At 55.6% G+C, this 47,301-nt stretch carries 45 protein-coding genes, 1 tRNA gene and 6 pseudogenes; 28 read left to right on the plus strand and 24 right to left on the minus strand.

Translation table 11 applies throughout. The features are described 5' to 3' along the window. Window positions 1-232: 232 nt before the first annotated feature. Together MKZ35_RS21525 and MKZ35_RS21530 are read left to right on the plus strand one after the other, a co-directional pair. Window positions 233-778 (plus strand): annotated as a pseudogene (locus tag MKZ35_RS21525) (LTA synthase family protein); the annotation flags it as partial. A 77-nt stretch (window positions 779-855) separates the two neighbouring features. Continuing rightward, entirely contained in the window at window positions 856-1,395 is a 540-nt protein-coding gene (locus tag MKZ35_RS21530; RefSeq protein WP_482515320.1) for an LTA synthase family protein, read from the plus strand. A 166-nt stretch (window positions 1,396-1,561) separates the two neighbouring features. Here the strand turns inward: MKZ35_RS21530 and MKZ35_RS21535 are convergent, their stop codons facing one another. The 4 genes and pseudogenes from MKZ35_RS21535 to MKZ35_RS21550 all read right to left on the minus strand — a co-directional run bounded on the left by MKZ35_RS21535 (window position 1,562) and on the right by MKZ35_RS21550 (window position 4,612). After that, window positions 1,562-2,830 (minus strand): DUF3570 domain-containing protein, encoded by a 1,269-nt coding sequence (locus MKZ35_RS21535; protein ID WP_482515276.1) that lies wholly within the window; start codon window positions 2,828-2,830, stop codon window positions 1,562-1,564. Between the two features lie 22 nt (window positions 2,831-2,852). Further along, window positions 2,853-3,038, minus strand: a complete 186-nt coding sequence (locus MKZ35_RS21540) for a DUF4266 domain-containing protein (protein ID WP_482515321.1) — start codon at window positions 3,036-3,038, stop codon at window positions 2,853-2,855. Window positions 3,039-3,197: 159 nt separating this feature from the next. Next, window positions 3,198-4,025: pseudogene (locus tag MKZ35_RS21545) on the minus strand (FAD:protein FMN transferase); the annotation flags it as partial. A 131-nt stretch (window positions 4,026-4,156) separates the two neighbouring features. Further along, complete coding sequence (locus MKZ35_RS21550) at window positions 4,157-4,612, minus strand: thioredoxin family protein (protein WP_482515277.1); 456 nt, start codon at window positions 4,610-4,612, stop codon at window positions 4,157-4,159. A gap of 167 nt (window positions 4,613-4,779) precedes the next feature. On the opposite strand from MKZ35_RS21550, the gene mtaB reads away from it, so the two are divergent. After that, on the plus strand, window positions 4,780-6,111 hold the full coding sequence (gene mtaB, locus MKZ35_RS21555) for a tRNA (N(6)-L-threonylcarbamoyladenosine(37)-C(2))-methylthiotransferase MtaB (RefSeq protein WP_482515278.1): 1,332 nt from the start codon (window positions 4,780-4,782) through the stop codon (window positions 6,109-6,111). A 136-nt stretch (window positions 6,112-6,247) separates the two neighbouring features. Here mtaB and MKZ35_RS21560 read toward each other — a convergent pair whose 3' ends face one another. Continuing rightward, on the minus strand, window positions 6,248-6,886 hold the full coding sequence (locus MKZ35_RS21560) for a hypothetical protein (protein ID WP_482515279.1): 639 nt from the start codon (window positions 6,884-6,886) through the stop codon (window positions 6,248-6,250). Between the two features lie 274 nt (window positions 6,887-7,160). On the opposite strand from MKZ35_RS21560, the gene MKZ35_RS21565 reads away from it, so the two are divergent. Both MKZ35_RS21565 and MKZ35_RS21570 read left to right on the plus strand, forming a co-directional pair. Next, window positions 7,161-7,361: an alpha-amylase family glycosyl hydrolase gene (locus MKZ35_RS21565; protein ID WP_482515280.1), complete on the plus strand. Its 201-nt coding sequence runs from the start codon at window positions 7,161-7,163 to the stop codon at window positions 7,359-7,361. 549 nt (window positions 7,362-7,910) lie between these two features. Next, window positions 7,911-8,213: a hypothetical protein gene (locus tag MKZ35_RS21570; RefSeq protein ID WP_482515281.1), complete on the plus strand. Its 303-nt coding sequence runs from the start codon at window positions 7,911-7,913 to the stop codon at window positions 8,211-8,213. Window positions 8,214-8,306: 93 nt separating this feature from the next. Here MKZ35_RS21570 and MKZ35_RS21575 read toward each other — a convergent pair whose 3' ends face one another. Continuing rightward, complete coding sequence (locus MKZ35_RS21575) at window positions 8,307-9,551, minus strand: ABC transporter permease (RefSeq protein WP_482515282.1); 1,245 nt, start codon at window positions 9,549-9,551, stop codon at window positions 8,307-8,309. A gap of 387 nt (window positions 9,552-9,938) precedes the next feature. On the opposite strand from MKZ35_RS21575, the pseudogene MKZ35_RS21580 reads away from it, so the two are divergent. Next, window positions 9,939-11,214: pseudogene (locus MKZ35_RS21580) on the plus strand (asparagine synthetase B). Window positions 11,215-11,306: 92 nt separating this feature from the next. Here MKZ35_RS21580 and MKZ35_RS21585 read toward each other — a convergent pair. Then, complete coding sequence (locus MKZ35_RS21585; RefSeq protein WP_482515283.1) at window positions 11,307-11,618, minus strand: hypothetical protein; 312 nt, start codon at window positions 11,616-11,618, stop codon at window positions 11,307-11,309. 553 nt (window positions 11,619-12,171) lie between these two features. On the opposite strand from MKZ35_RS21585, the gene MKZ35_RS21590 reads away from it, so the two are divergent. Together MKZ35_RS21590 and MKZ35_RS21595 are read left to right on the plus strand one after the other, a co-directional pair. After that, window positions 12,172-13,782 (plus strand): glycoside hydrolase family 2 protein, encoded by a 1,611-nt coding sequence (locus tag MKZ35_RS21590; protein WP_482515284.1) that lies wholly within the window; start codon window positions 12,172-12,174, stop codon window positions 13,780-13,782. After that, the gene (locus MKZ35_RS21595) at window positions 13,713-14,054 is read left to right on the plus strand and encodes a hypothetical protein (RefSeq protein WP_482515285.1); all 342 of its coding nucleotides are present in this window, start codon (window positions 13,713-13,715) and stop codon (window positions 14,052-14,054) included. The genes MKZ35_RS21590 and MKZ35_RS21595 overlap by 70 nt, the downstream gene beginning before the upstream one ends. A gap of 105 nt (window positions 14,055-14,159) precedes the next feature. Here the strand turns inward: MKZ35_RS21595 and MKZ35_RS21600 are convergent, their stop codons facing one another. The 5 genes and pseudogenes from MKZ35_RS21600 to MKZ35_RS21620 all read right to left on the minus strand — a co-directional run bounded on the left by MKZ35_RS21600 (window position 14,160) and on the right by MKZ35_RS21620 (window position 19,059). After that, complete coding sequence (locus MKZ35_RS21600) at window positions 14,160-14,768, minus strand: MiaE family protein (protein WP_482515286.1); 609 nt, start codon at window positions 14,766-14,768, stop codon at window positions 14,160-14,162. Window positions 14,769-14,943: 175 nt separating this feature from the next. Then, a pseudogene (locus MKZ35_RS21605) lies at window positions 14,944-15,956 on the minus strand (IS701 family transposase). 47 nt (window positions 15,957-16,003) lie between these two features. After that, on the minus strand, window positions 16,004-17,869 hold the full coding sequence (locus MKZ35_RS21610; protein WP_482515287.1) for a putative porin: 1,866 nt from the start codon (window positions 17,867-17,869) through the stop codon (window positions 16,004-16,006). A 135-nt stretch (window positions 17,870-18,004) separates the two neighbouring features. Then, window positions 18,005-18,724 carry a tetraacyldisaccharide 4'-kinase gene (locus MKZ35_RS21615; RefSeq protein ID WP_482515322.1) on the minus strand — a complete coding sequence of 240 codons (720 nt, stop codon included), beginning with the start codon at window positions 18,722-18,724 and terminating at the stop codon, window positions 18,005-18,007. After that, a complete protein-coding gene (locus MKZ35_RS21620; protein ID WP_482515288.1) occupies window positions 18,715-19,059 on the minus strand; it encodes a tetraacyldisaccharide 4'-kinase in 345 nt (114 codons plus the stop codon). Before MKZ35_RS21620 ends, MKZ35_RS21615 begins: the two co-directional genes overlap by 10 nt. Before the next feature lie 106 nt (window positions 19,060-19,165). Between MKZ35_RS21620 and MKZ35_RS21625 the strand changes: the two genes are divergently transcribed. The 15 genes and pseudogenes from MKZ35_RS21625 (at window position 19,166) to groL (ending at window position 33,183) form a co-directional block, all read left to right on the plus strand. Next, the gene (locus MKZ35_RS21625; RefSeq protein ID WP_482515289.1) at window positions 19,166-19,849 is read left to right on the plus strand and encodes a uracil-DNA glycosylase family protein; all 684 of its coding nucleotides are present in this window, start codon (window positions 19,166-19,168) and stop codon (window positions 19,847-19,849) included. Window positions 19,850-20,019: 170 nt separating this feature from the next. Beyond that, window positions 20,020-21,119: pseudogene (locus MKZ35_RS21630) on the plus strand (Nif3-like dinuclear metal center hexameric protein). After that, window positions 21,109-21,857, plus strand: a pseudogene (locus MKZ35_RS21635) (zinc ribbon domain-containing protein). The pseudogenes MKZ35_RS21630 and MKZ35_RS21635 overlap by 11 nt, the downstream one beginning before the upstream one ends. Before the next feature lie 465 nt (window positions 21,858-22,322). After that, entirely contained in the window at window positions 22,323-23,441 is a 1,119-nt protein-coding gene (locus MKZ35_RS21640) for a tetratricopeptide repeat protein (protein WP_482515290.1), read from the plus strand. Between the two features lie 34 nt (window positions 23,442-23,475). After that, window positions 23,476-23,799, plus strand: a complete 324-nt coding sequence (locus tag MKZ35_RS21645) for a hypothetical protein (protein WP_482515291.1) — start codon at window positions 23,476-23,478, stop codon at window positions 23,797-23,799. Further along, window positions 23,768-24,748 carry an anthranilate synthase component I family protein gene (locus MKZ35_RS21650; RefSeq protein ID WP_482515292.1) on the plus strand — a complete coding sequence of 327 codons (981 nt, stop codon included), beginning with the start codon at window positions 23,768-23,770 and terminating at the stop codon, window positions 24,746-24,748. The genes MKZ35_RS21645 and MKZ35_RS21650 overlap by 32 nt, the downstream gene beginning before the upstream one ends. A gap of 150 nt (window positions 24,749-24,898) precedes the next feature. Next, window positions 24,899-26,347, plus strand: coding sequence for a tRNA (N6-isopentenyl adenosine(37)-C2)-methylthiotransferase MiaB (miaB, locus tag MKZ35_RS21655; RefSeq protein WP_482515293.1), 1,449 nt, complete (start codon window positions 24,899-24,901; stop codon window positions 26,345-26,347). 21 nt (window positions 26,348-26,368) lie between these two features. Then, on the plus strand, window positions 26,369-26,674 hold the full coding sequence (locus tag MKZ35_RS21660; RefSeq protein ID WP_482515294.1) for a hypothetical protein: 306 nt from the start codon (window positions 26,369-26,371) through the stop codon (window positions 26,672-26,674). 98 nt (window positions 26,675-26,772) lie between these two features. Then, window positions 26,773-27,006, plus strand: a complete 234-nt coding sequence (locus MKZ35_RS21665; protein WP_482515295.1) for a type II toxin-antitoxin system HicB family antitoxin — start codon at window positions 26,773-26,775, stop codon at window positions 27,004-27,006. 45 nt (window positions 27,007-27,051) lie between these two features. Continuing rightward, a complete protein-coding gene (locus tag MKZ35_RS21670) occupies window positions 27,052-28,389 on the plus strand; it encodes a sigma-54 interaction domain-containing protein (RefSeq protein WP_482515323.1) in 1,338 nt (445 codons plus the stop codon). Then, complete coding sequence (locus MKZ35_RS21675; protein WP_482515296.1) at window positions 28,370-28,903, plus strand: LptE family protein; 534 nt, start codon at window positions 28,370-28,372, stop codon at window positions 28,901-28,903. Before MKZ35_RS21670 ends, MKZ35_RS21675 begins: the two co-directional genes overlap by 20 nt. 170 nt (window positions 28,904-29,073) lie before the next feature. Further along, entirely contained in the window at window positions 29,074-30,519 is a 1,446-nt protein-coding gene (locus MKZ35_RS21680; protein WP_482515297.1) for a hypothetical protein, read from the plus strand. Next, window positions 30,520-30,954, plus strand: coding sequence for a preprotein translocase subunit SecG (secG, locus tag MKZ35_RS21685; RefSeq protein WP_482515298.1), 435 nt, complete (start codon window positions 30,520-30,522; stop codon window positions 30,952-30,954). A 250-nt stretch (window positions 30,955-31,204) separates the two neighbouring features. Continuing rightward, the gene (groES, locus tag MKZ35_RS21690) at window positions 31,205-31,495 is read left to right on the plus strand and encodes a co-chaperone GroES (RefSeq protein WP_166072468.1); all 291 of its coding nucleotides are present in this window, start codon (window positions 31,205-31,207) and stop codon (window positions 31,493-31,495) included. A 44-nt stretch (window positions 31,496-31,539) separates the two neighbouring features. Continuing rightward, entirely contained in the window at window positions 31,540-33,183 is a 1,644-nt protein-coding gene (groL, locus tag MKZ35_RS21695) for a chaperonin GroEL (RefSeq protein WP_482515299.1), read from the plus strand. 208 nt (window positions 33,184-33,391) lie between these two features. Here the strand turns inward: groL and MKZ35_RS21700 are convergent, their stop codons facing one another. Then, window positions 33,392-33,814, minus strand: coding sequence for a hypothetical protein (locus MKZ35_RS21700; RefSeq protein ID WP_482515300.1), 423 nt, complete (start codon window positions 33,812-33,814; stop codon window positions 33,392-33,394). 142 nt (window positions 33,815-33,956) lie between these two features. Next, the gene (locus MKZ35_RS21705; protein WP_482515301.1) at window positions 33,957-35,387 is read right to left on the minus strand and encodes a peptide MFS transporter; all 1,431 of its coding nucleotides are present in this window, start codon (window positions 35,385-35,387) and stop codon (window positions 33,957-33,959) included. Window positions 35,388-35,636: 249 nt separating this feature from the next. Here MKZ35_RS21705 and pckA point away from each other — a divergent pair, with 249 nt between their 5' ends. After that, the gene (gene pckA / locus MKZ35_RS21710; RefSeq protein ID WP_482515302.1) at window positions 35,637-37,259 is read left to right on the plus strand and encodes a phosphoenolpyruvate carboxykinase (ATP); all 1,623 of its coding nucleotides are present in this window, start codon (window positions 35,637-35,639) and stop codon (window positions 37,257-37,259) included. A 117-nt stretch (window positions 37,260-37,376) separates the two neighbouring features. Beyond that, window positions 37,377-38,162: a S1/P1 nuclease gene (locus MKZ35_RS21715; protein WP_482515303.1), complete on the plus strand. Its 786-nt coding sequence runs from the start codon at window positions 37,377-37,379 to the stop codon at window positions 38,160-38,162. A gap of 94 nt (window positions 38,163-38,256) precedes the next feature. On the opposite strand, the gene MKZ35_RS21720 is transcribed toward MKZ35_RS21715, so the two are convergent. Next, complete coding sequence (locus MKZ35_RS21720; protein ID WP_482515304.1) at window positions 38,257-39,015, minus strand: plasmid pRiA4b ORF-3 family protein; 759 nt, start codon at window positions 39,013-39,015, stop codon at window positions 38,257-38,259. A gap of 164 nt (window positions 39,016-39,179) precedes the next feature. Here MKZ35_RS21720 and MKZ35_RS21725 point away from each other — a divergent pair, with 164 nt between their 5' ends. Beyond that, complete coding sequence (locus MKZ35_RS21725) at window positions 39,180-39,881, plus strand: 16S rRNA (uracil(1498)-N(3))-methyltransferase (RefSeq protein ID WP_482515305.1); 702 nt, start codon at window positions 39,180-39,182, stop codon at window positions 39,879-39,881. A 253-nt stretch (window positions 39,882-40,134) separates the two neighbouring features. Here MKZ35_RS21725 and MKZ35_RS21730 read toward each other — a convergent pair whose 3' ends face one another. The 3 genes from MKZ35_RS21730 to MKZ35_RS21740 all read right to left on the minus strand — a co-directional run bounded on the left by MKZ35_RS21730 (window position 40,135) and on the right by MKZ35_RS21740 (window position 41,792). After that, the gene (locus tag MKZ35_RS21730) at window positions 40,135-40,719 is read right to left on the minus strand and encodes a hypothetical protein (protein WP_482515306.1); all 585 of its coding nucleotides are present in this window, start codon (window positions 40,717-40,719) and stop codon (window positions 40,135-40,137) included. A gap of 115 nt (window positions 40,720-40,834) precedes the next feature. Beyond that, a complete protein-coding gene (locus MKZ35_RS21735) occupies window positions 40,835-41,512 on the minus strand; it encodes an IS630 family transposase (RefSeq protein ID WP_482515307.1) in 678 nt (225 codons plus the stop codon). Continuing rightward, a complete protein-coding gene (locus tag MKZ35_RS21740; protein WP_482515308.1) occupies window positions 41,418-41,792 on the minus strand; it encodes a transposase in 375 nt (124 codons plus the stop codon). The genes MKZ35_RS21735 and MKZ35_RS21740 overlap by 95 nt, the downstream gene beginning before the upstream one ends. A 204-nt stretch (window positions 41,793-41,996) precedes the next feature. Here MKZ35_RS21740 and MKZ35_RS21745 point away from each other — a divergent pair, with 204 nt between their 5' ends. Then, window positions 41,997-42,656 carry a DUF4159 domain-containing protein gene (locus tag MKZ35_RS21745; protein ID WP_482515309.1) on the plus strand — a complete coding sequence of 220 codons (660 nt, stop codon included), beginning with the start codon at window positions 41,997-41,999 and terminating at the stop codon, window positions 42,654-42,656. Window positions 42,657-42,942: 286 nt separating this feature from the next. Here the strand turns inward: MKZ35_RS21745 and MKZ35_RS21750 are convergent, their stop codons facing one another. The 6 genes from MKZ35_RS21750 to MKZ35_RS21775 all read right to left on the minus strand — a co-directional run bounded on the left by MKZ35_RS21750 (window position 42,943) and on the right by MKZ35_RS21775 (window position 46,904). Next, window positions 42,943-43,494, minus strand: coding sequence for a hypothetical protein (locus MKZ35_RS21750; RefSeq protein WP_482515310.1), 552 nt, complete (start codon window positions 43,492-43,494; stop codon window positions 42,943-42,945). Between the two features lie 71 nt (window positions 43,495-43,565). Next, window positions 43,566-44,141 (minus strand): 1-acyl-sn-glycerol-3-phosphate acyltransferase, encoded by a 576-nt coding sequence (locus tag MKZ35_RS21755; RefSeq protein ID WP_482515311.1) that lies wholly within the window; start codon window positions 44,139-44,141, stop codon window positions 43,566-43,568. A gap of 74 nt (window positions 44,142-44,215) precedes the next feature. Continuing rightward, window positions 44,216-44,977 (minus strand): patatin-like phospholipase family protein, encoded by a 762-nt coding sequence (locus MKZ35_RS21760; protein ID WP_482515312.1) that lies wholly within the window; start codon window positions 44,975-44,977, stop codon window positions 44,216-44,218. Between the two features lie 20 nt (window positions 44,978-44,997). Further along, a complete protein-coding gene (locus MKZ35_RS21765; protein ID WP_482515313.1) occupies window positions 44,998-45,483 on the minus strand; it encodes an MBL fold metallo-hydrolase in 486 nt (161 codons plus the stop codon). After that, window positions 45,420-45,839 (minus strand): MBL fold metallo-hydrolase, encoded by a 420-nt coding sequence (locus MKZ35_RS21770; RefSeq protein WP_482515314.1) that lies wholly within the window; start codon window positions 45,837-45,839, stop codon window positions 45,420-45,422. Before MKZ35_RS21770 ends, MKZ35_RS21765 begins: the two co-directional genes overlap by 64 nt. A gap of 114 nt (window positions 45,840-45,953) precedes the next feature. Continuing rightward, a complete protein-coding gene (locus MKZ35_RS21775) occupies window positions 45,954-46,904 on the minus strand; it encodes an acetyl-CoA carboxylase carboxyltransferase subunit alpha (RefSeq protein ID WP_482515315.1) in 951 nt (316 codons plus the stop codon). Between the two features lie 279 nt (window positions 46,905-47,183). Between MKZ35_RS21775 and MKZ35_RS21780 the strand changes: the two genes are divergently transcribed. Continuing rightward, window positions 47,184-47,257, plus strand: a tRNA-Asp gene (locus tag MKZ35_RS21780). Window positions 47,258-47,301: the final 44 nt, after the last annotated feature.

A 47,301-nucleotide genomic window follows, 5' to 3' on the forward strand; every position in this document is an offset into this window, starting at 1 on the left:
TCTGCCCGCGTTGCCGCCCAGCTTCGGACGGGGGCGGGCGGCGCTGGTGAGTTTGATGCTACTGGCCTTGCTGGTGGTGCCCATGCGCGGCGGGGTGCAGCAAATCCCGATCAACCAGAGCGACGTGTATTTTTCCGGCCAGTCCTTTGCCAACCACGCGGCCGTAAATGTGCCCTGGAACGTGCTGAACTCGCTGATGCTCAAGAATAGTGGCCCGAACCCGTACCGGTTCATGCCCGATTCGACGGCCCAGCGCATCGTAAAGCAACTTTACACCGCGCCTGCTACAGGTACAGCCGCTGACTCGGGCAACTACAATATCCTGCGCACGCCGCGGCCCAACGTACTGTTTATTATTCTGGAAAGCTTCACCGCCAAGTTTGTAGCCAGCACGGGTGGCGAGCGGGGCGTAACGCCCACCCTGGACAGCCTGGCCCGCACCGGCGTGGGCTTTACCAATATATACGCCAGCGGCGACCGCAGCCAAAAGGGTCTGGTGGCGCTGCTCAGCGGCTACCCCAATCAGCCTACGGGCAGCATTATTAAGGTGCCGCGCAAAACGGAGCGCCTCCCCCACCTGGCGCGCTCCTTCAAGCAGGCCGGCTACCGTAGCTCCTATTATTATGGGGGCGAGCTGGCCTTCGCCAACATGAAAAGCTACCTCGTGGCCGCCGGCTACGACCAACTCACCGAGCGCGCGGATTTTGCCCCCCAGGAGCAAAACTCCAAATGGGGCGCCCACGATCACATCCTTTTTGACCGTATTCTCTCCGATTTAAACCAAAAGGCGACAGCCCCCAACCTTTCTTCCTCACGGCCTTCACCCTCAGCAGCCACGAGCCGTTCGAGATTCCGATTCCGAAGAAATTTCTGGGCACCAGCGAAACAGCGCTGTTTCGCAACTCCGTTTATTATACCGATTGGGCGCTGGGCCGCTTTCTGCGCCAAGCCAGCCGACAGCCGTGGTGGGAAAATACGTTGGTGGTGCTGGTGGCTGACCACGGCCACCCGTTGCCCGGCAACTCGGCTAATGAAAGCCCCGCCAAGTTTCATATTCCGCTGATTTTGGCGGGCGGCGCTTTGCGCCCGGAAGCGCGGGGCCGCGTCGTTGCCAACTTTGGGGCGCAAACCGACGTTGCTACTACTTTATTAGCCCAACTCAACCTGCCAACCAACGAATACGCCTGGAGCCGCAATTTGCTGCGACCGGGGGGCAAATCCTTTGCTTTCTACAACTTCAACGATGGTTTTGGTATGCTCACGCCCGCCGGCGCCGTCACCTACGACCACGTTGCCCGGCGCGTAATTTCCCGTGGTGCCAATGTACCGGATGCGCAGGTGCAGCAGGGCCAAGCGTATCAGCAACTATCGTTCGAGGATTATCTGCGGAAATAACAAGGCTACAATTCGTACGGTGACACTGCTTTAAAGACGCTCATGCAGAGCACCGCGAGGCATCTCGCTCGCGGTCATTGGATTAGTAACCCTATGTCAACACGCGAGATGCTTCGCGGTGCTCTGCATGACGGTCTATTTATATACTTTTCAACTCAAGTATTCCTTACGGCATCGTAAACGACAGGTCAGCGCTGATCAAGTTAGCCGTCAGACCTACGCTCTGGCGATAGTAGGCATAGCGTACTTCTAGAGCTTTAAATTTGGCTACACGTCCTCCAAAGGGCGTTTTGAACCGACCGATGCCGTACACGGGCGAATAGCGGAATCCCAACCCTAGTTTGTTGGCTGAGAAAGCTGCCAAGTCGTAATCGGAGGTGTAGTATTGGTCGCTGATGGAGTGGTCTAGGTAAGGCCTAAAGTATTTGGCGGCCGTCTGGGTATGGTAGCGGTAGAAAGGGTAGAGCACAAAGAATGGCGTCACTTTCACGGGCGCTTCCAGCTCCAGGGTATGGGCCGAAATACCAAAATTATCGTTGTAGAAACGATAGAAACCGCGGAGCTGCACCAAATCGGTCGCGTAATAATTCAGCCGCAGGCCCAACGGATATTTGTACCGCTGACGAGGCAACAATTCTGCCTTGGCCGCACCAAAATTGCCCCCCACTTCCCGAAAATACACGCGGTGAAAGGGCGTGCTCAGCAGTCCCCGCTGGGCTACCAGTTCAGTGCTCACGGCTACTTGCAGGCGCTGATTAATGACCTGCGAGTACACAAGGTTCAGGTTGTAGCTCTGGCGTGTATCGAAGCCGGAGCCGTGCTCACCCCCACCATTGGCGCGCAATTCGACGGGCAAAATAAGGGTAGCCCGGTCGAAAAAAGCCTGCCCGGCCACGCTTAGCTCGCGGTTGCCATCGGCCGACGCGCGGGCCCAGGAGCCCGTCACATTGAATGAGGTGTAGTCATATTCTTTGGAGAAGCCCGCGCCCACGCCCATAATGGTGCGCTTATCGGCCAGCTGACGCGCGAGGCCCAGATCGAGGTGGTAGCGCGTGTCCTGCGCCGACGCTGAAGACAGGTACTGATCAATCCGATCGGTAGAGGCGGAGGAGTAATAATCCATCCCCAGGTTGGCCGAAATGCGCGTGGCCGAATCCAGGGGCACATTCAGGATGATGGTGGGCGTCACATCGGTCAACTGTTGGGTACCGATGCCGCCTTCCACGGCGCTGCGGTTGCCATCCTGCGAGTAGTAGCTGGAAAGAATGTTAAGCTCAGTTTCGCCGTGGTTGCTGGGGTTGGCCGGGCTGGGCGCCGTGGTAGCCGGCGCGCCGTAGCCGTCCACGCGGTTGGGCGTGGGCGTTGCCTGGGCCCAACCGAACAGCGGAAGCAAGACCAGTGCGCTGGCAAGAAAAGCGGGGAGTAAGCGAGACATGAGCAGAGATATCGAGCGCACGTTAATTGCAGCCGCAGCCGCCGCCTACTTTGCCGCCGTTGGCGCCGCCCGCGCCTTCGCGGTAGCTTTCAAAGTTGGTTTCGTAGGTTTGAATGCGTTTGTTGGCTAGCTGCATGTCCTCATCGTTGAGGTACACTTTCTGGTAGGCGGCCACCGATACGCAGCCGGTCAGGGCGCTGCTTAGCAGAAAAAAGCCCCCAGCGCCAGCCGGATCGGGATAGAATGTCTCATGACTTGGGAGAGGAAGTGAGGCCGACGTTGGTTTGCCGGCATCTTTGTAATAATTAACCTGCATGCCTTTGGAAGTCAGCGTGCGGCCATCATTCGTGATAAGGGTGCAATCCACGCCTTTGAGGCGGTTGATAAGGGCCAAGCCTTCCTCCGGTCCCAGCACAAATACCACCTCATCGAGCCCGTCGGCCAACTCTACATCGGGGCAGATAATGGTAACCGAACGCAGCCCGGTGGCGGGCAGGCCAGTATGCGGATTAATAATGTGGCCGTATTGCTGGCCCTTCACCGTGAAATATTGCTCGTAGTTGCCGGCCGTCACCACGGCCACGTCCGATACGGTCAGCCACGATGACACCGACTGCGGGTGGGCTGGGTCGCCGATGGCAATGCGCCACAGCGAGCCGTCGGCCTGACGACCCCAGCAGGATACGTCGCCCGACCCATTGATGAGGCCGCCTGCAATGCCCATCTGCTTCATCAGGGCCTGGGCGCGACGTACGCCGTAGCCCTGCAGAATGCCGGCCAGGTTCATACGCATGCCTTTGTCTTGCAGCATCACGGAGTGCTTCGCGGGGTCGAGAACTACTTTATGGTAATCAATACGTGCCACCGAAGCCTTCACGACCTCCGGGGCGGGCAAGGCGGCGTGTTCCTGGCGGTCAAACTTGTAAATTTTCTCGCCACCAGCAAACGTAATGTCGAAGGCGCCGCCGCTCAGGGCCGAAAGCTTGAGTGTACGTTGAATTAAATCAAATACCTCCTGATCGACCACCACCGGGCGCAGGCCGGCAGCACGATTTACCTGCGTAATCTGCGAAGTAGAATCCCAATACGAACACAGCCGATCGATCCGCCGGATTTCCTCCAAGCCCGCCCGAATGGCCCGCCACGCCAGCGAGTCATCAGCCGACACGGCCGTGACGGTGAAGTGCGAGCCCATGAGCTGCGCGCCGCCAGTGAAGCTGCGGGGCTTGGGCGCCGCCGAAATTTGCCCCCCAGTCAACAGCAGCAATAGCAGCGTTACTCGCGCGGGGATAGCACCAGGCCAGGTCAGAAATGTGCGCACGGGGCTTATTTTTTGGCCAGCAGCTGCGTGAGGTAAGCATCGTAGGCCGTGGCGCCGCCGGGGCGGTAGCCGGTTTTGGCCAGTACCTTGCCTTCGGGCGAAAGCAACACGACCAGTGGAAACGAGCCCTCCTTATTTAATTGAGCAGCAGCTTCTTCGTTCAGCTTCATTTGAGCGGCAGGCAGCTTGTTCTTCTTACCGCGCGGAAAATCGAAGCGGGCCAGCACAAAGCGGCTTTGGGCATATTGCTGAAACTCTGGCTGGTCGAACACTTCCTGCTTTAGCATAATGCAAGGCTTACACCAATCGGAGCCCGAAAAAACGGCGAGAACAGGTTTTTTGGCTGTTTTTGCCTCTTGTAAGGCGTCGATAAGGTTGGTATTCCAAGTGGCGGCAGGTGTCTGAGCACTGGTACTGAAAAAGCCAAGCAGTGGAAGCAAGAGCAGAATGATAATTCGCATAAAGGTGAAGGCGTAACCGGAGATTAAATCTAGATTAAAATCTTCTTCCTATACAATCCCGTCCGCCTTTAAGTTTGCGTTGGCTGCCAAGTGGTTTTGCCGCTTCTACACACTATCAAGCAAGAAGCCGGTAAAACCTGTGTTCCTTCGTACCTTTGCGGCTTCTTATGGAAACCAAGAAAGTTGCTTTTTATACCCTGGGCTGCAAGCTCAATTTCTCCGAGACTTCCGCTATTGGGCGGCAGTTTGAGGAGCGCGGCTTCCGCAAAGTCCCCTTCGAGGACGCGGCCGATATCTACGTCATCAATACCTGCTCCGTCACCGACCACGCTGACCGCAAGTGTCGCAAAGTGGTAAAAGAGGCCCTGAAGCACAATCCGGAGGCTTTCGTGACCATTGTTGGCTGCTACGCGCAGCTTAAACCGCAGGAAATAGCCGAAATTCCGGGCGTGCATGCCGTGTTGGGTGCGGCTGAGAAGTTTCAGCTCGTGGATATCTTGGCGGGCTTTGAAAAAGCCCCCCAGACGCAGGTGTACGCCAGCCCCATCAGCGCCGCCACCGAGTTTCACGCTGCCCACTCCTTCGGCGACCGTACGCGCACTTTTCTGAAGGTGCAGGACGGCTGCGACTACTCCTGCTCGTTTTGCACCATTCCACTGGCCCGCGGCAACAGTCGCTCGGGCAGCGTGCAGAGCGTGGTAGAGCGCGTACAAGGCTTGGCCACCACCGGCGTAAAGGAAATCGTGCTGACCGGCGTGAACCTGGGCGATTTTGGTTTGCAAGGACCCGATCGGGAGCGCAAGGAGAATTTTTATGATCTCGTGCAAGCCCTGGACGCGGTAGAAGGCATAACTCGCTTCCGCATTTCAAGCTGCGAGCCCAACCTACTCACCGACGATGTTATTCGCTTCGTGGCGCAGTCAGGGCGGTTTATGCCTCACTTCCACATCCCGCTGCAAAGCGGTTCGGATAAGATCTTGGGGTTGATGCGCCGCCGTTACCGCCGCGCCCTCTACGCCGACCGCGTGCGCCTGATTAAAGAAGTAATGCCGCACGCCTGCCTTGGCGTTGATGTGATTGTGGGCTTTCCGGGCGAAACCGACGCCGATTTTCTGGAAACCTACCAGTTCCTGAACGACCTGGATATCAGCTACCTGCACGTTTTCCCCTACTCGGAGCGCGAAAACACCTTAGCTCCTACCTTACCCGGCCGCGTGCAGGACCGCGTGCGCCACGAGCGCACCACCCAGCTGCGCAGCCTTTCGGAGAAGAAAAAGCGCCACTTCTATGCCCAGCACATTGATCAGGAAGCGGAAGTTCTTTTTGAGGATGATGTTAGGAACGGCGTGATGGAAGGCTTCACGCCTAATTATATCCGCGTTGCCGCCAAATATGACCCGCTATTGGTAGGAGAGCTAAAGCGCCTGCGCTTGACGGTCGTTAATGCACAAGGGCAAATGGAGGCCGAGGAGCTTGGCTTTGAAGTTTTACAGCATTAACCTATTCGCTCGCACGGAACAACATACGTATAGATCAGAAAGCGCCCTAACTATATAGTCAGGGCGCTTTTTTGTGCGTGGGATCTACTTTGTACTGCGGCAGCTTTAATAGCCGCAGGATAAACCGATGCCCCAACTACATTTTCCGCTGCATCAGATCCAGCATCTGCTGCATGAGGCGCTGTTGCTCCTGCAAATGCTGATTGCGCAGTTCGGCTATTGCCAACTGATGGGCCATCTGCTGCGTGTATAAGGCGGTTTGCCAACTAGTATCCACCGGATTTGTGGGCGTAGCTGCCGGGGCAACCGCTGCGGGCGTTTCAGGCGTTGGGTGTTGAAAAGCAACGGCAGTAACTGGTGCCGAGCTAGCGGCTTCGGCCTCTGGTGTAGCAGGAGTTTTTGGTAAAGAAATTTCGGCGGCGGGCTTCGCAATAGAAATAGCAGCCGGGGTAGCGGTGGCAGCTACGGGGGGCTTTTCTTTGGCAGATGTGGGTTTAAATAAGTTGCCTTCTACTGACGCAGAGCTTCTTGCTCCTCCTACCGATTCCTCAGTCACCATCGGTCCTGCGCCCTGCAACAGCCAGTCTTTTGATAGATTTGGATATACCTCAAAAACCTTACACAAAAGGTCAAAGCCTGGTTTATTGCGCTCATCCACCAGATGCTGAATCACGGTCGCAGTCTTGTCAAGGGACGCAGCAAAGGCATTTTTTGAGATGCCTAGATAAGCGATAAATTGCGCAAAGCGCTGACCAACGGTTGCAGTTTCAGGCATATTCAAAAGGTTAATATTTGCTGTTGCGCAAGGTATGTACAAATGAGTAAGAATATTTTTAGCCGGCGCTAATTTTATTATCCTGCCTTCTTCCCGCCTATTTAATTCGCTTATGGTAGCGGTATCACACGCATTCTTTCCTCGACGACGCCTCAGGCAGCTACTAACTTTAGGGGGATTAACGGCTTTTGTCGCCTGTTAGGCAGCGCAGACTCCGGGCCCAATCGCGCCAGACCCGGTTTCGACGCTTGCCCCCTTGCGCACCCATGATGCTGTGTTGTATAAGGTATTCGTGCCGCGCTTCAGCGCCGCTGGCACCTTCGACGGCGTGATTCCGCGCCTGGATTCACTGCGAGCTTTGGGAGTGAATGTGATTTGGTTGATGCCGGTGCACCCCACTGGCCAAGGCGGCTCCCCCTACTGCGTGCGCAAGTACGCGGCCATTAACCCGGAGATGGCCAACCACACAGCCTGAAAACATCCCTGGATTCGGCAGCACCCGGACTGGTATACCCGCGACGCGGCCGGCCGCATCGTTTCTCCCCGCCCCGAGTGGACTGACGTAGCAGATTTGAATTACGATCAGCCAGGGTTGCGCCAGGAGGTGATCCGGCAGCTGCAGTTTTGGGTGCAGGACCACCACGTCGATGGCTTCCGGTGCAACGCGGCCCCGACATGGTGCCCGACGACTTCTGGCAGCAAGCCATTCGGAAGCTAGGCACCGCCCACCCAAATTTGCTTTGGCTGGCTGAAGGGGAAAAACCACGCACTACACCTCCGGGTTTCAACTCACTTTTGGCTGGGCCTTCTACGCCCAGCTAAAGGCGGTATTTATTCGTCAGGCAGCCACCGCGACGCTGGCCGCCGCGCAACGGCAGGAAATGAAAGGCGTGCCAGCCGGCAGTTTTCGTTTGCGCTTTACTACGAATCACGATGAGGCTTCCACGGCTAAGCCCCCATCGAACTGTTAGGTGGCCGGGATGGGGCGGCGGCAGCCTACGTCGCGACGCTGGCGTACGGAGCCGTGCCGCTGCTCTATAATGGGCAGGAGGTCGACGATCCGGTACTATTAGGGAAATCCAAGTGCGCCATCTTCTGGACCCGCTCGCCCACCACTGCGCAGTTTTTTCGTCAATTATTTCGGGCCTACCACGCCAGCCCGGCCTTACGCGAGGGTACCGTGAAGAGCTTCACGCAATCGGCGAACGTGGTAGTGGTGGAGCACACAATGGACGCGGAGCGGGTAGCAATAGTAATGAACGTGCGCAACCGCCCGGTGCAGGTACCCCTCCCGCCACTGCTTGGTCTGGAGGGCAAAATCTGCTGACCCGACAACCTTTCAATCCGGGAGCTACGGTGTTGCTACCGGCCTATGGCTACCTGGTATGGCGGCTGTAACAAACCGAGCGCGGCCCCGCTCCTACTCGTAGCGCAACGACTCAATCGGGTCGAGGCCGGCGGCTTTGCTGGCCGGGTAGTAGCCCGAGGCCAGGCCCACGCTCACGCAGATCACCAGGCCAATCATCATCCATAGCCAGGGCACCAGAAACGAGCCGCCGCCCGGAATAAAGAGGGAAATAGCGTTGCCGCCGGCTACGCCCAGCACGATTCCCAGAGCGCCGCCCATCACGCAAATCACGATGGCCTCGATGAGAAACTGCTGACGAATCTGCAGGGCCGTGGCGCCCAGGGCCTTGCGAATCCCGATTTCGCGGGTGCGCTCCGTCACGGATACCATCATGATATTCATGAGAGCGATGCTGGCGCCGAGCAATGTTATGAAGCCCACGATAAAGCCCCCCGTACGCAGATTGCCCGAAAGACTATCGAGGGTGGCCACGGCCGAGTCGCTGCGCTCCAGCTCAAATGAGTCTTCTTGCCCGAGCCGGTCGCCGCGCACGGCGCGCATGATGCCGGTCGCCTGGCCCATGATAAAGGTGAGATTATCGGGGTCGGTGGTGGCGGTTTTGATGTCGAAGGTGAGGGCGCGCTGCCGCGGCAATTGATTACCGGTAATCAAAGGAATAAGCACCAGCCGGTCGGCCCCGCCGCCCCCGCCCATGCCGCTGCCGCTGGCTTCCAGCTGCCCGATTATCTGGAAGCGCTGCCCCAGAAAGAACACGTACTGATCGATGGCCGATTGATTGGGAAATAGCTTTTCCTTGATTTCAGGCCCCACAATGGCCACGTTGGCACCAACTTCCAGCTCGGAAGGCGAAAACGACCGGCCATCCTCCAGGTTATAACTCTGAATGCGCAGGTAATTTTCGTCGCCGGCCACCACCTGCATGTTGGGGTTGGTTTTGAGGCCACCCGCTTTTACTTCGGTAGCACCCGTAATGAAGGCGGAGATACCCACTTGCGCGTCGTCGCCGAGGCGCTCTTTATACTGCCGGGCTTGCAAGTAGTTGATAGCCGGATAGGTCCGCCCCTGCACACCGCCGCGCCTGAACCGGTTCGTGTAGCCCTTAGCCGTCAGCTCAAAAGAATTGGCCCCTAAACTGGCAAACGTGTTGGTCAACGACGATTTGATGGCGTCGATGGCGGTGAGAATGCCCACCAGCGACATGATGCCGATGCTCACGATCAGGGCCGTGAGCACGGTGCGCAGCAGATTGCTCTTAATGGAACGGAAAGCCTCGCGGATGTTTTCTAGCAAGTGCATAATAGCGGCCTGATGGCGACAAGACGAAAAGAAGAAGACCGACGGCGAGAACCTTTAAAATCGGCCTGTTTGAGCTAATCAACCCGATTGGGGCCGATGCCTAGTGATGCAAGGTAGCCGGTTTTGGGCAGATTCCGTCCGGGTTTTGCTACCTTTAAATCATGACTGAGCGTGGATTTTTATAATCTGGTTGACTATTTCTCAATAGGCGGAACGCGGTAGAGACGCAACACTTTGCGTCTCGTCGTTGAACGTCATCGTATGATTAGATCGGCGCGGCATCAATCGTGCAACGAGGAGACGCAAAGTGTTGCGTCTCTACCGCGTTCTAACACTGATAATTGGTTTGATTATTTTATCAACTCACTCTTTGACTTCAAGTATCTGATGATCCTAAAACGCTTTTCGTTTGTGCTGTTGCTGACGGCCATGTGGCTGGGGGCTCCGCTGGCTGCCTGGGCCAACCAGATTCTGATTCCAATGGATAAGACGCAGAAAGAGCACCTGAAAGCCTACGGCGCGACCTATTGGCTGCTCAGCAAGCAGGTAGAGGTCGATTGGCTGCTCAATTACCGCGGGGGCGTTTTCCTGCGCCGTGGCGCCAGGCATAGAAAACGAGCTGACCGTACGTGGGGTAAGCTTTCAGGTGATTTCCTCGGCCCAGTACGGCAGCATTTTGCAGGAGATAGCCGACCCCAATGCCAATATGGACATCATGAAGCTGGAGAAGGTGCCCAAAATAGCAGTGTACACGCCCAAGGACAAGCAGCCCTGGGATGATGCCGTGACAATGGTATTGGCCTACGCCGAAATTCCCTACACCCAGATTTACGACGACGAAGTGCTGCGTGGCGACCTGCCCAAGTACGACTGGCTCCACCTGCACCACGAAGACTTTACGGGCCAGTACGGCAAGTTTTACGCTACTTATCGCAACCGCCCCTGGTATCAGAAGCAGCAGCACGATTCGGAGGCGGCGGCCAAGCGCAACGGCTTCGCTAAAGTGAGCCAGATGAAAGGGGCCGTAACGGTGAAAATGCAGGAGTTTATTGCGGGCGGCGGTTTTTTGTTCGCTATGTGCTCGGCCACTGACTCCTATGATATTGCTCTGGCCGGATTGGGCCTGGACATGGTGGAAAGCATGTACGACGGCGACCCCGCCGATCCTACGGCTCAAAGCAAGCTCAACTTCAACCGAACACTAGCCTTCAAGGATTTCCAGCTCGTGCGCGACCCCTATCAGTACGAGTACTCTAGCATCGATATGCAGCCCTATGAGCGCGGGGTGTACGAAGACAACGACTACTTTCAGCTATTCACTTTCTCGGCCAAATACGACCCGGTGCCCACCATGCTCACCCAGAATCACGAGAAAACCGTGAAGGGTTTTATGGGCCAGACTACTGCCTTCCGCAAAAGCCTGGTGAAGGCCGACGTCATTGTGATGGGTGAAAACAAGCAGTCGAATGAGGTGCGCTACATGCACGGCACGCTGGGCAAAGGCACCTGGACTTTCTACGGCGGCCACGACCCCGAAGACTACCAACACCTGGTGGAAGAAGAGCCCACCGACCTGGCCCTGCACCCCAACTCGCCCGGCTACCGCCTGATTCTGAACAACATCCTGTTCCCGGCGGCGAAAAAGAAAAAGCAGAAGACCTGAGAAACATAAGCCCATTACGCGGCACGAATAAACAAAAAAGCCCCCCAGACGACTTAGAACGTCGTCTGGGGGGCTATTTTATTGGGTTACTTCTATTTCGCGGTGGTAAGTTGGGCTGTTGGGGTAAGCTGCACGATTTGTCGGGGCAGCGCCGGAATATCATCGTTCTTATACGGGTCGATATCCAGCGTCAGCTGTACCAGTACCGGCTGGCCACTAGCCACACCCGACACGATAAGCTGGTAGGCCATCCCACCCGCGTCCGTCATATAGCTCAGCTTGAAGCCTTTAGCAGGCTTACCGGCTATGTAGCACTCGAAGGGTACCATGTCGGTACGCTTGTGCTCCCGCTTCATTTGCCTGGCAAACTCCTCCGGGGCCGTTTTCATGACCGCATAGTCCATGTACATCCAAGTAATGTCGTACTTATCGCATTTTATCTGGTAAGGGCTCGAACTCGTACAACCCTCCGTAACTTCTATATTCTGTCCACAAAAGTTGACGCTGGGCGCAGGCGCTGAAGTCGCGGTTGGTGCTGGCGTCTGAGCGAAAGCCAGAGATGCACAAAGCATCAAAACAAGAGTGCAAATACTTTTCATGGTCCTAAATATGCGTATGATCGGGCTGTCACAAAAATATCCGAGTCAACAAGTTGCAAAACATTTGTTGGCTTTGCGCTTCTGCTCAACTGACTTTAGTGAAATTTACACTATTTCTACAAACAGTGTGCCTCTATATTTTTACGCTGACTTTTTAGGGCGATTTGCAAGGTTGAGTTCCAGGTTGCTGGGTCAGACGGAGAACTCAGGCTGGATGAAAGCATAGGTTCTTTTCTGGAAATCCATACACGAAACCAAATAGGCCGTATGGAGGTCTTGGGGGGCAAATTTAAGAGCTCTTATCAGGCTTGACGCCCCCTCATTCGCTTTCGCCCCGCCTACCCTTAACCCCGTCCGTATGGATCTTGATCATTCCAACTACGGCTTTTCGGTCAGCAAAGAAGAAGACCGGCTGACCGAAGACCTCACCAACCCCCTGCCCAGGGCGGTATTACGGTTCAACTCCTATTCGCTGCTCGACGGCGAATGGCGCTTCGCTATCGATGAGGCCGACGCGGGCCTGCGCGACGGCTGGTACCTGGGCTACGACTATAAGCATACCGCTCAATGGCCGGGCTCTATTGAGGAACACATGGTGGACTCCAAAGACCACCCTCAGTCCGCCGGCTGGCACGATAAAGTTGTGGCCTGGTATGAGCGTGAATTCACGCTGCCGGAGCTGGATGAATCGGTGGAGCACTCACGTACGATGCTTCAGCTGACTTTTGGGGCCTGCGGCTACGAGACGCGGGTGTGGCTGAATGGCCGTCTGCTTCGCACCATTGAGGGCGAAGATGTGCACTACGGCGAGTACACGTCGTTTTCCTACGAACTGCGCCAGGAAAACCTGCACCTGGTGAACCGCCTCACGGTGCGCATCTCCGACACCATGGATGCCGAGACGCCACGGGGTAAGCAGGAGTCGCACGTGTACAAGCGTGGCGGTATCTGGTACCAAACCTATACCGGGGCCGTGCGCAGCGTATGGCTGGAAGTAGTGGAGCGCAACCGCCTTCGCTCCCGCGTAGGCGTGGTAAGCATCGTGGAAGACCAGCTGGTCCGCTTCAACCTTACTACCCGCATTCACGACCCTGGCTGCTACACGCTGCGCCTCAAGGTGTTCGAGCGAGATGCGCCCGATGATGCCACTCCACTGGCTACCTCCGATTTCCCGCTGCGCCTGGAAGCCGGCCAGAAGTCGCAGCGGGTAGTACTGGAGGTGCCCGGCGCATCTTTGTGGGCGCCCGGCTCGCCTCACCTATATCGCCTTGTGGCCCAACTCATTGACAGTGATGAGTACACGGCCCAGATTGAGACGTATTTCGGGCTTCGCAAAATAGAGGCCCGCGGGCGCTACGTGTACCTGAATAACCAGCCCATCTACCTCGACGGGATTCTGTATCAGCCGGGTACGGCCACTTATGAGGAAATGCGGCGGCATATGTACGCCATGAAGGAGCTGGGCTGCAACCTGGTGCGCGTACACATTGCCGGCGTTGACCCTCGCATTTATAACCTGGCCGATGAGCTGGGTTTGCTGCTTTGGGTAGAAGTTCCCAGCCCCCACAGCTCTACTCCGCGCAGCCGCCAGAACCACCAAGCCGAGCTTCTGCGCATGGTATCCCTTATCGAAACGCACCCTTCCGTAGTTATCTGGAGCCTCTACAATGAGGATTGGGGGGCGCAGGATATTGCCACCAACCCCCAGACGCAGGCTTACATCGTGGATATGTACCACTACATGCAAATTGCTCACCCGCAGTTTCTGGTGGTCGATAACGACGGTTGGCACCACATTTCGCATACGGGACGCCTGAAGTCGGACCTGCTCACGGCCCACCTCTACACCCCCGATCTGGACCGCTGGCGCGAGCTGCTCGACCGCCTTGTGGGGGCGAAATGGAAGGTACGGCGGCTTTCCCGCTCGTGGTGGGCGACCCGTTTTTCTACCGTCGCCAGGTGCCGCTAATTGTGAGCGAGTGGGGCGGCTTTGGCTTCCCTGATTACGGCGGCCCCAAAGATGCTGCTGAGCGTACGGAGCGCATTCGCGATTTCAAGCGGGAGCTGCGGGCCCGTCCTATTGCCGGCGACGTGTACACCCAGGCTACTAATATCGAGGACGAGCGTAATGGCCTCATCGACCAGACAACGGGCGAGCTGAGCGTGCCGCCGGGCCTGTTGGCCTCCCGCACGGAAGAGCAGCAAGGACAGCCTCAACCTATTGAGACACAAGCTTCCTAGCTCAGCCAAGAAAAAGCCCCCAGATGACTTCTGGGGGGCTTTTTCTTGGCTGAGTACTTCATGCCCGCTTAGTAAGCTTTCAGCCCTAGCTACTCAGACCAGATACTAATGCATCCGGTCGTCGCGCACGGGGAGGTTGGTTACGATTTCGCCTTCGATCTGGAGTAGCTCCTGCAGGCGCGCGTCCACTGTCTGCTTGTCGCAATACTCCTTGGCAAGCTCCACGTAGCTCACGAAGTGGCCGGCTTCGGACACCATCAGCTCGTAGTAAAACTTCGACAGATCAGGATCTGGGATGTGCTTCCACAACAGCTTGAACCGCTCGCAGCTACGGGCTTCTATCAGCGCGCTTACCAGCAGCTGATCCATCAGCTGACGCTCACGGGCACCGCCTTTGCGAACGTGGGCCATGAGCTGCACCACGTACTCGTCGCGGCGCGGACGCCCGAGGGCATGGCCGCGCTTGCGCAGCTCGTGCAGCACCCGCTCGAAGTGGGCCCACTCTTCAGCCACCAGCTCGGTCAGCTCATCAACCAAGCGCGTTTTTTCGGGATACTTCACGATAAGACTAATGCCCGTGCTGGCGGCTTTCTGCTCGCAGTAGGCGTGGTCAACAAGAATATCCTCAATGTTTTTGCTGGCAATATCTACCCACCGTGGGTCAGTATTCAGCTTGAGCTTGAGGATGGTTTTTTCTTTAGACTCTTGTTCCATCAGACTAGATGATTGTTAAAAGATTGTCGTGCAGCAAGAACGTCATGCTGAATCTAGCGTCCGCTTCTCGAAGCATCTCGCTCGCGGTAGTAAGGTTACTAATCTCACATCAGCACGCGAGATGCTTCGACAAGCGGACGCCAGATTCAGCATGACGTTCTTATCTTTATAGGACTTACGCACTTGCGGGGAGCAGGGCAGGAATGAGGGGCTTGGCGAGCAGCTGGCTCAAGTAGGGAGCCCATTGGTGCTGGTGGGCCTGATAAATCGTTTGGGCCGTTGATCGGGCAAACTCGCGCAGGGACACCCACGCCAGGTAGCAGCAGGCCAGATGGTTGCGCTGGGCCTGGGCACGGCGGCACTGGCATTTCTCGGCCCCGGTCAGCTGCTTGAAGCTGCGGTGAAACTCTTCCACCTGCCAGCGGGTGCGGGTGGTGGCCTCGACCAGCGGTTGGGTAAGCGTAAAGGCGAAGTTGTTGGTCACGACCCATTCAATGTCGCCGTTTGGGGCGACCAGCCGGAACAAGCGCACCGCAAACGGCACCTTCTGCAAGCGTACTTCCAAGCCGGTGCTCCACCCACCCGGCGGCGGGGCTACGTCGGCCAGGGACTGGTAGCCCCCTCTTTGCTGGCACTCACTAACCGGTTGCTTTTCAGGGTCGTGAAAAACGTCCAACCGGCCCGCTGAATCAGCTTCAGGTTGTCGCTGCCGCTGTACCAGGCATCGAACAGGAGCGTGCGGGCCTGAATTTTATTTTCCGCCACGACGTGGGCGAACATGGCCTGGAAATGCTCGTTTTTGGTCAGGCCATCCAGCTCCGGGGCATAGACGCGGTAGTCCAGGGGCAGAAAATCCCCGGCCTGTCCGCTGCTGTGGACCAGGTTAACCAGGCAGATGCCGGTGACCAGGCCATGTTCGTTGCCCGAATACTGGCGTTTGGCTACTTCAATGAAGCGACTGTAGCGCTTGTCCTGCACGCTATCATCGACCAGCAAAAAGGCCTCCGGCGAGTCGTGGAGCAAGGGCAAGACCAACTCGCGCAACTGCGTGGGCGAAAACGAGCTGCGGCGCAGAAATCGGTTCACTTGATCGTGGCTCACCTGCGACAGGTGCTCGGCCAAGTGCGTACACGTATAATTGCGGGGCGTACTAAGCAGGTACTCGATGTAAGTCGCTTGCGTCACCATAAAGCCAGGCTTTTTCTCAAGTTACTACTAAGTGCGTAAGTCCTACTTTAATCAAAAAACTGCCACTTCAGGCCCACTTCAAAGCGGCGGGGCAGCCCAGTGTAATAGGGAGTGGTGAAATAACCGTTGCGGTGCAGGCCCTGGTTCAGGTAAGCCATTTTCAGGAATACCGACACCGTGCGAATATCAAAGCTTACAAAGGCGTCGAGCAGGGAATAGCGCCGGATAGTGAACCGATCCTGCACGAAAAACTGCTGGGTGCTGGGGCTATAATCGTAGGCCCGAAAGCGCGACTGGTAGTAATACTCCGTGCCGATCTGACCAAACAGGGCCTTTTTGAAGATATAGCCCTGGTAGTACACCTTCGCATTGGCCACCAGACTGGGGATACGCAATCCTTCCTGGTCGCCGCCCAGCGTGTAGGTACCCTGATTATCAGCGAAAAAGTTGCCTACCTGAAAGCGGTGCCGTACCCCCACAATAACCAACTGACGCTGTTCGGAAAGCTGATCTGGCTGGGCTTGCTCGTTATAGTAAATAAGGCTCGAAATGTTGGCCACCGCCACTGAGGCTTGCAGGCGCTGCTTGCCTAAGGTCTGGTCGAGGCGACCGGTGAGCTGGTTGACAAAGGTGTTTTCGAAGTCATCATAGTTGTTCCACTCGTAATGGTTGCCGCTGAATTCGCGCTCCGTAAGCGTTGGGGCATAGGAAGTGCTAAAAAATTCCGCCGTAAGCGGGCCGGTACGCGCGGCTGCTTTTCCCCAATACTCAAGTGTCCCGCGTGCTGGGCCTGGCTTTGTAATATCCGGAATCTTGGCTTCCCCAGCGGCTTCAATGCCGAATATACGGTAGCGGAAGGCCGCATTGCCCCCTACAAATATCTGGTTGTAGGTGCGTATAGGCACATTGTCTTCCAGTACCGTTTCCTCAATCCGGCTGCTGTTAGACAAGCGCGCCAGGCGGTGGCGACCGTACAGCCGGTATTCCACCAGCTTCGTAGCCCCCAGTACGCCTACGCTATTTTCCGCTTGCTCGAACGTGGCCCGGTCATTTGTTACATTGGGGCTCAGACGGGTGCGTGGGTAGTAGAGCGCCTCAGTGGTGCCGCGCGGAATGGCGTCGTCGTTGTAGCGGTTGGTTTGGCGACTTATATCCATCACATGAAAGGCCGTGAGTCCTTTACCCAGCAGGCGGTAGGTTTGGGCCAGATGGATGCGGTCGCGGTCGTCGCGGTTTCTGGCCTGCGTCAGCCATACCCGCTCGTCCTCGTACTCGAAAAGGTTCTCAGTCAGAATGCGGTTATCATCCCTGATATCATCGGGCTGAGGTACAATACCGCCCTGCTCAATGGCTTCATGGCGGGCGGTATTCACATTGAACAGCAGGTGATACCGGTCGTCAGTGGTTTGATAGCGCACAAAGAAGAGCACGCCCGAGTGCCGGGTCAGGCCCTCCGAACCTACGTCCGTAAAGATTTTATTCGAGGAAAACCGCTCGTAGGCAAAGCCCACGTTGGCGGTGCGCTTGATGCTGCGGCTGTACGATACCTCAAATACCTGCTCGCCGGTACCGCCCTGCACAAAGCGGAAAAACGTGTAGGGCGAGCGGGTATCATAGTACGGAATAGTAGCCGAGTTGCGCATGTACTTATCAAATACAGTACGGCCCAGACGCGCACCCAACTGGGTATTCGGCTCCCAAAGCAAGCGGCGCGAGGCCGTGCCGCCGTTGCCCAGGTCCTGCTGAAAAGTGCTGTCGTGGTACCAGTTGCGGGCCTGCTGCATCCCAACCAGGGTAGTGTCCACCATGCGGCCTTCGTGCTTGTCGCGCAGCACGTCGGCCTCCCGAATGACGAGGGTGGTTTTGGCACCGTAGAGTACTTTGGTAGTGTCGTCGACAACCTGCGCCTGCACGGTAAATGAGTTAAAAAGCCCCCCAGCAGTAGTATTAGCCCCATGAGCCAGCGTAGAGGCCGGCCAGTAAGCAGCGTACGAACAAGTGCCAAACGGTTGAGCACAGGCGTAGAGAAAAGCGAAAACAACGAAAAGTCAGACAACAGCTTGGGGCTGAAAGTAGGGAGAAAGCAATTGCCGCAGGCGGTCGGCATCATCGGCCAGAAATTGCACGGTAATCGGGATGTAAAAGACCGGCAGCCGCGCTACAATCGCCCGCAAGCTAGGCTCAAGCAGGCGCACGGCATCCTTTTGGGTAGTAAAAACGCATTGACCGGGTTGTAATTGTGCAGCTATCGCAGCCACATCAGCCGCCGTGAAAGCGTGGTGGTCGCCGAAGCTGGCGTGGTGCCTGATACGGTAGCCGCCCGCCGTCAGATACGTCCGCAGCGGTTCGGGCTGCGCAATGCCCGTCAGCAGCACGATATCGGTGCCGGGGAGCATTTTTGGGCCACTCACCGCCACGGGCTCGCCGTAGGCATACGTTGAGAAAAGAACCGGCACACCGGGCCGCGCATAGTGTCGAATCTGGTGGGTTATTTCCTCGCGCTGGCCCGGAGTTAGCCTCTCATTGCACTTCGTGACTATCACCAAATCGGCGCGACGGGCTCCGGCGCGGCTTTCGCGCAGACGACCAGCGGGCAGTACATAATCGGTGTAAAACGGGCGCTGCCGCTCGGTAAGCAGAATACTCAGCGCCGGGCGCACGCGGCGGTGCTGGTAGGCATCATCCAGCACAACGGTCGTCAGGTCAGCGCGTGCTGCCAGCAGCTGCGTCAGGCCCGCCCGCCGATCCTCGGCTACCGCTACCGGGATTTGCCCCCAAAGTCCTGATAATGCTGCAACGGCTCGTCGCCGATGGTAGCGGCGGTGGCAGCGGCATCGGCTAAGCGGAAGCCCTTGGTACTGCGTCCGTAGCCCCGGCTCAGAATGGCTGGCTTTGCCCCCTGGGCCCGCAGCTCTGCTACCAGCCAGGCCACATGGGGCGTTTTGCCGGTGCCGCCCACGCGCAGGTTACCGATGCTTATTACCGGAGTTTTAAAAGCGTATGATAACTTCAAACCCTTCTCATACAACCAGTTGCGCACTGCCATAACCCCGGCGTAAAGCCAGGCGAACGGGAGCAGCAGCAAGACCAGGAAAGAAGGCATATGAAATAATAGGGCTTGGGGGGCAAAAGTACGCGGAAATGCAGAGTACGCCACTTTTACTGTTTACGCGTAGTCGCACGTATGCACAGACGACTTCCCTGCTCCTATGTCCACCTTCGGCACCCGCCTCCTGCACTTTCTGACCAGTTTCCCCCTACCTGAAACGCTGCCTGACAGCGTAGTGGCTTACAGCCCTTACTTGGAGGAAACTCCCCAGGCTCTGCTCACTCAATTTGCCGCTCGCTACTACGCCGATAATCATCCTCGGGTAGCGCTGCTGGGCATAAATCCGGGCCGCCTGGGCAACGGCCGCACCGGCGTAGCTTTCACCGATCCGGTGGCTTTAACGGCCTGCGGAATCCCGAATGAGCTGCCCCAACAGCGCGAGCCATCGAGTCAGTTTGTGCACGAAGTAATCGGAGCGTTGGGTGGTCCGAAGGTTTTCTTCGACAACTTTTTTCTGGGTTCGCTCTATCCGCTGGTCTTATTGCGGGAAGGCCGCAACTACAACTATTACGACGCGCCCGCCCTGACAGCAGCTTTGGACCCGGCCATCCGCCTTTCTTTGCGGCTCCAAGTCCACGACGTGGGCCTGCGCCGCGACGTAGCCATCTGCCTGGGCCGACGCAACGGGGAATACCTCACGCGGTGGAACCGGGAGCTCCAGCTGTTTGACCAGATTCATATTCTGGACCACCCGCGCTACCTGATGCAGTACAAACGGCGCGATTTGGCAGCGCATGTAACACGCTACGTGGACGTGCTCACGGATGTGCTCAACAAAGCCTAAACGTATGGCGCTCATGCTGGATCTGGCGTCCGCGGAGTCGAAGCATCTCTACCGCTTCGTTGAAACTACTACTCAGTAGAGATGCTTCGACTCCGCGGACGCCAGATCCAGCATGACGTTCTTTTTTCGTTTCTCCCTATTCACCTCCTCTTCATTTCTTGATTAAGAAAATGCCTACTGTTGCTGACCTTGCCCGCGCCCTCGAAACGGCGGCGCCCCTCGCCTACCAGGAATCGTATGACAATGCCGGCCTGCAATGCGGTAATCCACAAGCGGAGATAACAGGCGTCCTGGTTGCTCTCGACTGCACCCCCGCCGTCCTCGATGAAGCCCTAAAACGGGGCTGTAACGTGGTGGTGGCCCATCATCCGGTCATTTTCCGTCCCCTGAAAAGCCTGACCGGCGCTACCGAAGTGGAGCGCACCTTATTGAAGGCGCTGAAAAACGACATTGCCATCTACGCCGCCCACACCAACCTCGACAACGTGCGTCACGGCGTAAATCGCAAGCTGGGTGAAAAGCTGGGCTTGCAGAATCTACGCATTCTGGCCCCCACGAGCGGCAATCTGGCCAAGCTTATCGCCTACGTTCCGCCAACTCATACCGACGCGGTTTTGCAAGCCCTTTACCAAGCCGGTGCCGGACAGATTGGTAATTATTCGGACTGCAGCTTTCGCTCCGATGGCGTGGGCACTTTCACCCCCGGTTCTGCTACCCAGCCTTTTAAAGGGCAACCGGGCCAGTCCGAAACCACTGTCGAGCAGCGCGTGGAAGTACTCCTACCCCTGCATCGGCAGAAAACCGTGCTGCGGGCGCTCCGGCAGGCTCACCCTTATGAGGAGGTCGCCTACGAAATAGTGAAGCTCGAAAATGAAAACCAGGATGTAGGCGCTGGCATAATTGGCGAGTTGCCCCAGGAGTTGACTCCAGCAGCATTTCGGCAGCAGCTACGCGCTATTCTGGGCGTGCCCGTCGTGAAGCACACTGATTTTGATCAGCCTATCCGCCGCGTAGCTTTGTGCGGGGGCGCTGGCAGTTTTCTTTAAACAGAGCCCGGGCGGCCGGTGCCCACGCCTACGTAACCGGCGACTTAAAATACCATGAGTTTTTTGGCCCTGAGGGAGATTTGCTGCTCTGCGATGTGGGTCATTTTGAGAGCGAACAATTCACCAGTGAGCTATTTCAGGAATTGCTAACCTCAACGTTTTCGAGTACTTTTGCGGTCTTAATCGCAGAGACCCTCACCAACCCCGTCCGTTATGACTTCTAACCCTACCGCGGAAACCCCCGTTGCCAACAAGCTGGAGGCCCTTTTGAACCTACAGCGCATTGACTCGCAGCTCGATGAAATTCGGCGCGTGCGCGGCGACTTGCCCGAGGAAGTCCGCGACTTGGAAGACGAGATTATTGGCTATGAAGTGCGTGTAGGCAAGTTCGACGAGGAAATCTCGGGCCTCAACGACCAGATTAAGCAGCGCAAACAGGCCGCGAAAGACGCTGAGGGCCTCATTCGCAAGTATGAGGAGCAGCAGCAAAACGTGCGTAACAACCGTGAGTACGAGGCAATTGCCAAGGAAATTGAGTTGCAGCGCCTGGAAATTCAGATTTCAGAGAAGAAAATTAAAGAAGCTCAGTACCAGATTGAGCAAAAGAACAACGACATCGCCGGCACCAAGCAGCGCCTCGATGAGCGCCGCAAAGACCTGGCGAACAAACAGGGCGAGCTGCAAACCATTGTAGGTGAAAGCGAAGCCGACGAGAAAACACTCATGACGGAGCGCGGCGGCGCAGTGAAGCCAATCGAGGAGCGTTTGCTCATGGCTTACACGCGTATTCGCGGCAACGTTCGCAACGGCCTAGCCGTGGTGACGGTGAAGCGCGATGCCTGCGGTGGCTGCTTCAACACGGTACCCCCCAGCGCCAGGCCGACATCATCTCGCACAAGAAAATCATCGTGTGTGAGCACTGCGGACGGGTTTTGGCTGATGTAGACTTGAAAGCTGCTTAATTCGCTTTTATCCAGTTGATTTAAAAGAGGAACGGCCCGGCGTCGTTCCTTTTTTGTTTAAATGCAGATGAGATTTCCCGCAGAGGAACGCAGAGGGCTACGCAGAGGAACGCAGAGGCTGTTTTTGGTCTGGCTGTTTTCCACTGCGAACCTCTGCGTGACCCTCTGCGCTCCTCTGCGGGAACCCATAGTAGACCTTACACCCTCGCAAGCGCGCGCTTACGCTGAAGTAATAAAGCTGCGCGTGCCCGCCGCCCGCGCCCTGCTTCGCACCGAAGATCCAAACAGCGTCGGCACCGTGCTGGTCGCTGATTGTATGGAGATGGTGGAAATACTAATCAGCCAGGATGCAAAGCGCCATTCCGCCGTGCTGGAAGCGCAGAACCAGCGCCTGGAAACAGTAGAAAAAGCCCCCAGAGTCCTCTGCGCGACTATTCCGCCGCCGAAATTCGCCTTCATCAGGCGGTGCTACAGGTTGTCTTCGAGCACGAGGTACAAGGGGCCTGGAACCTGCGGCAGGCGTACCAGCAGATGCAGAGTGTGGCCAAACGCTACCCAACCTTTCTGCCGGCCCGCAAGTCATTGGGTATGTTGGAGTTTGCTATCGGCTCCCTGCCGGAGGGTTACCGCTGGTTTTTGCGCCTGCTGGGCTTAAGTGGCAGCGTAGATTCCGGCCTGAAGCACCTACGCGCGGCGGCGCAGCGGCCCCACGATTTTCAGCTGGAAAGCCAGCTTATTCTGGCACTGGTAGAAGAAACCTACTATCGGCGAAGCAGCGAAACGACTCAACTAGTTACACGCTTAGCCGCGCAACAGCCGGATAATTTACTCCTTACCTTCCTGGTTATCAGCCAGAATAAGAAGCTGCACCGCACCGACCGTGCCCTGACTGCTTTCCAGGCGCGCCCCACTGGCCCGAGCTATTTGCCAGTGGCCTATCTGCACCATATGGCGGCCGATCTGCTGCTTTATCAGGGTCAGTTTGCCGCTTCCGAGCGCGAAAACCTAGCGTTTTTACAGATGTACCGCGGGCAGCACTACCGGAAAGCGGCGGCTTTCAAGCTTTATCTGGCCGCCTGGCTCAATGGCAAGCCCACCGCGGCTGGCCAGTATCGCCAGCAGATAGCTGCCGGAGGTCGCACGGTAGTAGAGGAAGACACCTATGCTCAGCGTTTTTTCGAGGGAAAAAGTCCCCTGCATCCCATCCTGACCCGTGCCCGGCTTCAGCTCGACGGCGGCTATTATCAGGAGGCTCTCGCCACGCTAAATACGTTTGGTGCTACCAGCAGAAGTACCCTGCGCGACCAATTGGAAGCGCCTTACCGCCGCGCCCGCGCCTATCATGGCCTCAACCAGCTGGATTCGGCTCGGCATTTCTACGCCCGCACCATCGCCCTGGCAAAAGGCCAAGCACCCTACTATTTTGCCCCCCAAGCCGCCTTACAGCTAGGCTATTTGTACCAAGCATCAGGTCAGGACGACTTAGCCCGAAAGTACTTTCGGCAGGTGCTTCAGTACCCTAAGCACGAGTACAAAAACAGCACGGATATGAAGGCAAAAGTGGCTCTGGTCGAGCTTGACTAAGGCCGCAAGCCTTCACGACCATTACTTTTGCTCCGTGTTAATCATTCCGCTGTCCAGCTTATCCATCACGCCCGCTGAGTTTCGGGCCAAAGCCTTGCATTGGGCTGCCCGCTTTACGTACTGCGCCTATTACGAATCCAATGACCTGCCCTATCCGCAGGGGGCTTTTTCTCGTCTGCTGGGTGTGCGTGCTGCTACTGCGCCGGCCCTTAGCACTCTGAATGATTTGAGAGCATGGTTAAAGCAACCTACCAATGTCCCTCGTTGCGGCATTTTGAGCTATGAACTAAAGAATCAAGTAGAAGACCTCAACAGCCGTCATTTCGATGGATTATCTTTCCCTGATCTGCATTTTTGAGCCTGAAAGCTGGCTGATCTGGCACTCAGATTCGGTAGAGATTCACGGTCTGGGGGGCATTTTAGAGGAGATTTTAGTGACTCTAGTACCAGCTCCTGCTACAGTTTCTGTGCCTCAGATGCGGGCCCGGATGCCCAAGACTTCATACCTCGCGGCCATAGAATCGATTAGGGAAGATATTCTTAATGGAGAGGTTTACGAGCTAAATCTATGTCAGGAGTTTTATGCAGAGCAAGTTGATATAGAGCCCGTTTCTACCTTCCTGCAGCTTAATGCAGCGTCGCCTAGCCCTTTCGCCGGGTTTTATAAATGGCAGGATCGGTACTTACTATGCGCGTCGCCCGAGCGATTTCTGCGCCAGCAACACGATGTCCTTCTTTCCCAGCCTATTAAGGGCACGATCCGCCGCGGCCTGACAGCTGAGGAAGATAAGGAACTGCGCCAGAAATTGCGCCGAAACGAGAAGGAACAAGCTGAAAATCTGATGATTGTGGACCTGGTGCGCAATGACCTCGCCCGCGTGGCTGTCACTGGTTCGGTGCAGGTTCCCGAACTATTCGGCCTTTACAGCTTCCGCCACGTCTGGCAGATGATCTCGACCGTACAGGCCCGGCGTCGGCCCGAATGTGACTTAGTGGACACGCTGCGCGCTACCTTTCCCATGGGCTCCATGACGGGCGCACCCAAGATCAGGGCCATGCAACTCATTGAGCAGTATGAGCATAGCCGTCGGGGCCTTTATAGCGGCAGCCTCGGCGTCATCTGGCCCTCCGGCGACTTCGACTTTAACGTGGTCATTCGCAGCCTGCAATTCAACGCCGCCACGGGCTACCTATCCTTTCAGGTCGGCTCTGCCATCACCTACGATTCTGTCCCGGAGCTTGAATATGAAGAGTGCTTATTAAAGGCAAAAGCGATGTTAGAGGTTTTGGGTGCTAAGGTTGTTTGATGGCCAGATACACGAGAAGATACATTAGCTCGTTTTTGAGCAAACGTGCTTTGCACAAGAGCCCAAATCTTACCTATTGTAATCTCTGCCATTCTGTCATTTTAAGCCTAAAAGGCCTACCTTTGCCCTCCCTATTCGTGTTTGACCGCTATGTCGCAGCCCATTCTTACCCTCGACTTTCTAGATACTCCGGCCCCCACTGCTTCTGCTGATCGCCCACACACCCCAAGTGGCGAGGTTCGGGTTAGCGCCGCTACCAGCACCGGGCGGCAGCGCAAGCTTTATATTGAAAGCTATGGCTGTCAGATGAATTTCTCTGACTCCGAAATAGTGTCCTCCATCCTGTTTCAGGAAGGTTTTGATACCACCGAACAGCTGGAAGGCGCTGATTTAGTGCTGCTTAACACCTGCTCTATTCGGGAGAAAGCCGAGCAAACGGTGCGTATGCGGCTTTCCCAGATCAACGGCCACAAAAAGCGCAACCCTGGCCTGTTGGTAGGTGTGCTGGGCTGCATGGCTGAGCGCCTGAAAACCAAGTTCTTAGAAGAAGAAAAGATTGTGGACCTAGTGGTTGGTCCCGACGCTTACCGCGACCTGCCCCGCCTGATTCAGGAAGTAGATGGGGGGCAAAAAGCGGTGAACGTGCTGCTCTCCCGCGAGGAAACCTATGCCGATATCACGCCGGTACGCCTTAATTCCAACGGCGTATCAGCCTTCGTGAGCATCATGCGCGGCTGCGACAATATGTGCTCGTTCTGCGTGGTGCCCTTCACCCGTGGCCGCGAGCGTAGCCGCGACGCGCACAGCATCGTGCAGGAGTGCCGCGACTTGATAGCCGCTGGCTATAAGGAAGTTACCATGCTAGGCCAGAACGTAGACAGCTACAAATGGGCTTCGGAAGATGGCTTGGAGCAGGTGAACTTTGCCCAGCTTCTGGAGCGCGTGGCGTTGCTCAGCCCCGCGCTTCGGGTGCGCTTTTCCACGTCTCACCCCAAAGACATTACCGACGAGGTGCTGCACACCATGGCCCGCCACGACAACATCTGCAACTATATTCACTTGCCCGCCCAGAGCGGTAACTCGCGGGTGCTCAAGCTGATGAACCGTACTTACGACCGCGCTTGGTACGAAGATCGGGTACAGGCCATCCGCCGCATCCTGGGCGACGACTGCGCCATCAGCACCGATATGATTTCGGGCTTCTGCTCCGAAACCGAGGAGGAGCACCAGGATACACTGAACCTGATGGAGCAGGTGCAGTACGACATGGCCTATATGTTCTTCTACTCGGAGCGCCCCGGCACCCTCGCCGCTCGCAAGTTGGAAGACGATGTGCCGCTGGACATAAAGAAGCGCCGCCTGGCGGAGGTAATCGCCGTGCAGCAAAAGCACAATCTCATCCGCAACCAACGCGCCATCGGGCAGGTACACCGGGTGCTGGTCGAGAACTTCTCCAAGCGCTCGGATGAGTTTCTGAGCGGGCGCAATGACCAAAATAAGGTCGTTATTTTCCCGAAAGAAGGGTTTCAGAAAGGTGATTATGTGAATGTATTAGTACATGATTGTACGGCCAGTACGCTGTTTGGCAACGCAGTGTAGCTATTTGCTGATTTTAGTTCGATGACCTCTTGTTCTGTCACACTAGATCATAATCTGCAAATGCTTCTAACTGCTTTAGAAGCTAGATTGGAGATAAGTATAACAAAAGGGCAAGGACATGAAAGTTCGATCGGAACAACCATGTTTTCCTTTTATGATGAAAATACTGCCGTAGGAAAACTAAAGCTTATCGGCTTTACTGACGTTTGGCTTCCAGAAGAATTTGATCTACATATATCTGGCTCAGAAGAGCAATGCCATTTATTTTGTTCAATAGTTGACAAGTGGCCTGGCACTGTTTTACAGCGTAACCAATGGTTCTACTGATAGTACAGAGCAGGTACGTGAGTTATTGACTCGTTATCAATTGATAAGCGGCCCGACTCCAACCAGTCCGCCTCTTAACCCGCAAACGCCTTTTTCAAATGAAAACTGATGATTTAAGCGTCGCAGCCCATTATCCTATCGTTCTTTTTTGGAGCAGCGAGGATGCGGCCTTCCTTGTAGAGGTGCCCGATCTGCCCGGCTGCATGGCCGACGGCGCAACACAAGCCGAAGCTCTGGCAAACGCAACTGTAGTTATTGAAGAATGGCTGGAAACAGCGCGCGAACTCAACCGTCCAATTCCGGCTCCACGTCCTCGTTTGCTGTACGTGTAAAGTAAAGGCCCGCGATTTTCGTCTTCTAACGAAACCCATCTACTGATTTTGACTCCCAGCGAAATACAATCTATCAAACAACGGTTTGGCATCATCGGCAACGCGCCGGCGCTGAACTACGCCATTCAAGTGGCCGCCCAAGTGGCGCCCACCGACATGACCGTGCTTATTTCGGGGGAAAGCGGCTCAGGTAAGGAATCCTTCTCCAAAATTATTCATGCCCTCTCACCCCGCAAGCATGGGCAATTTATTGCCATCAACTGCGGCGCCATTCCTGAAGGCACTATTGACTCCGAGCTATTTGGCCACGAGAAAGGCTCCTTTACGGGGGCCAATGAGGCGCGCAAGGGTTACTTTGAAGTAACGAATGGGGGCACTATGTTTCTGGATGAAATCGGGGAAATGCCACTTGGTACACAAGCTCGCTTGCTGCGCGTACTCGAAAACGGCGAGTTCATTCGGGTAGGGGCCAGCAAAGTGCAGAAGACGGATGTGCGTGTAGTGGCAGCTAGCAACGTGAATCTGCTGGACGCTGTGCGCGAAGGCCGCTTTCGTGAAGACCTCTACTATCGCCTGAATACGGTACCTATCACGGTTCCACCACTGCGTGAACGCGGCGATGATATCTATCTATTATTCAGAAAGTTTGCAACTGACTTTGCCGAGCGCTACCGCGTAAAGCCAATTAGCCTGACTCCTGACGCAGTAGCTGATTTACAGCGCTTTCGGTTTCCAGGCAATATCCGGCAGCTGAAGAATATTGCGGAGCAAATGTCAGTACTGGAAATGGAGCGTGAGTTGGATGCCGCCCGCCTACGGCAGTATTTGCCCGCCGATCAGAGCAGCCGCCTGCCCATGCTGCTTAACGCTGCTAACCCCGACGGCTCGGGTGCCAATAACAATTACTCGGAGCGCGACCTGCTTTACAAAGTGCTGTTTGATATGCGCCGCGATATGACCGACCTGAAGAAACTGGTTCTGGACCTGGCCGCCGGGCAGCGCCCCGCCGAGGCGCAGGAGCTGCTACGGCAGAACAGCCATCTTTTTAACAACCTAAACGTAGCTTCCGCTTATGAAGGCGGCCGCCTCAATCGGCCTGCGGCCACTGATGGCGCCGGTGAGTACTTTATTACCCCGCGCCCCGTTAGTGATCTGAATGACAGCGACGAGGAAATGAGCTACGATGATGAGGCCCAGCGGGTAGAAGATATTCCGCACGAAACGGAGGAAGAAACCTTGTCGCTGGAGGCGAAGGAGAAGGAGATGATTATGAAAGCGCTTAAAAAGCACCACAACAAGCGCAAATACGCCGCTCACGACCTGGGTATTTCGGAGCGCACCTTGTACCGCAAACTCAAGCAATATGATCTGGAGCAGCTCTAATCGACTGACTGGCTGGCTATTGGGGGGCTTTTTTCTATTTCTACTGGCTGGTTGCAGCGTGTATTCGTTCACGGGCACTAACATCGACCCCGAAGTAAAAACCATCTCCATAGCAACGTTTCAGAACAACGCCAGCAATGGTCCATCCTTTCTGGCTCAGCGGTTTACAGAAGATTTCAAGGACTATTTTCAGCGTAATACGACGCTTAAGCTCGTGCCCCGCGATGGCGACCTACAATTTGAAGGTGCCATTACAGCTTACGATTTCGCTCCGGCTGCCATTCAGCGCGAAGGCAACATTGACCAGGCCGGCCAAAACCGGCTGACTATTCAGGTGCAGGTGAAGTTTGTGAATACCAAAGACCCTTTGCAGGACATAGAGCAGACCTTCCAAAGCAGCGACAGCTTCTCGGCCACTACAGATATCACCACTATCAATAACGACCCGCGCGTCCGCGTCATCACCAATAACATCATCACCGACGTTTTTAATAAATCGGTAGCCAACTGGTAATTACTCTAGTATTGGGCTTGCCGGCTACACTACTGCACCTGTTTAGTAAATAAATTGCCGTATTGTTGTCGGCTCGAAAAAGTCTGGTTTCGTCAGGTGCATTTCGTAATTGCAGCCATCTTTAAGCTGAGCATCAGTTTTCAGCCAACTTATAATTAGTACCGTACATCATGACCCGCGCCTCGCTGCTGCATCTTCTGGACAATTTGGGGGGCATTTCGGAGACGGAAGTTCAGGAGTTGGAGCAGTTGGCGGCTACTTTTCCTTACTGTCAGACGGCTCATTTACTGCTGGCAAAAGCTGCACATGATCGGGGCAGCATGCTCGCCGCTCAGCGTCTGCGTCGCGCCGCCACCTACGCGGTAGACCGAGAGCAGCTGCGCGCCCTCATTGAGCTGCCCGCACCGCTGCCGCCCGCCAAAGCGTCGGCACCAGCTGAGGAGGAGCAGCTAGAAGCCGCACCTGTGGCTCTACTTGCAATCACGGCTCAGCCTCCAGTAGATCCAATTGCTGCCGGACCAGAGTCATTACAAGCTGCTGCCACTACCGATAGCCACAAAATTGTCTCACTGGGTAATCAGTCCTTTGACATCGATTATACTACTGAGGAGGCTGATAATAAGAGTTATACATCTGCTGTTACTGAAGTAGAACCAGATGTATCAGAGGCAGAAGAGGCAACGACCGAGGCTCCTTTCTCGGAAGCAGTACTGCTTGACAACACGTCAGAGACGCTGGTGCAAGCAAGTACAGAGGCAAATGCACAATTGGACCCGTTATCTGAAGTTGATGACCAACTGCCGGGGGAGCTTTCTGAGCCTACCGTAGATGCAGACTCAACGGTTGAGGAAGAGTCATCAGAGCAGAGCGTCGAGGTTGAAGCTGATGCAATAACTTTAGCGCACCAAGAATCTGACGTAGTGGAGTCTGTTGAGGAGCCAGTTGTTTCGCCATCGGATATGGAAGGCTCACTCACAGTTAACGAACTAGAAGCAACGCCAGAGCTGGCGGAGGAGGAATTGCCGCTGGCGCCACCGCCCATCCGTCCTCCGGCTGAAGTTGGCTCCTCCCGTTTCGAGTTTGGCTTGGCGCAAACGCTGCCCATTCCAATGTACAATTTATTGGAGGTCGAGAAGACGGCAGCTAAATATCCTGTTGTTATCCCTCCGTTCTGGGCGGATGAAGAAGTTGGCTACGCAACGGGTCTGGGTAGCCGGCTGGGTTTCTGCCTGCAAGCGCACGACGAGTACAGCCTGGATTTGCCCCCCAGCGCCTTTTTCGAGCCTGATGCCTTGCTGCTTCAGCACTTAAAGCAGCACCAGCCGGTTCCGCTGCCTGTACCGACTAGCATTGACTTAATTGATAAGTTTTTGCGCAGTAAGCCTCGCTTTAGAGCACCTTTACCCCTGCCGCCCACTACTGAAGCGCAGGCCGATTTGTCGGTGCGCAGCACGGTATCCGAGCCAGGATTGGCTTCCGAAAGCTTGGCCCGCATCCTGGCTCGGCAGGGCAAAGTTGCTAAGGCTATCGAAATATATGAGCGGCTGATAGTGCGTCAGCCGGAAAAAAAGGCGTATTTTGCCGACCAAATCCAACAATTGCAAACCTTCGAGTAAATGTATATTGCCCTGATTGCCCTGATTATTTTCGTTTGCTTGCTCCTAGCCCTCGTTGTATTGGCTCAAAATCCGAAAGGTGGTGGCCTGTCGAACCAGTTTGGTTCGGGCGGCGCGGCCAACCTGATGGGTGTAAAGCGTACCGGCGACCTGTTGGAGCGCCTGACCTGGGGCTTCGCCCTGGGATTGATGGTTCTGACCTTGGGTACCCACATGATTATTGGCAGCGGCAGCGATGGCCCAGCCCGCAGTATTAACCAGGAGCGTGCCCTGCAAACGCAGCTCCCTGCCACTCCTGCTCCCACTGCTCCTCGTGCTACTGCTCCAGCAGCTTCCGGCACGGCTACTCCTAATGAGCGGGCAGCAACAGTCCCCGATCAACAGCCTGCTCCAGTTCCGGCTCCGTCAGCAGCACCGACAACAGGCGGTCAGTAAAACTTCATTGACCTTGCCTTCAACAGTATTACCGATGGTTTCCAAGCAGGAAGCCATCGGTTTTTTAATGGCATGCCAAACGTGTCAGGTTCTGGCGAACCTGACACGTTTGGCAGCTGAGTCTTAATATACAGCCTAAAAAAGTTCACTTTAATGACCATTATGTCAGGTTTGAGTGGGCTGGCATAAGAAGTGCCGGGAACGGCGCACGGGTTTATTTACTCAACATCTTTCAACCAAAACGTACAATATGTCACTTAGCATGAAACCGCTGGCCGACCGCGTAATTATCGCGCCAGCCGCCGCCGAGGAAAAAACCAAGTCGGGCATCATCATCCCCGATACGGCCAAGGAAAAGCCCCAGCGCGGCGAAGTAGTGGCCATAGGCGAAGGCAAAGTAGCCGATAGTGGTACCCTCATTGCCCCCCAGGTAAAAGTAGGCGACCAAGTACTCTATGGTAAGTACGCCGGCACTGAAATCACCGTCGATGGGGAAGACTACCTCATCATGCGTGAGTCTGATATTTTCGCCGTTCTGTAGGGTTTCCGTTTCTTTTCCTGAATTACCTCTCTATTTAAAATAAGATGGCTAAAAACATCCAATTCGACACCGACGGCCGCGACAAGCTAAAGCGCGGTGTAGATAAGCTGGCTAACGCCGTGAAAGTAACCCTCGGCCCAAAAGGTCGCAACGTGGTTATCGACAAGAAATTCGGCGCCCCCACCATCACCAAGGACGGTGTAACGGTAGCTAAAGAAATTGAGCTGACTGATCCCGTAGAAAACATGGGTGCTCAGCTGGTAAAAGAAGTTGCTTCCAAGACGGCTGACCAGGCTGGCGACGGTACTACGACCGCTACGGTATTGGCTCAGGCCATTTACACGGCTGGCTCGAAGAACGTAGCTGCTGGCGCCAACCCAATGGACCTGAAGCGCGGTATCGACAAGGCGGTACACGCGGTAGTGGCCAACCTGAAGGCGCAGTCGAAGAAGATTGAGAACTCTTCGGAAATTGCCCAAGTAGGTACTATTTCGGCCAACAATGACTCGGAAATCGGTCAGATGATTGCCGATGCCATGGACAAAGTGGGCAAAGAAGGCGTTATCACGGTGGAAGAAGCGCGTGGCACGGAAACCGAAGTAAAAACGGTGGAAGGCATGCAGTTCGACCGCGGCTACCTCTCCCCTTACTTCGTAACCAACCCGGAGAAGATGGAAGTGGAGCTGGAAAACCCCTACGTCCTGATCTACGACAAGAAAGTGAGCACCATGAAAGAGCTGCTGCCCGTATTGGAGCAGGTAGTTCAGTCTGGTAAGCCGTTGGTTATCATCTCCGAAGATGTTGACGGCGAGGCGTTGGCTACGCTGGTAGTTAACAAGCTGCGTGGTTCGTTGAAAATCGCGGCCGTAAAGGCGCCCGGTTTCGGCGACCGTCGTAAGGCAATGCTGGAAGATATTGCCGTACTGACTGGTGGTACCGTGATTTCGGAAGAGCGCGGCTACAAGCTCGACAGCGCTACGATTGAGTACCTCGGTACTGCTGAGAAAATCATCATTGACAAGGACAACACGACCATCGTCAATGGCAAAGGTGAGAAGGCTACTATCACGGCCCGCATTAACGAAATCAAAGCTCAGATTCAGACTACCACGTCCGACTACGACAAGGAGAAGCTGCAGGAGCGTTTGGCTAAATTGTCGGGTGGGGTTGCTATTCTGTACATCGGTGCTTCTACGGAAGTGGAGATGAAAGAGAAGAAAGACCGCGTTGACGATGCCTTGCATGCAACTCGCGCTGCTGTTGAAGAAGGTGTAGTACCTGGTGGTGGCGTTGCTCTGGTGCGCGCTATTGAGTCGCTGGCTGCTGTTAATACACTGAATGGTGACGAGCGTACGGGTGTAAACATCATCCGCACTGCCCTGGAAGCTCCACTGCGCTGCATCGTAGGCAACGCCGGTGGCGAAGGCTCGGTGGTAGTACAGAAGGTGCGCGAAGGCTCAGGCGACTACGGCTACAACGCCCGCGAAGACCGCTATGAGAACCTGATGGCCGCTGGTATCCTCGACCCAACCAAAGTAACCCGTTTGGCCCTGGAGAATGCCGCTTCTATTGCCGGCCTGCTCCTGACCACTGAGTGCGTTATCTCGGATGAGCCGGAAGATGAGAAAGCATCTGCTGGCGGTGCCGGTGGTATGGGCGGTATGGGTGGCATGGGCGGCATGATGTAAAATCAGCCGCGCAGCTAGCTTAGCTGTTCGTTTATAAGTAGAAAAGCCCCCCAGACTTTGTCTGGGGGCTTTTTATGTATTGCCCGTACGTTTTTAGATATATGTGCTTTGGGAAACTTCAGATAGCTTAGTAAACATTTGTTGGCTTAGCGTAGAATTACGTCCATTTACTAAAAGAACCCCAATGAGGATCCACCAATATAAGCCACTACTTCAAATCATCATATAATATGTGTTCCATATCTTTTATGTTCAATTTTAATTCTTTAATTTTCATCTCATAATCATCCTTATTAGTAGGTCCAATTATATAATCCTTGGCCCTCTTTTCGCCATATATTACTTTTTCTACTATATGATATTCTGTCAAATTTCTATTTTCTATAAAATCTGGATGTGTTTTTACTAAAATATATTTTTTATTCCAATAAACTTCAAAAACTGTTGGATCTATAAGCCCCTCACTCGACTCCTTATTACCAAAGCCAATATCCATAGTGCGTTTTAAATCAATAGATCTAATGAAGTAAGATTCACCAATTTGCTTTTGGTAATAAGAGTCACAAGATGATATTGTAAAAATCGAAAAAATTAGTATGAAATATTTCATTTTTTTGTTGGCGATTTCCATATAGGGGTTCTCTTAGTAAACAGACATAATTCTACGCTAAGCCCATAAAATGTATACACGGCACATTGCTCCCAAAACGTACGTATAAAGCATAAAAAAGCCCCCAGATAAATGTCTGGAGGGCTTTTTTATATAATAACAGCTAGTTCCCGCGACCGTGCATCATGTGGAACAGCTTCTTGGCAATGGCAATCAGAATCAAGCCAGCCAGAATAACGAAGCCGGCAATGAGGCCGAATACTTTCAAAGCACCAAGCTCTTCTACGTAAGCAGCAATATAGCCACCCGCAATCTGCGCAACAAAAGGAGCCAGGAACCACACGCCCATAAGCGCTGAGGTGTAGCTGATCGGAGCCAGTCGCGTCACCATAGAAAGACCGATAGGCGACAAGCACAGCTCACCGATAGTGTGGAAAAAGTAGGTAGCGAGCAACCACAGGATACTGGCTTTCACCGTTGTATCAGTTACGTCGCCGCCGCGCTCCATTACGGCGCCTACCATAAACAGGAAGCCAAAACCCAGCAGCACCATACCTAAGCCCATTTTTACGGGGATGCTCAGGTCTTTGCCCTTGCGGCCCAGGCTCAGCCAGATGCTGGCCACAATAGGCGCCAAGGCCACGATAAACAGCGGGTTTACGGACTGGAACCAGGAGGTTGGAATCAGGTAGCCGAATACCTCACGGTCGATGTAGCTGTCGGTGTACAAGGTGAGGGAGCTGCCGGCCTGCTCGAAGCCGGCCCAGAAGAACACGACAAACAGCGTGATAATGAAAATCACCGCCATGCGGTCGGTTTCTTCTTTCGACAGGGTTTCTTTCGGCGCATTCACGTCCTTCACCACCTTCACCGGAGCCAGACCAATTGGGCCAAGCAAGCGGGGGGCAAATAAGTTGAAGATAATCTGCCCCAGCACCATGCCCAGACCAGCGGCCAGGAAGCCATAGCGGAAACCATAATTACTTACCTGCTCCACACCGTTCACAACCGTCTTGGTAGCAAACAGATCTTCCGCGAAATAGCCGCACACCAGCGGCGCGAGGAAGGCACCGATGTTGATGCCCATGTAAAAGATGGTGAAGGCCGAGTCGCGGCGCGGGTCGCCCTGCTCATAGAGCTGACCAACGAGCGTGGAAATGTTGGGTTTAAAGAAGCCGTTGCCAATAATGAGCAGCAGCAGGCCCAGGCAGGTAGTCAGCGGCAGGCCAAATGCCACGGCCGGACTACCGGGAGTGGTTGAGAACAAGGAAAATTGCCCTAACGCCATGAGCGTGCCGCCGATAAGAATAGCGCGGCGCTGCCCGATGAAACGGTCGGCAATCCAGCCCCCGATAATGGGAGTAAAGTACACGAAGCCAGTGAAGTACCCGTAAATTAGAGTAGCGGTGGCAGCCGGCACTTCCAGACCACCGGCCAGGATGGTTTTCGTCAGGTACAATGTGAGCAGGCCCCGCATACCGTAGTAGCTAAACCGCTCCCACATCTCAGTGAAGAAGAGCAGATACAGGGCTTTGGGGTGTCCTTGCTGCGCGGCAACCGGTGGCTGACTGGGCACGACGGAGGCTGATTGCATGTAAAAGAAGATAAAGATGGAGGTGGGAGAGAAACCAACCTGAAACAGCGGTCGGGGGTTGGTAAAGCTACAAAAGTTTCGCAACTGCCAACTTTTGCCCCCCAGGCGGGTATTAGCTTCATAAAAGGACAGTGAATATTTGCTGTTGCTTTGCCGAACCCCAGCATAGCCGTGTCTGGCTCGGTTTTTTGACTACTTTTGTTTAAGAATTCCCATCTCCCACCCACCCCATTTATTGTTTATCGGCTTATGATGGACACCGCCACCCACGCTCTTCATCGCCTTCAGCCTCTGGGCTTTACCCAGGCGGCGCAGGCTCATTTGAATCTTACCCCCGCCGCCTTGGTGGAAGAAGCCCTTCGCCGCGGCGAAGGCACCCTCACCGACAACGGCGCACTCATGGCCGATACCGGCAAGTTCACTGGCCGCTCGCCCAAAGACCGCTTCGTAGTAAAGGATGCCAACACCCAGGATAGCGTGTGGTGGGGCGACATCAACATTCCCTTCGACGCTGACAAGTTTGATCAGCTACAGGAGAAGATGGTAAAATACCTGGCCGATAAGGAAATTTATGTGCGCGAAGCCTTTGCTGGGGCCAACCCCGATTATCGTCTGAAGCTGCGTGTAGTAAACGAGCTTGCCTGGCATAATCTCTTCTGCTACAACATGTTCCTGCGCCCCGCCGAGGGCGAAGACACCACCTGGACGCCCGACTTCAGCATCATCTGCGCCCCCGGCTTTGAGGCCGATCCGGCGGTGGATGGCACCCGTCAGCCCAACTTTGCCATTCTGAACTTCACCAAGAAAATGATCCTCATCGGCGGCACCGGCTACGCGGGCGAGATGAAGAAAGGCATTTTCGGGGTGCTGAATTACCTGTTGCCGCACGAGCAGAACACGTTGCCTATGCACTGCTCCGCCAACGTAGGCAAGGATGGCGACGCCGCCATTTTCTTTGGTCTCTCGGGCACTGGCAAAACCACCCTCTCCGCCGACCCCAACCGTGGCCTCATCGGTGACGACGAGCACGGCTGGACCCCCGACGCGGGCATTTTCAACTTTGAAGGCGGCTGCTACGCCAAGGTTATCGATCTGAGCCGCGAAAAGGAGCCCCAGATCTGGGACGCTATCCGGTTCGGCTCCATTGTCGAGAATACGCGCTTCGTGCCCGGCACGCACACCGTGGACTACGCCAATAAGTCGGTGACGGAGAACACGCGCACGGCTTATCCTATCAACTTCATCGACAACGCCATTGAGCCGTCGGTGGCCGATGCGCCCAAGAACATTTTCTTTCTGACGGCGGATGCGTTCGGGGTTTTGCCCCCCATCAGCAAGCTCGACAAGAGCCACGCCATGTACCACTTCATGTCGGGCTACACGGCCAAGGTAGCGGGCACGGAGATGGGCATTACCGAGCCCCAGACCACGTTCTCGGCCTGTTTTGGCGCCGTATTCCTGCCCCTTCACCCCACGAAGTACGCGGAGATGCTGGGCCAGAAAATGGACGAGAATCCTGACGTGAATGTGTGGCTGATCAACACCGGCTGGACCGGCGGCAGCTACGGCGTAGGCTCGCGCATGAAGCTGAGCTACACGCGCGCCATGATTACGGCCGCGCTCAACGGCGACCTGAACGACGTGGAGTTTACGAAGCACCCCCTCTTCGGGGTAGAGGTGCCGGCCTCCGTTGCTAATGTGCCAGCTGAGATTCTGGACCCACGCAACACCTGGACCGATAAGGAAGCGTACGATAAGACGGCCGCCTCTTTGGCCGAGAAATTTGTGAGCAACTTTAAGAAGTACGCCGATTTCGCCAATGAGGAAATTCTGGCGGGTGCCCCCAAAGTAGCCGTGGAAGCCGGCGTATAACGCCGCGTCATTTGGTTTGAAAAAAGCCCCCAGCCTGTTGGCTGGGGGGCTTTTTTGTCTTGTTCCCTTCAAACCTGCTAGTTTTACTCTTTGCTTCACCCTTCCCTTCTTAACCTTATGCGTAAGCGCCTTCTACCGCTGCTCCTGCTTCTCCTCACCCCTTTCAGCCTGTGGGCCTGGGGTGCCGATGGGCACCGGGCCGTGGGCAAAATTGCTGAACAGCACCTCTCCCGCAGTGCCAAGCGCGAAATTCAAAAACTGCTAAACACGGAAACACTGACGATGGTCAGCACTTGGCCCGACGAAGTGCGCTACTACCCCGAGTTCAAGGAAACGGCGCCCTGGCACTACGTAAACACACCGAGCGGCCTCAACCAAGACCAGTACATACTGCAGCTCAAGGCCCAAACCGTGCCGAACGCTTACAGTGCCATGCTCGCGCAGTTGGCCATTCTGAAGGATGAGAGCAAGCCGCAGGCGGAACGCGTGGCGGCGCTCAAGTACGTGGTGCATCTGGTGGGCGATGTGCATCAGCCGCTGCACGCGGGCCACGCCGAGGATAAAGGTGGCAACGACATTAAACTGAAGTATCGGGGTAAGGACACCAATCTGCATAGCCTCTGGGATAGTGGCCTGCTTGATTATCAGGGTCTTACCTACACCGAAATGGCTACCGCCTACAACGCCCAACTGCGAGGCAGCGAAATTCGGAAAATGCAGGCTGCCCCGCCTGAGCAGTGGCTGTGGGAATCGTATCAAGCTAGTAACCAGATCTATCAGGACACGCCCAACAACGCCGACGTCGATTACCGCTACTACCCCGCCCACGCCGATTTGATGCGGCAACGTATCACCGAAGCTGGTGTTCGGCTGGCCGGAATGCTTAACAAAGCGTTCCGTTAAGCGACTGGCTTACGGAATGCCGCTTGATTTCGGGAAGAAAAAACCCCTGCTGGCCGTGGCCGGCAGGGGTTTGCTGCGTTGAAGCGTTCAGCAGCTATTTCTTCGGTTTCCTGGGCTTTGGCGGGGCCGGGGGCAGCGCGGGCATAGCGGCCGTCATGGCGGCCAGCAGGGCGTTGAGGTCAATAGCCTGACGCGGAGGGGGCGGGTTGGCCGCGAGCTGACGGGTATATTCGGCCAGAAAATCATCTTCCCCCGCCACGATTCCCCGCAGATTGGCCAGGTCGTAGTTGAAGGATGGGAGGTCAAACTCTTCGGGGTCGAATTTGCCCAGTCCGGCATACTCGCTGGGCAGGCGCTTGCGCTTGCCGGCAGCTTTGTCGGCCAGCAGGTCCGTCAGCATCTCGTAGCCGGGGAAGCCGCCGATGTCCTCGGGTGGGGCGGCGCGGCGGCCGGCCAGGCAGCGCACAGCGGGCGTCGGGTGGCCGGGAGCCAGCGGCACCACCTTTTCCACTACTATATCGTGCTCCCAATAGTCGCCAAAGTCGTAAACGTAGGTCACCTTCTGCTTGGGCGCGGTCAGAATCTCGTCCAGCGTCACCTGGCGGGGGTCCTGCTGCCACTCAGGCATATCGTCCTCCTGGCCGGGGGCCACGGGTGGCGAGCCCGTCAGAAACTCGTTGATGCTGCCCCGCCCCTGCCGAAACTCAAATAAGTGGCTGTTCTGCCAGTCAAACAGAATTTGCAGCACGTAGTGCAGCTCCCAGAAAGTCAGCGTGTCGGGCACCTCTACGCGCCGCCAGATAGGCGGCTTGATGTAGCGCAGGGTAATTTTGAGTTCCAGCAGATTAGCCATAGCAGGGCGGTTGGAAGTGAAAGCCTAAACTAACGCAGCGCCAAGCGGCGCTTCGCCTGGCATTAAAGTACGCAAGCGCGCCCAAATTATCAGCTAAATTAACCTTCGCTCGCGCAATCAGCGGATCGGCAAAGTATCTTGCCGGCCCCAAACTTCGCCCACCAATGCTCACCTGTTTCGCCCCCGACCTGTCCGCCAACCAAACCACGTACACGCTCTCCGAGGACGAGAGCAAGCACGCCGTGCGCGTCCTGCGCTTGGCTCCCGGCGGCGCCGTGACGCTGGTGGATGGCGTGGGGGGCATTTTTCAGGCCGAAATAGCCGACGCCAACCCCAAGCGCTGCCTCCTGCGCGTGACCAGTGAGCAGCGGATGCCGCCCCGCGCCTATACCGTACACGTAGCCGTAGCGCCCACCAAAAACCTCGACCGAATGGAGTGGCTGGCGGAAAAAGCCACCGAAATAGGCATTGACCGGCTCACCTTCCTGCGTTGCGCCCGCTCCGAACGGCGCGAGCTGAAACTGGACCGTCTGGAGAAAATCGCCATCAGCGCCCTGAAACAGTCGGGGCAGGCGTGGCTGCCGCAGCTGGATGAGCTGACCGACTTTGCCGCTTTTGTGGGAGAGGTAGCGCCGGAAACCACCTTTATTGCCCACCTGGCCGAAGGCGAGCGAACGGCGCTGGCGCAAGTAGTGGCGCGGGGGGCAAATTGCTGCGTCCTCATTGGCCCAGAAGGCGACTTCACGCCGGCCGAAATTCAAGCTGCTTTAGCGCGGGGCATCCAGCCCGTAACCCTCGGCGAATCGCGGCTGCGGACAGAAACGGCCGCGTTGGCGGCGGTGTTTATCGCAAATTTTTGTCGCTAATATTTTGCGGCTGCCCTCCTACTGGCCCCTCCTACTGGCGCGAGCTTGTAGCTCGTGACCAGCTATGCTGGGAGGCTGCGCCTCCCCCGTCAGAACGAACCAAGTAAAACGAATTGACAAGTGGCGCAGTCACAGATTGCCGCTCACGCGGCAGTGGAGGTACAACCTCCACGTCAGAGCTAGGCACGAGCTACAAGCTCGCGCCAGTTGGGGGCATTGAATAAACACACTGTTAGCTGCTGTTAAAAATCCGTCAACTGATATTGTCTTTTAAATATGGATAGTGGTATGTCAGAAAATCAGTAGTCTTGTCAATGGTTATAAAGAATAAGTCAATTGGTACAGTATGAAAAAGAAATTTATAGCTTCTATGGTGATTATCTAAACTACTCGTTTGATTTTCAATCAGAAATGTAATTTTATCATCCTTTACGTAAAAGTTGAACAAGTATCCGTCTATTGTCTCGTCAATCGTAAACGAATGTTGGCTCCAAATTCCATTGTTAACTTGACGTAAGTACAAAAAGTCAGGATGAAACTCTTCTTCAAATTGATTTGCCTTTAAAATTGTTTCAAAAATCTCTCTGTCACCCAATCCTTCAAACTCTTTTGGGAAAAGCAAATGTTTTGTATCTGTAATACGGTTTCTTATATCAGTCAAGCTGCAAAGCCAAGTCGGCAAATAACATATTTCGTCTGGTAGTCCAATTAGGTTATTGGCAATTATTAAATGACAGATTGCCATTTTGCTGTCTTGTGAATAGTTATATCTATCAGGACAAGTCCGATAGTGAACAGCAAAATTTTCCGGGTCTCCGAAGGTTTGTGGTGAGTCCAAATTAATAGCAGTTAACACATGTATTCCCATAATTCAGATCGGTGTAGTTGCGGCAAGTGCATCAAATCAGATTACCGTATCTGCATTATAGCGGTTTCGTGAACAGTTTACCCCATTATTGGGGGCATTGGGTGTGGTAGCCGCAGTGGTCAAACCAGTTGCGTGCCTCCTGACTCGTAATCCAGTTGATGGCTTCCTGCAGGGCCTGCTCCAGCGCCTGCCGGGTGCGGGCCTGGGCGGCTCGCAGCGCAGTTTTGAGCTTGCTCCAGGCCTGCTCAACGGGGCTGAAGTCCGGCGAGTAGGGCGGCAGAAAGACCATCTCCACGCCCCGCTCGGCCAGCCATTCGCCTACGCCCGGCAGTTTGTGCACTGAGAGATTATCGAGCACCAGCACATCGCCCCGCCGCAACGTGGGGGCCAGGCACTCGCTCACGTACCAGGCAAAACTACCGTAATTGAGGCCGCCTTCCAGCACTTGCACCGCCCCTAAGCCCTGCACCGACAGCGCCCCGATCAGCGTCAGCGAGCGGCCACGCGTCAACGGCACGGGCTGGCCTACGCGCTGCCCGCCAGGGGCCCGGGCGTAGCGGCGGCAGTAGTCCAGGCGCAGGCTCGTCTCGTCCAGAAAGTGGAACCGGGCCACATCGGGGCGGGTGCACACGGTTTCTACGTGCGCGGCCCGCGCCGCTAAGACCCGCTCACTGTCGCGTTCGGTGGCGGGGTTGTTTTTTGCGCCGTAGCCCGTGCTCGTCCAGCACGGTCCAAATGCTGGTCTGGCCCACTCGGCGACCAAACTCGGCCTGCCAGGCGGCGTTTAACCCGGCCAGCGTCGCATCCGCGTGGTGCCCCACGTAGGCCACGAGCCAGGCCTGCTCGGCCGGCGAAATCGTCCGGGCTGGACCGCCGCTAGCGGGCTTGGCAGCCAACGAGCCGGTTTGGCGCTGCTGGTGACGCAACTTCTTGATGAAGGAGACGCTCACCCCGAAGCGGTCAGCGACCTGTTGCTGACGGGAGCCACCCTGCTCACAGGCGGCGGCGACGCGGGTGCGTAAATCAAGCGAATAAGGTTTCATAGCTTACCCTACGGAAAAAGTCATAAAAGGATAAACGGTTCGCGTAACCGCTATAGGCATCTTTAATAGTGAAATCAGTATTAGTCGGCATAAATATACCGGTTTTAGCCAAAGCGGATGACGTGGACGGCTGCGTATACATCGAACTTTCCCGCTTAGCCGTTACTTTGTAGGGTAAAGCGGCCACCATCCGCCGCACCTCCTATGCTCAAAAACGCCCTTTTAGCTTTCCTCCTGCTTCTCACTACAGCGGCTGCACCTGTGGCTCCCAGCTTCCGCATTGCCAAGCTACACTATGGCGGCGGTGGCGACTGGTACTCCAACAAAACGAGTCTGCCCAACCTGATTCAGTTCTGCAATCAGACATTAAAGACCAACATCGCGCCCGACGAGGCCACCGTGGAGCTAGACAACCCGGAGCTGTTTACCTACCCGTTCGTCCACATGACGGGGCACGGCAACGTCGTTTTTACCGATGCGGAAGCTAAAAACCTGCGGCGCTACCTCACGGGCGGGGGCTTCCTGCACATTGATGATAACTACGGCCTCGACAAGTTCATCCGCCCCGAGATGAAGAAGGTATTCCCCGAGCTGGAGTTTGTAGAGTTGCCTTTTTCCCACCCCATCTACCACCAAAAGTTCGATTTTCCTAAGGGCTTGCCGAAAGTGCACGAGCACGAAGGCAAGCGCCCACAAGGCTTCGGCCTGCTCTATAAGGGCCGGTTGGTGTGCTTCTATAGCTTTGAAAGCGACTTAGGCAACGGCTGGGAAGACGCAGGCACCTACGACGATCCACCGGCCACCCACGAAGCAGCTCTGCGTATGGGCGCTAACCTGGTAGCCTACGCGCTAACTCAGGACTAAAACAGATTGTCATACTGCATTCTGCATGTGAAGTAGAAACGCAGCATCTCGCGTGTAGTTGTTGCCAAAGTAACTGTCATACTGACGACAGGAAGCATCTCGCGTGCAGTCGTTGAGTTACTACGGCAACATCAGCACGCGAGATGCTTCCTTCCGTCAGTATGACGTTCTGTTTAACAGTGCTCAAAACGCTACGTTGGAAAGGCATCGCTGAATCGAAATTTTGGCTTTCAGCGACGTCTTTTCAGCTTTTTTGCCCCCCAGCGACTGCTAGGGGCAGCAGTAGCTACTCGTATTTCGGCTTAAGAATCTCGCTGAGCACGAAGGCCGCGCGCAAATCAGCGGGGCTACGCAACATAGCCTGCACGCGGCGCCGGGCCTCCTGACGGGCCTCGTCGGGGCTGTGCGCGGCTTGACGGGTCCAGTAATCTTGCCGGGCCGGCAAAGCAGTCGTGCGGGGTAAGCTAGCGGCCAGGCGCGGCTGGCGTGTGGGCGCCTCCAGGGAGCGAGCGGACGGCATGGTTTCTAAGGAGCGGGACTCCACCTCCGTGCGCTCCAGACTACGCGGCACGGGTGCCTGCTCGCGGGGCAACGAACGACCAGCGGGCGTCGTGGGTCGGCTGGCGGCAGTGGACTGCGTTTGATTACCCGCTTTGTTCTGCGACTTCATCTGCTCCAGCAGCTCCTGAAACGAGGTAGTAGGCAAGCCGGGAGCCTTCGGCAGCACCGGCCGCTCCCGCGATTCGCGGGCTGCCATTTCGCGGGCTTTTTGCACCATACGCCACACAAAAACGCCTAAGCCCAGCAAGATGATGAGTAAGGTTTGAATCTTTTCCATGGGAGAAGGGCGCGTAAATTGGTGGGAAAGCTGGTCTTATTTCTCTCTGTTAAACGTAAGGAAAGCGCTTGTTAGCGCACGCCTTTCTCCGGGAATCTACCGGTTTTTGTCCGATAAAAAGCTTGAATCTGCTCTAAGTCGGCCTCATAATTCCCAGTGGGATAAACAGGCCCGCCTACGCCGGATTCTTTATTTTTATAGTCCAGAAACCCCAGCAGAATCGGCACGTTAGCCCCCTCTGCCGCGAAATAAAATCCTTTACGCCATTTGGGCTGATACTGACGCGTGCCTTCCGGCGTGATGAGAATCACCAGCTCATTGCGCTCCTGGAATAGCTTTATCATGCCATCCACGAGGCTGTTGTTGCGGCTGCGGTCAACGGGCAGCGCGCCCAGAGAGCGCATCAGCCAGCCCACAAAGGGATTATCTACCCACTCCTTCTTGACGGTGAAGCGCACGGGCACATTCATCAGAAAAAAAGAGCCGCGGGCATATAGCAGATCCCAGTTACTGGTGTGCGGGGCCGCAATCATCATGGCCTTGGTAATACCCGGCGGCACCCGCGAAACCAGCTTCCAGCCGTTTATCCAAAACCAGAATTTGGAGAAGTAATACCAGAAAAATGGCGTAGTAGAGACTCTTGGCATAGGGATTTTTTGGTGAGCTAACGAAAAAAGCCCCCCAGGGTTAAAACTAGACAATTTTTGAGCGATGTTGCTACCTATTGCAGCGCGCGCAGTTGCGGCGCCAGACTCAGCGTGTAGCGGTAGCCAATACCGTAGAGCTCGGTGGCGCGGCGGTAGCTGAGCGTGCGGAAGTGGCGCAGCTCGGGCGGCTCAATAAGCAAGTCGCAACGCAGGCGGCGGGCGGGTGTATTAGCATTGATGCCCAGCAGCAAAGTCCGCTCCACCAGGCTCCGAAACGTGGTGATGCGCGCCGCCGGATTCACCGGGTTGCAATGCACCCCCACCACGATAACGTCCTGATCCAGCAGCGGCTCCACGGGCAGGTTATTCAGTAAGCCACCGTCTACCAGCTGCCGTCCCTGATACGCTACCGGCCGGTAGAGCAACGGCACCGCCGACGACCCCAGCAAGGCCGGCAGCAGTGGCCCCTCCGAAAAGTACACCGACACGCCTTCCACCAAATCAGTAGCCACCAGCGTGAGTGGGCGCTGCAAATCGGCGAAAGTAAAATTGGCTCCCAGATGTTCTTCCAACAGTTGTTTTACCGCATCCAGATTCAGCAGCCCATGCCGACTAAAAGCCGGGCGCAGCAAACGGGTAATCGGCATGGCCGTGAACAGGCGTAATATTTCGGTCGGCTTGAAGCCAGCCGCATAAAAGGCCCCCACGATAGCTCCGGAGCTAACTCCGACCAAGCGGCCAATCGGAATTTCCAGCTCATCTAGCGCCGCCAGCACACCCAGATGCGCAATCCCGCGCGCCCCACCTCCCGACAACGCCACCCCGATTTCCCGCATCTGGCTGGTATAGCAGCGAGTTAAAGATCTTCCACGCGCAGCGTTTCCGCCAGGCGCACACCTCTATCGGCGGCCTGCACGGTGCAGGCCGCACTAGTGGGGTCGTGTTGGAGCAGAAGCACCCAATTTTCGGCAGCGGCACGGTTTAATACGGCTTCCTTTTCGCTCAGCGTTACTAGCGGCCGCATATCATAGCCCATCACATAAGGCAGCGGAATATGGCCCGCTGAAGGCAGCAAATCGGCCATAAACGCCAGCGTACGACCTTTATACTCCAGCACCGGCACCATCATTTTCTCCGTGTGGCCGTCGGCAAAGATGATTTCCCGAAACTGCGGCAGCGCCGAAGCCGCATCTGGCCCGAGAAATTGCAGGTGCCCGCTTTCCTGAATCGGCAGAATATTTTCCTTAAGAAAGCTGGCTTTTTCCCGGGCATTGGGCGTCACGGCCCAGTTCCAGTGCGCTTCGTTGGACCAATACGTGGCATTGGGGAAAGCCACTTCCAATTTGCCCCCGGCGTGCGCACCACCGAGCCACCGCAGTGGTCGAAGTGCAAATGGGTTAGAAATACGTCGGTAATGTCAGCGGCCGTGAAGCCCCGCTGGCGCAGCGAGTTCTCCAGCGTATCGTCGCCATGCGGGTAAAAATGCGAGCTAAACTTCTCGTCCTGCTTGTTGCCCATGCCATTGTCGATGAGGATAAGGCGGTTGCCATCCTCAATCAGCAGGCTGCGCATGGCCCAGGTGCACATGTTGTTGGCGTCGGGCGGATTCAGCTTTTGCCACATGCTTTTGGGCACAACGCCAAACATAGCGCCGCCGTCAAGCTTAAACAGGCCAGTATCAATTGAGTAAACCTTCATTTAACAATTATCAATTAACATTTAACAGCTGTTTTGGCGGCGTTAAATAGCAGTTAGGAAATTTGCCCCCCAGGATGGAGCATGTGTCAAATGTTAATTGATACCTGTTAAATGTCAATTGTTTTCCACGACTCCCATAGCCGAAAACTTATCAATGCGCTGGTTGATGCGCTCTTCCGTCGGCATGGCGCTAAGCTCGTCGAGGCTTTTAATAAGCGTCTTCTTTAGCGTATCAATCATTTTGGGCACATTGGTGTGGGCACCACCCAGCGGCTCTTTCACAATGCCATCCACCAGCTTAGCCTGCATCATATCGGTGGCCGTGAGTTTGAGCGCTTCAGCAGCCTGCTCTTTATAATCCCAGCTGCGCCACAGAATACTGGAGCACGACTCGGGGGAAATAACGGAGTACCAGGTGTTTTCCAGCATCAGCACCCGGTCGCCGATGGCAATACCGAGTGCCCCGCCCGAGGCCCCTTCACCGATGATGACGCAGATAACGGGCACCTTCAACAGAAACATTTCCTTCAGGTTGCGGGCAATTGCTTCGCCCTGCCCCCGCTCCTCGGCCTCAAGACCCGGAAACGCGCCGGGAGTATCGATGAGCGTGACGATAGGCTTGTTAAACTTCTCAGCCAGCTTCATCAGGCGCAGCGCCTTGCGGTAGCCCTCAGGGTTCGGCATACCAAAGTTGCGAAACTGCCGCTGCTTGGTGTTGCGACCCTTCTGCTGGCCAATAAACATCACCGAGCGGCCATCCAGGTCGGCAAAACCACCCACCATTGCCTTATCGTCGGCTACGGTACGGTCGCCGTGCAGTTCGATAAACTTGCTGGCCATGCCGTCAATGTAGTCGAGGGTATACGGGCGGTCGGGGTGACGGGAGAGCTGCACGCGCTGCCAGCGGGTGAGATTGGCGTAGGTTTCTTTTTTGAGGGCCTTAATTTTGGCCTCCAGCGCCGCAACGGCCTCCGATACATCTACCTGGCTGTCGAGCGCCAGTTGTTGCATTTCGCGTAGTTTGCCTTCGAGGGCGGCTATTGGTTGTTCGAAATCGAGGAGCATTGCCGGATGAAATAGGCGTCAGATAACGAAAAAAGGGATTGAGGCCAGACAAAGCTGCCTCAATTCAGAGTTGGCAAAGGTAAGCGAAACCGCTCCACCCGCGATATCAGCAACTCTGAATTGGGTTTAGAAAAAACAATGTCGCTGAAAAACAGCCACAACCGTGCAGAATGGCTTTTTTTCTGTAAAAAAATGCCCCCCATGTTGTGCAGTCTCAAACCTCCTCCTACCTTTGCAGCACTTTAAAGGAAAAACAAACGGTTCACCCACGAAGTAAATGGTTCGGTAGTTCAGTTGGTTAGAATGCCGCCCTGTCACGGCGGAGGTCGCGGGTTCGAGTCCCGTCCGGACCGCAGTAATGCTAGAAAAACCCCCTATAAGTCCTTACTTATAGGGG

This window comes from Hymenobacter sp. R533113, assembly GCF_056835965.1.

What these genes read in the sequence shown, in the direction of transcription:
- MKZ35_RS21770 (WP_482515314.1), bottom strand. Translation starts at nt 45,839, where the DNA reads ATGAAGGTTTACTCAATTGATACTGGCCTGTTTAAGCTTGACGGCGGC.
- MKZ35_RS21775 (WP_482515315.1), bottom strand. Translation starts at nt 46,904, where the DNA reads ATGCTCCTCGATTTCGAACAACCAATAGCCGCCCTCGAAGGCAAACTA.
- MKZ35_RS21625 (WP_482515289.1), top strand. Translation starts at nt 19,166, where the DNA reads ATGTCCACCTTCGGCACCCGCCTCCTGCACTTTCTGACCAGTTTCCCC.
- MKZ35_RS21720 (WP_482515304.1), bottom strand. Translation starts at nt 39,015, where the DNA reads ATGGCTAATCTGCTGGAACTCAAAATTACCCTGCGCTACATCAAGCCG.
- MKZ35_RS21535 (WP_482515276.1), bottom strand. Translation starts at nt 2,830, where the DNA reads ATGTCTCGCTTACTCCCCGCTTTTCTTGCCAGCGCACTGGTCTTGCTT.
- MKZ35_RS21680 (WP_482515297.1), top strand. Translation starts at nt 29,074, where the DNA reads ATGACCCGCGCCTCGCTGCTGCATCTTCTGGACAATTTGGGGGGCATT.
- MKZ35_RS21575 (WP_482515282.1), bottom strand. Translation starts at nt 9,551, where the DNA reads ATGCACTTGCTAGAAAACATCCGCGAGGCTTTCCGTTCCATTAAGAGC.
- MKZ35_RS21650 (WP_482515292.1), top strand. Translation starts at nt 23,768, where the DNA reads ATGGATTATCTTTCCCTGATCTGCATTTTTGAGCCTGAAAGCTGGCTG.
- MKZ35_RS21725 (WP_482515305.1), top strand. Translation starts at nt 39,180, where the DNA reads ATGCTCACCTGTTTCGCCCCCGACCTGTCCGCCAACCAAACCACGTAC.
- miaB (WP_482515293.1), top strand. Translation starts at nt 24,899, where the DNA reads ATGTCGCAGCCCATTCTTACCCTCGACTTTCTAGATACTCCGGCCCCC.
- MKZ35_RS21550 (WP_482515277.1), bottom strand. Translation starts at nt 4,612, where the DNA reads ATGCGAATTATCATTCTGCTCTTGCTTCCACTGCTTGGCTTTTTCAGT.
- groL (WP_482515299.1), top strand. Translation starts at nt 31,540, where the DNA reads ATGGCTAAAAACATCCAATTCGACACCGACGGCCGCGACAAGCTAAAG.
- MKZ35_RS21700 (WP_482515300.1), bottom strand. Translation starts at nt 33,814, where the DNA reads ATGGAAATCGCCAACAAAAAAATGAAATATTTCATACTAATTTTTTCG.
- MKZ35_RS21590 (WP_482515284.1), top strand. Translation starts at nt 12,172, where the DNA reads ATGGATCTTGATCATTCCAACTACGGCTTTTCGGTCAGCAAAGAAGAA.
- MKZ35_RS21760 (WP_482515312.1), bottom strand. Translation starts at nt 44,977, where the DNA reads ATGCGGGAAATCGGGGTGGCGTTGTCGGGAGGTGGGGCGCGCGGGATT.
- MKZ35_RS21585 (WP_482515283.1), bottom strand. Translation starts at nt 11,618, where the DNA reads ATGGACTATGCGGTCATGAAAACGGCCCCGGAGGAGTTTGCCAGGCAA.
- pckA (WP_482515302.1), top strand. Translation starts at nt 35,637, where the DNA reads ATGATGGACACCGCCACCCACGCTCTTCATCGCCTTCAGCCTCTGGGC.
- groES (WP_166072468.1), top strand. Translation starts at nt 31,205, where the DNA reads ATGTCACTTAGCATGAAACCGCTGGCCGACCGCGTAATTATCGCGCCA.
- MKZ35_RS21755 (WP_482515311.1), bottom strand. Translation starts at nt 44,141, where the DNA reads ATGCCAAGAGTCTCTACTACGCCATTTTTCTGGTATTACTTCTCCAAA.
- MKZ35_RS21595 (WP_482515285.1), top strand. Translation starts at nt 13,713, where the DNA reads ATGGAAGGTACGGCGGCTTTCCCGCTCGTGGTGGGCGACCCGTTTTTC.
- MKZ35_RS21660 (WP_482515294.1), top strand. Translation starts at nt 26,369, where the DNA reads ATGACCTCTTGTTCTGTCACACTAGATCATAATCTGCAAATGCTTCTA.
- MKZ35_RS21715 (WP_482515303.1), top strand. Translation starts at nt 37,377, where the DNA reads ATGCGTAAGCGCCTTCTACCGCTGCTCCTGCTTCTCCTCACCCCTTTC.
- MKZ35_RS21665 (WP_482515295.1), top strand. Translation starts at nt 26,773, where the DNA reads ATGAAAACTGATGATTTAAGCGTCGCAGCCCATTATCCTATCGTTCTT.
- MKZ35_RS21740 (WP_482515308.1), bottom strand. Translation starts at nt 41,792, where the DNA reads ATGAAACCTTATTCGCTTGATTTACGCACCCGCGTCGCCGCCGCCTGT.
- MKZ35_RS21675 (WP_482515296.1), top strand. Translation starts at nt 28,370, where the DNA reads ATGATCTGGAGCAGCTCTAATCGACTGACTGGCTGGCTATTGGGGGGC.
- MKZ35_RS21745 (WP_482515309.1), top strand. Translation starts at nt 41,997, where the DNA reads ATGCTCAAAAACGCCCTTTTAGCTTTCCTCCTGCTTCTCACTACAGCG.
- secG (WP_482515298.1), top strand. Translation starts at nt 30,520, where the DNA reads ATGTATATTGCCCTGATTGCCCTGATTATTTTCGTTTGCTTGCTCCTA.
- MKZ35_RS21560 (WP_482515279.1), bottom strand. Translation starts at nt 6,886, where the DNA reads ATGCCTGAAACTGCAACCGTTGGTCAGCGCTTTGCGCAATTTATCGCT.
- MKZ35_RS21750 (WP_482515310.1), bottom strand. Translation starts at nt 43,494, where the DNA reads ATGGAAAAGATTCAAACCTTACTCATCATCTTGCTGGGCTTAGGCGTT.
- MKZ35_RS21705 (WP_482515301.1), bottom strand. Translation starts at nt 35,387, where the DNA reads ATGCAATCAGCCTCCGTCGTGCCCAGTCAGCCACCGGTTGCCGCGCAG.
- MKZ35_RS21600 (WP_482515286.1), bottom strand. Translation starts at nt 14,768, where the DNA reads ATGGAACAAGAGTCTAAAGAAAAAACCATCCTCAAGCTCAAGCTGAAT.
- mtaB (WP_482515278.1), top strand. Translation starts at nt 4,780, where the DNA reads ATGGAAACCAAGAAAGTTGCTTTTTATACCCTGGGCTGCAAGCTCAAT.
- MKZ35_RS21620 (WP_482515288.1), bottom strand. Translation starts at nt 19,059, where the DNA reads ATGCCTTCTTTCCTGGTCTTGCTGCTGCTCCCGTTCGCCTGGCTTTAC.